Raw genomic sequence first — 57,132 nt, forward strand, 5'->3', positions numbered from 1 at the left:
TCATCAACGCCACACCCTCCAGCCTCTTAATCAGCGATTCCGGGGTGACCCATTCGGCCTGCTCCTCGGTGTGGGAGTTGTCGACGTCCATGACCAGGCAGTTCGAGGTCACGAAACTGCCAGCCGACCGCCTGCCACCCACGTACTCGGCAACCACATGATCCAACCTGGCGACCGCCTCCAGGTCGGCTGCCGTGGTCACGGTGTGCGGGTTCGGGTAGTGTGCGTTGTTTTGCTGGCCTGCCACCTGCGCGGTGAACATCGTCATCGCCTTCATAGGGTGACCTCCTGAAAGTCGGCGTCGAGATAGGTGATCGGCAGTTCGAGGTGGTGGGCCCATTCGATCTCGGCGCGCATCCCGGTCGAGACACGGGCCGTGTAGACCCAGATCGCCTCGCACTTGCTCAGAAGAATTCGGTTGAAAAACATCGCCAACTCGCGCTCGCTCGCGTCGGTGTCGTCCATGAATTGCGGAAACAACAGGTGCGGCGCGAGCGGGATCTTGTGCCGTGACACCGCGTGAGCACACAACGCGCGAGCCAGCTCCACGTTGTTCTCGATGTCACCGGAGTACGGGGAGCAGATGTAGACCAAGGGCCGGTAGCCGTACTCGGCGCGTTGGAGATTCTTCAGCGCCTTGTATGAGGTGGGGTCTGAGTAGCCCTCCGTGTTGTGGGGCGAGAAACCCAGGTCGGCGGTGAGAGCAGTCGTCGTCATGCCGCACCGCCGTCCTGCTCGATGGCCGGCAGCAGGCCGAACTGGTTCTTCAGCAGGTCGTAGACGAACAAGCGGCCCTTTTGGGTCCAGTACATGTGAGTGCGGGTCTTGCCTTCGTCGTACTCGTGGGTCTTGGACTGCGTGTAGCCCTGCTCGGCGAACCGGGCGTAGAGGAACCAGCGGCCGGACTGCCTGAACTGCACCCCGGCGTCGTGCAGCAGCAAGTTCAGCTTCTTGGCTGACAGGCCGTAGTCCTTGGCGATCTCGGTGATGGTCAGTAGCGAGTCCGACTGGAGCACGACGTCGTAGTAGGAGACCTTCGGGGCGGCCTCGAGCAGGGCTTGCTCGGCGGCCAGCCGCTTGGCCCGCTCGGAGCGAAGCTGGATGATGGCGTGCTCGAGGAACTCGTCGTTGTCCAAGAGCTCGTCGATGGCGTAGACGCCGTGGCGGCGGATGGTGGGCAGGACCTCGTCGACAACCCAGGCTTCGAAGTCTTGGGCTGCGGGGAGCTTGGAGGAGAAGATGAGCCGGTAGAGGTCACCTTCGGTGATGAACCTGGCTTCTTGAGTGCGACCGAGCGCATCCGTGATGGGGTGGTGAAACGCCACCCCACGTCCATGCTGCTTGATGGCGTTAACTGGATCTTTGTACCCCAAGGCGGTGGCCACATCGCGGCCACAGAAATACACCTTGTCCTCATGCTCGACAGTTCGGATCGTTCCAAAGGCATCGTTGGTGAATACCTGAAGATCTCTCGTAGCCATGTCTGGCTCCTTCTAAGAGCCAGGATTGACGTGAATTCCAGCAAGCCACGGGTGCGGCCGCGTCGGGCTCTCACGCATACGCCCCTGAGCGCGCAAGAATCCGGACACCCGGGTCTTGCTGAAATACTCAGGCCACTCGCTCACATGAGAAGCTGGAGCGGTGATGCAGTCCGATTCTTTCTCCCAACGCTCGACTATCCGCAGTATTGCGAATGTCCTGGCAAGTACCGATTTGCCGGGCCTAAGCGGAAGCCAAATCGACGAGCTTCTCCTCGACATTGGTGCGCCACCGCGTGTTGCCGGGAGTAAGCGAGAAGGACTGTTTGGCGCGCTTACGGAAGGAATGTCCGCAGCGCAAGCAGGTCAACTCACTCGTGAGTTCATAACGACTGCGATGAGCCCGGCACGGCATACCACCGATCGTCAGCGTTGGAATGATTTGCGCCGCTTGCTCAACAAGGTGCTGGCGACCGAAGGATGGCATATCGACGATGCTGGCGAGTTGACCCAACTCGCTGAGGCGGCACGCACATTCGATGATATCGAGCGTCTTACCAGCTCTCTCGTGGAGGAACTTCAGCGGCGCGGTACCCACGAACGCCTAATGGAGTATTGCAGCCAAGAACTGATCGCGGAGTCTCTGTTCCACGCGATATCCGAGGCAGCCAAGTCGATCCCTGACCGCATCCGTATCCTTACTAGCTTGACCGACGATGGTCAGGAGTTGTTCGACGCAGCTTTGGGAACAAACAATTCTGCCCCTAAGCTCGTGATTAATAGCTTTTCCACGGAGTCGGAAAAATCAGAGCACAAGGGTTTTAAGAACCTGCTTATAGGGATCCACGGGCACTATCGCAATCCCCGCGCTCACAAAACCCGACTAGGTAGTGAGGAAGGTAAACATGACTTCCTCGATGCCTTCAGCTTGTTCTCCTATGTCCATCGTCGCCTCGATTCCGCCCAGCGATATCAGTCCTTCATGTAGAAATCACACACGTACCCGTCTGCCGCTAGCGGCAACCCCGCTGCCCAGTCAGGCGTAATGGCCATCAGTTTGCAGATCTCGTCCACGGTGGCCGTGGCGGTCTCCACCACGATCTCGTCGTGGACGTGCATGACGATCCTGTGCCCAGCGCGATCGACCTGGTGCATGCCGAAAGTGAGCAGGTCTCGGGCGACGGCTTGGACGATGTTCTCGGTGAGTTTCCCACCGTAGGTTTCCAACTGGCCCCACTTTCGACCCGTCGTGATGCCCTCGTGCGTGATGGCAGTGCCACCGAACCTGTTCTCACCCAGCTTGGGTTTCACATAGGCCAGGCGACGTCCGGAGGGCAGTCGGACGAACATGATCCCGGACTCCACGGTGAAGGTCAGCGCACCAACACCGGTCGGCTGGCGGGTAGAGATGGCCTCGATGGCGGCGGCGTTGATGTCCGCCCACAGCTGCACCACGCTGGGGTTGGCTGCCCGCCACGCATCGACCAGCGGCTGGAGCTCGGATTCAGCCAGCCCCATCCGCAGCGCCCCCATAGCTTTCAAAGCTCCGACGCCGCCTTGATAACCACAGGCGAGCACTGCGATCTTGCCCTTCTGACGCAACCCACTGTTCACGCCATGCTTGTCAACGGGGACACCGAACATGCGGCTCGCGGTCTCGCAGTACAAATCTTTCCCGTCACGGAAGGCCTGAAGCGTGGTGGCCTCGCCTGCGAGCCACGCGATGACTCGCGCCTCGATCGCGGAGAAGTCAGCCACCACAAACCGGTGCCCATCGGCGGGAATGAAAGCGGTACGGATCAGCTGGCTGAGGGTGTCGGGCACAGAGTCGTAGAGCAATTCGACCGCTTCAAAGTCCCCGGTCCGCACGAGGCTTCTGGCCTCGGCCAGGTCTGGTAGGTAGTTGCGGGGCAGGTTCTGGACTTGGACGAGGCGGCCCGCGAAACGCCCGGTGCGCCCTGCCCCGTAGAACTGGAGGAAACCCCGCCCGCGCCCATCACGACCTGCCACATGCTGCATCGCCTCGTACTTCTTCACCGACGACTTCGCGAGCTCACCGCGCAGCTGGAGGACTTCACGCACCTCACCAGTGGCGGTGTCGAGCGCGGCGGAGACTTCGTCTTTCGTCAGTGACTGCAGAGGCGTGCCATGGGCGGCGAGCCACTCTTTCAGCTGGATCGGCGAGTTCGGGTTCTCCAGCCCGGTGAGTTCTTGAGCGCGGGCCAGCGTGGTGGCGCGGTGCTGCCGGTCGCACGCCACCGCGTGATCCACGAGAACCTGGTCGAGCCGGATGCCGGTGTCGTTGACTGTCTGGTCCAGGGCGTAGGTGTTCCATTCGGACGCTGGGAGCGGGAAGTCGGCCAGCCGGTCATGGATCGCAAGCTCCACCTCGACGTCGCGCCGGTTGTAGGAGATGAACTGCTCCCACCCGTCCGGGTCAGATGCAGGCGGGTTACGCATCCCACCCTGGTTGCACACGCTCGGTGTGGCCGGGGTACAGAACTGGCGGATGAGCTTCTTACCCGCTCTGTCTTTACGCACCGGCAGATCAAGGACAGTGGCGACCTGCTCCAGACTGATCGGCAGGCCGAGGTACGCGCTCCAGACCATGGTGCAGCGCCACTGGGCAGGATCCAGGAGCCTGCGGCCCGCCATGAGCTCTGGATGCTGTCTGGCCAGCCAGGCTGAGAGGCAGATGCGCTCGAACGCGGCGTTGAACGCCCACTTCACTACGTGCGGGTCGACGAGTGCGGCCAGCACCTTATCGGGCAGCTGGTCTCCGTTGGCGAGATCGACGACCTCGACCGGGCCGCCGTCGATCGAGTAGCCGAACAGGAGGAGCTCGAAGTCGTCGTGGTCGGCGTAGGGGTACACCCCGGATTTCGCCAGGTTCACTGGCGAGAAGGTCTCGATGTCAATGAAGAGTTCACGCATGCGCGACAGCTCCTAGAAAACAATGGGTGCTGGGAGGACGCCACACCCCAGAAGTGGGCGTGGTGTCCTCCCAGCATGGGTGAGGGGTTAGTGGTCGTGGTTAGCGCGGTACTTTTCGAGCTCGGCCTCGGTGTCAGTCATGAGCTTGTCGATGCGTTTGCGATCCTGGCGGATAGCCCGCCGTTCGGCAATCACATAGGCGATCTTTATGACGATGAGACCGAGGACAGCGCCAATGAGCAGTGCCACGAGAGTGGTGGTGTTTGCTGATAGCGCTGCTGAATAACACTCGTTCATGATGCTTCTCCGTTTCCCTAGTTGAGGAAGTCGTCCGAGGCTTCTGCGAAGCCTCCGAAGTCGGCCTCGGCGCTGATGCGGTTGCCGCCGAGTGGTTCGCCGTCGCGGAGCTTTTGGATGTTGCCCAGCCCGCAGGCGATGCCCTTGTTGCCGTTCGTGTTGAACGCGTAGAAGCTGATGCTCACTCGTGCGTAGCAGCCCGAGTAGACCTCGCTGGCGTCCAGGATGGGCTGCAGGTCAGTACCCACGACCTGTGGCGGGGTGGTCGAGTTGGCGTTGACGAACATCGCGTTCGCATACGCCGCATCGTCACGATCAATATCGCCGTCACGCAGCGGCAGCTTGAGCGCAGCCTTGTTCGGGCGCTTGCCACCGAACTTTCCAATTCCGGCATCAATCGCCGCGTCGATGGCGCGTTCGATCTTGGCCAGCGTCTCGGTGTCGGACTTCGGGATGATCAGGGACACGGAGTACTTGGGTTTGCCGCCCTGGATGGACTTCGCCTCGAAAATGTTGGCGTAGGACAGGCGAACTTCGCCGGTGACCACACGGGTCGGATTCTGCATAGACATTCTTGTCTTACCTTTCTGTGTTTACTTGGTTGAAATTGATGTGAATTCATCTGTTGCCGACTGGATCTCCAGTGCGGGCCTCTTATCGGATTCGGGCACCAGCGTGGGCTTACCAGCGGGTTTGACCACCAGGTCCCCGAGGAGATCGGAAAAGCGCTTCTTGCCCAGTTGCTTCTCCAGCGCGGTGATGGTCTTGAGCTTGCGATCCCACACATCGACACCGGCTGCCTCAGCTGTCTTTGCGACAGCGGACTCGTCTACGTATTTGCGGATCGAGCGGCCTTCGACGAGCTTGAACCCGGGCCAGGTCTTGCCTTGGTTTACCGCCAGCGACAGCGCGTGCGCTTCCACATCGGCAGCCCACGCCTTCAGGTCCGGCAGCTGAGCCAACACCTGTGCGATCTCGGCATCGGTGAGCTCGGCAGGGGGTGCGAACTCATGCTTGGCAAGCGCAAGGTTCGCCTCAGCGCGCGTCCGGCAAGTGGGTGCAAGCTTGCAGAACCGGCACCACTCACCAGGCGCGAACTCGCCATCCCCACTGGCTGCCAGCGCCGCACGGGGTTTCACGACCTGTTCTGCCCAGGTCTCCAGCTCAGTGACGGGGATCGTCCAGGTTGAGACGTTCGAGCGCCGGGGCTGGTAGATCGTCACCGCCACGGTCTCGATGTCATACAGGTCCCCGAAGGCGTGTAGCGCGCCGAGGGCATAGAGCATCAACTGCGGGTTGTGCTCGGCTTCGACCATGACCCCCTGGCCGTACTTCAAATCGATGATCTGAAGCGTGGGCTCAGCGATGATGACGCAGTCGCCGGTGCCGAACCCGCCCGGCACCACGTGGGAGAAATCCAGGCGCTGCTCGATGAGCACCTGCGGATCAGCACACGCCTGCCGCACATCACGCAGCCGCTCCTGAACGAAGGCCACGTAATCGTCAGTCAGGGTCTCCATCTCCGCGTCATGCCAGCTCGAGACCGGCTTTGTAGTCGGTGCGTCATGGAGTGCTCGGCGCAGCTTCCACTCCGCGAGTTCATGAGCTGCGGTTCCTTGCTCGGCAGCGGACGAGGAGGACTCCGGCAGCCCGGCCTCCAATGTTGCTGACGGTGGGCAGGCCAACCAGCGGTGCGCTCCCGAGGCGCTGAGCAGTGCGTGCTGGTCAGGCATCAGCGATCGCCTCCACCCGCTCCAGCAACCACCCGTACTTGGCCGGGTCAATCTCGGAGAGTTTGTTCGCGCCAGCTGCCTGGATCAGCTCACGCACCTGCGCGGTATGACCTGCCTGCGACAAGCGCGCCAACACAGTGCGGACCTGCTCCAACGACACCGGCACAACTTCCGGAGCCGGTGCCGGGGCTGGCGGCTGGTGGGCCGCGTCGTACTCTTCGACTACAGCTTCCAGCGCAGGCTGGGCGAGCTGGGCTGCGGCGATCGGGCGAGCTCCCGACATACACGGGTGATCCTCGAACGATTCCCACGCGGTATCTTCGATCGCAGAGGCCAGCATCGTGACCCCCTCCGCGATCCGGTTCAGCGCCGGGACGTAGCGGTTCGCTTCGGTGACGTTCATGCGGCATCACCACCGCTCCGGGTAACACCGACGGCGCGAGCCAGCGCCAGGAGGTCGTCGTCTGGGCGGATGATTTCTACTGAGCGGACCTGGTTGCCCGGCACGAGAACGGTGAGCTGCTGTGGGTTGCCGAGCAGCTTGCGGGCGATCCTGCTTCGGATGCTGACCTTGCGGGCAGAGACCGCAGCGTCAGGTTCGGGCTGGTCAGTCAACGTGACCTTGAGACGATGATTGGACATCGTTTCCTCCTTTATGAATCAGATGAGCGTCGGTTTGTGCTGGTCTTCATGTGGGCCGGGCACTCATACGCCCCCGACGGGAGCCAGATCCGGACACTCCTGCTCGATGAATTCGCGAAGCTTCTTCAAAGCCCGCTTGACCGAGCGCCCGATGCTGTTCGCTCGCTTGGTCACGTCGGCTTCGTCGGCACCGGGCAGCTCCTCACGCGCGATCTCGACGAAGGAGAGCCGTTCAAACACGTGCAGTCGGATGTGTTCGGCTTGCTTGGCACTGACCTGAGACAGCAACCAATCGACAACCAGCTCACTGTCGATCTGGTCTTCGTGAACCGAGACGTTCAGATACTGGGGCCCGCCATGGACCTCGACTTCCCAGTCGCTATACGAGAGGTCGCCACGGTTTCGAGCGTTTTTAGTGGCACGAAAACTGCGGTAGGCAGCGCGCAGATATGCGACTTTCCACTCCGGCACGTACGTCGGGTCGTACAGCAAGGCGAGCATGTCCTCGGCGCTCAGCCCGAGGTCGTCATCTCCGGTCGGCGGGTCGACGAGCTCGATCCACGCATATTCCTGGACTCCGTCTGTGACCTTCGAGGGCACGTAAATGTGGGTGAACTCTTTGCCGCCGACCTTCTTGGTGCGGACGGCATAGGGCTGGTATCCGGTGTCGGGTTTCTGTGTGGTTGAAAAAGTAGGAGTTGCCACGGCTGGCTCCTTCCGCTGGATGCGGAAAGACCCACGGGAGACGCCGCTAGTCGTCTGGTGTCGGTGAAGCGGTCTGCATTGGCATGGCTATGGGCGGACATCCGGATGGATGCCCGCCCCAGCGGCTCCTGCAGATCGTTCCGACTTGGGACGAATAGAAACCTGAGCTCAGTTGTTGGCTACGGATCGGCGTGATCACGGTCGATCCGGTGGATGCGCCTCACGTTGCGTGAGGTGTCTCCATGGACTCGACCAGATCGTGCACATCCCGGTCGTGTCCTGAGCGCGAGGCCACGCCACCTGCCCCGCATAACCCACGCAAGATACGCAATCGCCAACTTCTCGTTGCAAATGCACAGCCGTGATAGACTCATACCCATCTCTCGTGAGCTATGTCCACGGTAGAAAATGGCACCTCGGCCATTTAGACGCTTTGGGACAGCCTGGGACAGTTGGGACAATCCGGTGGAGGTGATGGCGAAGTTGCTCTTCAACGATGTGATGAAGGCCGTCTACCCGCACCTGCGCGGCACCCGGAACACAGCAGACTTCATGCGCAACATGATCGAACGGCTATGCGCCGTCCCTGAGGAGCACTGGTTCACGCCCCGAGGTAGGACACCGGATCAGGACTACAAGGATGAATCCCTGCGGAAGTTCTATAGTCGCGGGATCACGAAAAAGCTGGCGCGCGCCATGCTCGCTAATCCCACCCGCGACAACTTCGTCGATTCCCTCAACTACGTCGATGACATCGAGACGCAGTCAGTCGAGGAGGTCAAGGCGGCGCTGGCTCGCAGTATCCAGCCGTTTACCGGCGAAGATGTCGACGATTTCAATGTTGGCGACGTGTTGTTCGACTTGATCCAGCAAGCGTTGGAGTTCGTTGTCAATCCGGAATTGGAGAATGACCGTAAGCTCCAGCGAGCCACGGCGGTGTCGGATGCCGTCAAGGGCAAGCTCGGTTCTCGCCTGTTGGAGGAGTGCAAGTACACCTGCTCGCGCACCGGCTGCGGCAAGCACCTCCAGCCCGTCACCGACGACGGCGCGACAGCTCCGCTCTATGCGATTGGACGAATTGAAGGCGAAGCGCGTACTTACGAGAATCTGGTCGCGCTGTGTCCGAACTGCTTCCACGCCTACACGCTCAACCACAAGAAATCCGACGCAAAAGACCTGAGGCGTAATAAGAAGGCACAAGTCGACGCAGCCCAGGCACGCAAGACACTGACCACGGTCGATATTGAACGTGGCATCAGCAAGGTCGTCGAGAAGCTCGGCAACGCCAACCCCAAAGAATTCGAGCCGCTGAACTTCGACCCAGTCGCAGTCAAGGACAAGATCGACCAGTCAGTCGACGTGTTCGTGTTCGACGAAGTATTCATGCACGTCACGCGATACTTCAGGTTTATCGAGAAAGAGCTGCAGGAGCAGGCTCAGCTCAAGACGTTTGATGATGGGTTGTTGCGAGCTGAGATCAGAGCCTCGTACACGAAGCTCGCTGACAAGGGGTACGCGAAACAGCGGATCCATGAAGCCCTGACCATTCGGCTCAGTCAGATCACAAAACAGGATGCCCGCTACTGCGCTTACGTGACCTCCTACTTCGTCCAGTCCTGTGAGGTGTTCGATGCTGCTTCCTAACAAGTTGTTTGCCTACCAGGACACGGTGCTGCCGCTGCTTCCGACGATCCTAAGGCTCCTGGACACCCCGAAGACCCCGAATGAACTTGCCGTCGCCCTTGCCTCCGTCACGACGGATCCAATCCGGCTGATTGATGCGCTGGACTGTCTCTACTCCCTCGGCAAGGTCACGCTCAGTGAGGAAGGAGCACTGGAGCGATGCTGAAGCAGATCAGTTGTGACTTGTTCAAAGAAGGCGGCACACCACGCCCGCCGATCCAGTTCCATCAAGGACTGAACACGATCCTCGGCGCAGTCCGAGGCGAGGCCGGGTCAATCGGCAAGTCCACGATGATGCTCATCATCGACTTCGTCTTTGGTGGCAACACCTACGTCGACAGCGATGCCGTCCGGGAACTGCCTGAGCACGCCATCAACTTCACCTTCGAATTTGACGGTGCCTCTTACAACTTCGTGCGACGCCCCCATGAACCCAAAGTTGTGGTCAACATTGATGCCGACGGCAGCGTGCTGAAAACCCTTGAGCTCAAGGAGTTCACAGACTGGTTGGCCGTCAAGTACGGCATGCAGTTGCCGGGCGCGTCGTTCCGACAGATGCTCAGCAGGTTCTTCCGGATCTACGGCAAAAACAACCACAACGAACTCAAACCACTCCAGACCCGTGGTGGTGAGGAATCCCAGAAGGATGCCATCGCGATCCTGATCTCCTTGTTCCAGTACTACAGCTCGATCGAGGACTTCAAGCAGCAACTACAGAGCGCTGAGGGCATGATTGCAGCGTTCAAAGCTGCCAGACGCTACGAGTTCATCCCATCGGCAGTTGACGGGTTGACTAAGTACAAGCAGAACGTCGTCGAGATCGCCTCCTTGGAGCAGGAACGTGCGCAACTGGCCGAATCAGATGAAGCGACAGTCGATCCGAGCGAGGTCGAACACGCTAACGCACGCAACGAACTCAACCGCCAACTCGGCGACGTTCGACGCCTCATCAAGGAAAGGCACGACGAGCTACACCTGCTCGATTTGAACCTACGCCACGGCGCGTACCCCACCGAGGCCGACCTCAAGAGCCTGCAAGAATTCTTCCCCGAAGCGAACCTGGCCAAGCTTGTCGAGGTCGAGAAGTTCCACACCAAGATCCAGACGATCCTCGCGGAAGAACTCGCCCAAGCCCGCGAGCGCGTCCAACGCGAGGTAACCGAGCTTCAAGAACACCACGACCGCATCCTTTCCCAGATGGATGCGATCCCCACATCCAAAGCGTTCACGCCAGAATTCCTCGACGCCTACACGACCTTGGATCGGCGGATCACCAAGCTTAAAGAGCAGAACGAAGCGTTCGACCAAAACCACAAGCTCCAGACCGCGAAACGAGAAGCCAACACGCGCTACCAAAACCAACTCGAAAGCGTGCTGGCACAAATCGAAATCGCCATAAACACGCAGATGGACGCCATCAACGACGAGGTCACCGGCGGGGAGTACAACGCGCCCCGACTGACGATCAAGGCCTTCAACTCCTACGACTTCGAAACGCCGAAGGACAAAGGCACAGGCACAAACCATCGCAGCATGATCATCTACGACCTCGCCGTGCTGCAGAACACTGTGCTCCCAGCACTGGCACACGACTCGATCGTGTTCGACTCCATGCCCCGCCCAGACCTCAGCAACCTGATCCGCGTCTACGCCGATCAAGTGGAGAAGCAAATCTTCATCGCTGTGGACAAGACCAGCGAATGCACCCCCGAAGCCCAATCCATCCTGCAAGAAACCACCGTCCTGAAACTGGACAACAACGAGAAGGCGCTCTTTGGAGAGAAGTGGAGCCGGAAGGAACGTCCATGAAGATCCAATACAACAAGCTCTGGAAACTCCTCATCGACAAGAACATGAACAAAGTCCAGCTCCGAGACAAGGCGCGCATCAGCAGCAACTCACTAGCCAAACTCGGCAAGAACGAACCAGTACACATGGACGTCCTCATGAAGATAGCGACCGCCCTCGACTGCAGAGTTGAAGACCTTTTCGAGACCCAAACTGACTCAGAGAGATGATGCCAATGCTGCCAGAAACTAGGACCAGTTGGACCACGCTTCGACGTAAGGGCTTGATGGAAATGATCGGTCTCCGAATACTGCTCCCGAGTCTAACCGCAAGTCCGCGTGCAAGGAGGCAAGATGTATCTTTCCGCTAAGACGATCAGCGCGGCACTCGATCAGCTCCAAGGGACAGCTTCCCACCTGCTCAAAATCTGGCTTGTATTAAAGCACATGGGTTTGAGCCGAGACACGTCCATATTGATCGATACGCAGAATTCAACTCCCACCCTGCAGAGGCTGTTCTCCTGCGGCAGTCCTGAGGGAAAACTTTTTGTTCCCTTTGCGCACACCGTCCGTTACGCCTTCATGAAAGGCGACGCTTCGCGTTCAATTATTCAAACCACTATTCAGCGATGGAAAACATCGGATTCAGTAGTTTCTGGATCTCCCACTGCATACCTTGATTTCTCCGATGAGGGAAACAAGATTCGAGTATCCCTCGGAAGGATCTACCCCCAAGGTCTGGGACACGGTGGAGACGGGTTCGCCCTAGAAGAGGACGCACGAGTCGCTATCCCTATTGAAGCAATGGCGGTTTGGCTCTTCCGTCAAGATGAGTTGGACCAGTATTTTGGCGATAGTGACCCTAACAAGCTCTCGCAGCAACTCGTCGAAGCCCTCATACGCGAGCTGAACCTTGAGCCCGGCGAGATCGAGGCAGTTTTTGTAAACAAGCCAATCGATATCGAGACCAGCGACGCTCCGCTTAGCGATGCGGAGTTGTTGGCAATCTGCAATTCGGCATTTGAGGCCAAGTTGGAAGTCGAAATCCGCAAAGAAGATCGGCTTGAGTACACAAATAGGATTCAGTCAGTGACAACAATCGATTCAGCACCAGCATGGACCAGGATTTCCCCAAGTGAACAGCTAGCCTCGCTAGTCAAAGCGGGAGAGCGCGCAATTCTTCTGTTTGGACCGCCCCGAACCGGGAAAACCCGTGCCATCGATAAACTTATTCCGCGTAATTCTGAGGATCGTGAGACTATTCAGCTCCATGAGGGGTGGGGTTATGAGAACCTGATCCTAGGACTCGCGCCCGGTGAGAAACCGGGAGAATTCGAATGGACTGAAGGTCCACTCCTTCGCGCGCTTCGAAACGGCAAGAGGCATATCGTTCTAGAAGAGATCAACCGCACTCGAATTAGCCAGGCCTTGGGCGAGTTATTCTCTCTTATCGAGCCAGCGTACCGGGGCGAGACCAACGGCATCACGCTTCCGAATGGTGCGCAGATCTTTATCGATCCAGAAGTGGTTTTCTACTTCACTATGAATAACGTCGACACGAACACGGAGGATGTTGACGACGCACTCATGGGACGTATGGCAAGTGTCTACTTTGGTCCACGCGTTGAAGACCTTGACGCGATACTTAGGCACAGAGCTATTCCTTCAGATACAGCCGCAGCCATTAAGACTGTCTTCACTGCTATTCAAGACAAGTATCCGCTGGGTCATGGCTACTTCGCCGGGCTTCAGCCGAGTGATGACTTCCGGATGTACTACATGTGGAGAATCCGACCGGTCTTGATGAATCATTTCTCTGCCTATGAGCCTGAAGTGGTAGCGCAAATCGACAACCGCGTAGATGAACTCTTCACAGGAACAGCGTGATGCAGACTTGGCATGCCGTCGAGAACGAGATTTCGGCGTTACCCGGCCTAACCCCAGCTGATGTCCCCACTGGCTTGCCAGACAACATTCGCGTTCTCCTTCAAGGTGGAGTTCTGCAGATTCTGGCGTCAAATGTTGCCGGGAATATCCCGCTTCTTAATGGAAATAAGCTTGTCATTTCTCCGAAGCATGCATCGCTCAATCCAGTTTCGATGCTGCTGTATCTTCACGATTCTCAGTCGGCTCGACTGGTGAACGATGCTCCGTTCGGATACTCAAGCGGGTCGCACGATTTCGGCTTGAGTTCGTTGGCAGAGATGTTGTCCCGGGAGCTCTTATCCTTTGCAGCAAAACCAAAGTTATTTCGCCGCAAGCCTACGCTTGAGGCCACGTCATCTGCCGTTGGACAGATAAACTGGCCTGTGACAAACCTCCGAGCGCGGCGAGGAGATGCCGCTCCAATCGTAACGAGACGACACAGGCCGACATTTGATATCCCCGAGAACAGAATTATCAAGTCGGCTGCCAAACGAGTATTGGGACTCTTGTCTAGTGACGCTCCTGGGGCGCGTGTAACTCACGATTGGGCAAACTGGCAGGCATCTACCTTTGCTGGTTATGACGATATCCGCAAGGTCAGCCAGATGATGCGAACGAAGAATGTTGGCGGTTCGCATTCCTACTACAGCAATGCGCTCGGTCTCAGCCTCGTCATCCTCCAAGCATCCGGAATTGACCACGGTGAAAGATGGGAGTCTGACGGATACTTGTTCAATATGCCTGGACTTTACGAAGACTTTGTGCGAACAAGTCTTATGAGAGCTGCAGAGCCCACTGCTCTAAGCGTTCAAAAGGGTTTTGCCTCCAGTAGCTTTCTGCTTACGAATGGCGAAATCGAGCTAATTCCAGACCTGACTATCTATCGCGGCGGATCTATAGAAGCTGTCCTCGACGTAAAGTATAAGGTACCCGATGCGAAGGATCTGTATCAGATCTATACATACATGCAGTTTGCGCGTCTCAACGAGGCTTATATCATCTCACCTTCCGTTCGAACTGGAGACGTGGTCGAGACGTTCGACGGTCACCGAATCAAAGGTCTTGGTTTGGATAGCAGTTCTGCGATAGACGTCGACGCACTTGCTTCGAGGGTTATCGAAGCTCTGCGGTAAAGAGGGGTTGCTGCACGGTGGTTGAAGCCAACACTCGCTCAGCAGTGGCAAGATATTCTGCGCTTACATCAAAACCGATATAGCTCCTCTCGAGCTTCTTCGCTGCAACGGCGGTAGTTCCAGCACCCATGAATGGATCAAGAACCACATCACCAGGGTCCGTTGAGATCGCGATGCAGCGCCCAGGAAGCTGAACCGGGAACTGAGCCCCATGCCCATCTCGGCCAGAAGAGGTTGGCAAGTACCAGAAGTCACTAAGCTTGTCCGACTCAAGCAGCTGTCGCCCACCAAGGTCTGAAGGTAGCTCCAAGTATGCGGACTTGTTGAACTTGGGGGTTCGTTCCCGAGTGAGATGCAGAATGTACTCAACATTTCTGCTGACTCGCGACTGCTGGGGTTCAGGAGTTGTGGCCTGCTTGCACCACGAGATCGTGCTCTTTACGTAGTAGCCGATTTGGGCAGCACGCTGAGCAATCCGTTGCGGGATCAAACACTGCTCACCATCTTTCAGATACGAGTGTCCGGCGGAATACCGCAAGTACTCGTGATCTTTCCACGATCGTCCATCCTTGCCTTGCATCGCATGCAGTGTCTCAACTGCACTACCACGGATTTGAGTGCGAGTGTTGTACGAATCCATGATGTTCCACCACACGGAGCCATCTGCAGCAATTTTCGGAAGCAATGCATGCAAGACCTCGACCGAATGGCGAATAAACCCTTCAGGTGTCTGCTCGAGACCAAAAGAGCAGTACTCGCCATCCGCCCAAAGGCGCTCACCAGGCTCGTCATAGACCCGCATAGCCCAGTACGGCGTTGAGGTGACAACAGTATTCACCGAACCATCTTTCAGTCTTCCAATCAGCTGGAGAGCGTCTCCGACAACGAAGGAGTCCTTTTGAATGACCTCTTGACTCTCGGCAACGAGCACGGCTCCGGTGACGGCTCGACGGAGATATTCAAGAACTTTGCTGCGAGGAACGAACGTCTCGGAGAATGCATCTTGATCTAGAAGTTGCCGAACGTCGGCCTCGGACAAGATTGACTTCCTGCCAAGGACACGCCTAATGAAGCTGTGAGCCATGCCCACAACGGGGGCAACAAGCTCAATGGGGAACACTAAGTCGGTAGTACTGCTGTCGGGGGAGGCGACCGCCGTTTGAGGCTTGATGGTATATGCCTGCTTCATCTCAATCATTACGACCGTCGCCGGTTCCTTCCTCATGACAGTCTTCAAAAGCCAGAATGTCGTTGGGTGAACAATCCAACGCTTTACAAATCCGCCCAAGTGTCGCGGTGGTAACCGTCTGATTTCGACCCAGCTTCGTGATGGTTGATGAGCTCAGACCGGCAAGGTCTCTAAGCTCGCCCTTCCGAATTCCTCTGTCGATAAGCAACTTCCAGAGGTTTCTATAGTCCTCGCGAGGCGCGTTCGATGTGTCAACCACGCAGCCAGAATACCATATCGCATGACTATTCGTGCGATACAGTCAGCTTTGATCAAGGTGCACATTTGGGTATCGCATGACGCCCTACCGATACTTTTTACACCCTCGGGTGCTGCGGTGACTCGCAAACCCGGATCAGCTTTGCCCGGAGATCCTCAGCGGTCACTTTGCGTCCTTTCAAAACGCGAGAAACCCCTCGAGCTGCGTCTCTGCGCAGGCTCAACGTCTAGCTCAAGGGACTTGACCCCGGTCGGGAGTTAGGTTAGGCTAACCTAAGTGAAAGGAGGTTTGCTGTGACAGACCGATCCGGTACAGTTCGACGCTCAGCTCGCGGGGGATTAACCGACTCAATTCTAGGTACCCGAAATCTCATGATGGTGGCCTCCCTGTCGGTGGTCGGCCTCATCATCCTCATCCCACTGAGCTACATCGCGCCGGCGGGTGCGGCTTCGCAGAGCGCAGTCTGGCTCGGGGTGTCCCTTCTCGGACTTTGGGTCATTCCCTACCTCCTTCCTCTGGCCGTTGTGCGAAGGCCGGGCGCTTCGCTGCTGGCCGCGCTGATCATCGGAGTTGTGAGCGTATTTACTACTCCCACTGGGCCTGCCGCGATTGTCGGTAACGTCATTGGCGGGCTCCTGGTTGAGTTTCCCATGGCGTTGATGCTGTACCGGAAGTGGACGTGGTGGGCGTATCTGATCTCCGCCGCATTCTTCGGGGCATTTAACAGCCTGTTGTACCTCACGCTGCTCAAGCACGCGGTGGGAATCTCGGTATCGGGACTGATCGTGCTGGTGGGAGTCACGTCGTCCGTCATTGGCGGTTTGGCCGTCGTCGGACTAACCCGTTTGCTCAACAATGCAGGCGTAGGCGTAGACCATCGTGAGTGAAAGGCTGGCCTCCACTTTGAGCAGCGAGCAACGGTCTGTGAGCGAGTCCGCGCGGGCGCTCCTGGCGGTTGAGGATCTTTCCGTTCACTACTTGGGTCAGGACCGGTGGGTGCTGCAACGTCCAAGCCTGGTCCACCTGAGCGGTCAGGTAACGGCCGTCATTGGGCCCTCTGGATGCGGTAAAACTACCTTCGTCCGAGCCGTGTGCGGCCTTGTGCCCCACTGTCTGCCGTCCGAATACTCCGGCAGCGTTCAAATTGCCGGCGCCGAAATCGCCGACGCCACGGTCCAGTTGATCGCTACCAATGTCGCCTACGTGGGACAAAATCCGGATGCCGCAGTCATTACCCGTACGGTGTATGACGATGTCGCGTTTGCGCTGCAGAACCTCTGCCTGCCTGTTCCTGAGATTGATCGACGGGTACGCGAGGCATTGGCTGCGGTTGGTCTGGAGACCAAGCTGTGGGAGAGCCCATGGAGATTATCGGGCGGCCAACGCCAGCGCCTAGCGATCGCGGTAGCACTGGCTATGCAGCCCCGCTTACTTGTCCTCGATGAGCCAACATCGACTATTGACACGCAAGGCACGGACGAGTTTTACAGCGTCATCCAACAGCTGGTTAGCGATGGCGTGGGCATCGTGGTGATCGACCATGACCTCGACCCGGTCCTACCCCTGTGCGATCACGTCATAGCGCTCAACGCGCAGGGCGCGGTGATCGCGCAGGGAACTCCACATGAGGTTTTTCTCAGCCATACCGCGGAACTTGAGGCGTGCGGAGTGTGGCTGCCCCGTGCGTTACGCGACGAATCCCCGCACCACGCCTTGACCTGCGAGCAGGCGGGCATTCGAGTTCCCCGCATCACGGATATCTGTGGTGATTCGGTGCAATATCAGCGGCGCACCGAAGCAGGATGGGAAACCATCGATGCGATTGACACGCTCGACGGTGGAGGCAGCGCCACGGTAGAGCTGGCAGATTTCTGTGTTCCCGGACGTTCCCCAGCTATCTCTATGCGGCTACGGGGTGGCGAGTTTATCGCGCTTATAGGGCCGAATGGCGCAGGCAAAACATCCCTGCTCGCGGCGCTGGCGGGTCTCATACCATCAAAGGCACAACGCGCTACGGTCTGCGGAGAGGTTGTGCGGCGAGGGCGGCACCAGGTCGGCTACGTGTTTCAAAACCCGGAACATCAGATGGTTTGTTCCACCGTGGCTGGCGAAATCTCCACGGGGGATGTTTCCGCGTCTAAAGCCGAGGCTATTGTGGAGCAATTCCATCTCTCCCAGTATCGAGACCAACACCCGTTGACTCTCTCAGGCGGCCAGATTCGTAGACTATCGGTGGCTACGATGGTCGCCGAGAGCCGCGATGTGATTGTCCTTGACGAGCCCACGTACGGCCAGGACTGGGCGAATACCTGCGAACTCATGGCCTTCATCGACGAACTGCGCGCTGAGGGCAGAACCGTCATCATGGCCACCCACGACCTAGAACTTGCCCTATCACGCTGCAGCCACATCATCGCGCTACCTGCTGCCGTTAGCGAAACTCGTGAAAACGCCGCATCCGCAGCACCAGCGAACCCGCCTTCGCCGTCCGTGCCCCGTGGACTCTTCTCATCGTTCAATCCTGTGACGTTGCTATTGGCGCTAATCCCGGCGATGGTCATGGTGTTCGTATGCAAGGACCCGGCCGTCAATGTTGGAGTGCTCATCGCAGCGAGCCTGGCCATGGTAGCCGCGAGAGCGAGTCGCGCTCGAACGGTCATGTCACTGCTAGCACCCTGGGTCATCGCAGCTGTGCTACTGCCGGTGTTCCGCTACAACTACACCATTGAAGAGGTCAGCCCACTCTACAATCACGGTGGCGAGCTTGCCGCAGCGAGCGGTATCGGGGCACTGTTGTCCCTCATGCTGCTTTCAGGCATCAGCACTCATCCGGAAGCGCTGCTTCGCACGTTGACGACGACGTTCAAGCTTCCCTATCGGGTCACTGCGGCGGGAACTGCGGCTGTCGCCTTCGTCACTCGTTTCCGGCAAGATTTCCAGCTGTTGCGCACAGCGCGGGCATTGCGGGGTATTGGGGCATCATGGGGGCCGTTAGCGCCCGCAATTCGATGGGTGGGTTCCCTCGTGCCGCTGGCGATCCTCGCCGTCCAGCACGGCGAACGGGTTGCCCTGTCGATGGATTCACGTGGCTTTGGCGCCTATCCGCGGCGCACGGAACTCCAACACACACCGTGGCAGGTGCGAGATTGGTGCCTGGTGGGCCTCCTTTGGGCCGTTACTGCGTTGCTGTGGTGGTGGCGCCAATGAACGTTTCGAAAGACTCGACTCGACAGGAGCCCGATGTGAGTATTTCCGTCGCCGCACTAATCCGCCCGGCCAAGGGCGCGATGGTCCTTTCCGCAGTCCTCACAGCCTTAGGCGCTATCGTCACGCTGGTGCCGTTCGTCGCCTTACACAACATGGCCGCGATCTGGCTTGACGGGCAGGTGCGCACCGGCTGGACCGGAAAGCCGTGGGTTTGGGCCGTGATAGCGGTGCTTTCGCTGTTCGTGGGCCAATTGCTCTACCTGTTTGGATTGGGTGTCACCCACGAGGCAGAAGCCAAGCTCCGACATCGGTTGCGCGGCAATGTGGTCCAAGCGCTGGGCAGTTTGCCCTTGGGTAGGGTCTCGCAGGTGCCGCACGGGGCCATCCGCAAGATGGTGTGTGACGATACCGCAGCCATCCATACTCTCGTTGCGCATGTTCCCGGTGATGTCACCAACGCCGTGGTCTCGATGGTCGTAGGCCTCGGGTATCTCGTGTGGGTCGATTGGCGACTGGCGCTCGCGCTCTTTGGAACGTGGGCCGTAGCGATCATGATCATCGTCAGCACGACCATGCGCGGCTATAGCGATATCACCAAGCGATTCGGACATGCCCAGACCGCACTGGCCGCAGCCACCGTCGAAATGCTTGAGGGCATTAAGGAGATCAAGAATTTCCAGGCCACCGATGCGACCCGAACGCGCTTTAACGCCGCCCGCCAGCAATTTTCTGCCATCTCCTTCGACTGGGTTCGTCGCTCCGGCAGAGCGATTAGTCTGCTCGGTTCGCTACTGCGTCCAGCCACGGTCTTCGTCACGGTCGCGTTACTGGCGGCGCTATTCGTCGCGCAGGATTGGAGCACGCTGTCGGCGACGCTGCCATTCTTCCTGATCGCTCCCGGCATCCCGGAGGGGTTCACGGTGCTAGTCGGTCTGATGCAGCATATCTATGAGTCGCAGCTGGCGGCTCGCACCACGGCAGAGCTGCTTTCCGAGAAACCCATGCCCGAAGGCAGCCGCACCCAAGAAGAGGGCCCAAACCCCGGCCAAGTTGAGGTCTGTGAGGTTTCCTTCTCCTACGAGCCTGACGTGCCCGTTGTGCACGGTGTCTCCTTTACGGCTGAGCCCGGAACGGTCACGGCTCTGGTGGGCCCGTCGGGCGGAGGGAAGTCCACACTGGCCCGGCTGATTGCGCGCTTTTACGACGTCAATGATGGCGTGGTACGCATCAGCGGTGTGGATGTGCGCGAGGCGAGTTTTTCGTGGCTACTTTCCCGCGTCGCGATCGTCCTACAGGACGTAACGTTGTCGAACGATTCGGTCCATACCAATATCGCGCTGTCGAAACCGTCGGCAACGCGCGCCGAGGTCGAGGCAGCAGCCCGTGCGGCATGCATCCACGATCGCATTATGCGTCTGCCCGAGGGGTATGACACCGTGCTTGGCGAGGTTGGTGGCTTCCTCTCGGGCGGTGAGCGGCAACGCATCACCCTGGCGCGAGCATACTTGCAGGATGCGCCGATCTTGATTCTCGACGAGGCCACCGCGCAAGCAGACCCCCAGTCGGAGCGTGCGATCCACGAAGCGCTCAGCACCTTGGCATCCGGGCGCACGGTGATCATCATCGCGCATCGACTCGCCACCATCCGAGACGCCGACCAGATCCTCGTGATTGAGGACGGCCACATCACTCAGCGTGGTAGGCACGAGGACTTGGTCAACCAAGCGGGGACCTATAGCGAGATGTGGCGGGCCCAAGAACTCCATTACATGGCCTAAGGAGAGACACGCTCATGTGGAAACTAATGATCAGGGTCGTCAACAGGGCCGAGTTGCGTACGTTGGTGGGCTGGTTCGCCTTCTCCGCTGTCCTACAAGGCATCACACTGGCGTTGATGATCCCCTTCCTTCGGGCATTATTCTCCCGCTCTGAAACCCTTGGCACCTGGCTCGTCGTCGTTGCCATCCTCGGCGCGATCACGGTGACGGTCGACACCTTCGCGATGTACCGCTCCTATCGGATCAGCGTCTATGAAGTATGCGATACCTTAATTGATCGCGTAGCAGATCATGTCTTGCAGCTGCCGCTTGGGTGGTTTAATGCCAAACGCGAAGCGGACGTGGCTAATGCGACATCCAAGGAGATCAACACCCTGTCGCATCTGGCATCAATGGTGATCCCGAACCTGTGCAACGCCTTCATCGTGCCGTTGGTGATGCTCGTTGCCACCGCATTCATTGAGTGGCCGTTAGCTGTGGTCATGGCAGTGTCGATCTTGCCGTTTATTCTCACGTGGCGGAAAATGTCGGCGGCAACAACCAGAGCCAATGACATGGAAGACCGTACCTCGGCCGCCGCAGCCGGCCGGTTGATTGAGTTCGCCAGGCTACAACCGGTGCTTCGAGCCACGGGTGCCGCGACGTCGTGGGACCCCGTACAAGAGACTCTGCAAGCCGACTCTGAGGCGACGTTGGCCGGGCTTCGGATCAAGGGCCGACCTGCCCAAGGATTCAACCTCATCGCTAACGTGACTTTCGCGGTGGTGCTCGCCTTGGGGCTGTCGTTCGTGACCGGAGCGCGTCTGGACCCGATTGCGTATCTGGTGATCGCGGCGGTCAGTGCGCGCATGCTGCTGCCGCTCACAAAAGCCGCGCTCTACGCATCTGAGGTCGATAACGCCGCAGTGGCGTTGCGCCAGATGGGAATAATCCTTGATGCCGCGCCACTTGCCGAACCTGATTCCGAGCAGGCACGGGAACCGCGTGGGACGTCGATTGAATTCCGAGGAGTGTCGTTTTCCTACGAGTCAGGCCGGCCTGTCCTAGACGATGTCTCGCTCACCGCCCCGCAGGGAGCAGTCACCGCACTAGTGGGGCCGTCAGGGGCCGGGAAGTCGACGATCTTGCGTCTCACCGCAAGGTTTTGGGATGTCGACGCCGGTAGCGTGACCATCGGCGGGGTGGACGTGCGCGAGATTCCAACCACGCGGATCATGGAGCTGACCTCGATGGTGTTCCAGGACACCTACCTGTTTGACACCACGATCCGGGAGAATCTGCGGATTGCCCGTCCCAATGCGACGGACGCCGAGTTGGAAGAGGCAGCTCGCAAGGCGAGACTTGATCGGGTGATTGAGGCGCTGCCTCACGGTTGGGATACCGAAGTGGGGCCTGCCGGGCAGAGCCTGTCTGGAGGTGAGCGCCAACGAGTGGCAATCGCTCGGGCATTCATCAAGGATGCTCCGATACTGCTGCTCGACGAGATTACCTCGGCGCTGGACGGCGAGAATGAATCGGCGATTAGCGACGTCATCAGTCAACTATCTGAGGGCCGCACTGTGATCGTGGTAGCGCACAGACTATCCACCATAGATAGCGCCGATCAGGTGGTCTTCCTCGAACCCTTAGCGGACGGTGCTATCGTCGCCGAAACCGGCACGCCTAAGGAATTGTCTAGTCGGCCCGGACGGTTCCACGATTTCGTGGCTGCCGCCGATGCGTCGTCTCGTTGGCAGCTGAGACACACCTCAGATTAGCGGACGCGGTCCCGGTGCCAGGCGCCAAGCCCTAAACCCACAGCTCGAATCGGAGTACCTCGACACGTTTGGCACACGTGGTGCTGTCGCGAACATGGCGCTAGTGGGATCATGTGCGAACAGCATCTCGCTGATGAGCGAGGGCGCTACTAATCACCAAGGGAGTTGAGTCCCTCATAGTGGTGTAGCGGGGTGGTCGTGCTGGACAGCAGGGCGGTCACAGCGTGATCCTCGAGTTTCGTCCCCTACAACTCACTCGCGAAAGGCCACACGATGACCGCTACCCATATTGTCGACCCTGCCGGGCTGCTTGGCGAACTGCTTGCTGAGGCGTCACCTGTTGCAGACTGTGATCAACGAGTTGCTGTCTGCGGATGCTGATGCGGTTGCAGGTGCCGAGTACGGCCGCCCAGATCCTGACCGACGGGCCCAGCGCAACGGCTACCGCCACCGGCCTCTCGATACCCGTGTTGAGACCTTGGACATCGCGGTCCCGAAACTACGCCAGGGCACCTATTTCCCTGAGTGGCTGCTGGAGCGTCGCAAGCGCGCCGAGTCCGCATTGATCACTGTTGTTGCCGACTGCTATCTCGCTGGAGTCAGTACTCGCCGGATGGACAAGTTGGTCAAGACGTTGGGAATCGACCGGCTGTCGAAGTCCCAGGTCTCTCGCATGGCCGCCGAGTTGGACGAGCACGTCGCCGAGTTTCGACACCGCCCACTAGGCGATGCTGGGCCGTTCACGTTCGTGACCGCCGACGCGTTGACGATGAAAGTTCGCGAGGGAGGTCGTGTGGTCAACGCGGTCGTCATGCTCGCGACCGGGGTCAACGCCGACGGGCATCGCGAAGTCTTAGGGATGCGGGTCGCCACGAGCGAGACCGGCCCGGCCTGGAACGAGTTGTTCGCCGATCCGGTCGCCCGAGGACTGTCCGGGGTCTGGCTGGTCACCTCCGACGCCCACCAAGGCATCGTGGAAGCGATCGCGGCGAACCTGCCCGGTGCCGTCTGGCAGCGTTGCCGCACTCACTACGCCGCGAACCTGATGAGCATCACTCCCAAGAGCTTGTGGCCGGCGGTCAAGGCCATGCTCCACTCCGTCTATGACCAGCCTGACGCCGATGCTGTTCACGCCCAGTTCGACCGGCTACTGGACTACACCGCCGAGAAACTCCCCGACGTCGCAGACCACCTCGATGCCGCCCGCGCTGACATTCTCGCGTTCACCAGCTTCCCGACCGAGGTCTGGCAGCAGATCTGGTCGAACAACCCCACCGAACGGCTGAACCGCGAGATCCGGCGCCGCACCGATGCGGTTGGGATCTTCCCAAACCGGGAAGCGATTGTCCGGCTCGTCGGCGCCGTCCTGGCCGAGCAAACCGATGAATGGGCAGAAGGCCGCCGCTACCTCGGCCTGGAAGTCCTCGCCAAGAGCCGCCTCAACCTGATCACCACACCCACAACCACGACCGATGCCGACATGCCCGCACTCGCAGGCTAAAACCCCAAACGAGAGGAAAACACCGTTACACCACTACAAGGGACTTGACCCCCAACTTGCTAAAAGCTTTGTAGTTGACTAGGAGTGCAGATGGTCGTCGGCCCACCTGCAAGAACGAATAGCAAGCGGTATCGTCTACAGGTAGTGGTGCTACCCGCATCATTTGTCGAGACCCCGCGTCTATTCTTGCGCGCAAGATCCCGACTGGTTCACCCCCTCTACGGACGCCAGCCGGGTAGCGACGTGCCAGATACTCAGCGGTACAGCAGGCTAATCTCCAAACGTCCGCGGCAGCCGGAAATCCCAGTTCATCGCCGGTATCGAAGCTGTTCGATGGCCCTGCTCCGCACTGGGGTCTTGTATCCAACGTAACCGGTTGTGCGATCCTGCTTGTGGTTGCGGAAACTTCCTAATTGTCGCCTACCGCGAGCTGCGAGCCCTGGAGCTGGATATTATCAAGCGTCGCCGCGAACTGGACCTGGCCGATGCGACCACCACCGGATTCCAATCTTCGTTCACCGCTGTGGGCTTGGAAAGTAGCAAAAAGGGTGCCGAGCAAACCAGCATCCGTATGTCTAACTTTGCCGGAATCGAGATTGAAGAATGGCCGGCCACCATTGCCTCCATCGCCATGCTATTGGTGGACCACCAAGCCAACCAGCGCATGGCCGAAGCACTGGGCGAAGAATCCATCGTGCGCCTGCCCATTGACAACAACAACCGGCCCCACATTTTAAACAAAAACGCGCTGACCACCGACTGGAACAGCGTCATTCCGGCCGAAAAATGCAGCTACATCGTCGGCAACCCGCCGTTTGTAGGAGCACGTAACCAGTCTAAACAGCAAAAATCTGAGGTGCTGGCGGTATTTAACGGAGCAAAAAATGCGGGCAACATCGACTATGTCGCTGCCTGGTTTATAAAAGCCAGCAAGTACTTGGAGGATCATAAAATTCGTTGCGCCTTCGTGGCTACAAACAGCATTTGCCAAGGCGAACAGGTAGCTAATATCTGGAAACCCCTGCATGACTTGGGGATTCGGATTGACTTCGCGCACGACACATTCCGTTGGAGCAGCGAGGCCAAGGAGATCGCCCACGTGTTTTGTGTCATCGTGGGGTTTTCCAAGCAGGGCGGACCAAAGCGCTTATTCCATCACGCAACGCCAGATTCACCCGCTATCGAGCAAACTCCCAAACAGCTCAATGCTTACCTAGCTGATGCCCCGGACGTTTTCGTGTATTCACGCAATAGGCCGTTGAGTGATGTTCCCCCGATTGGTATCGGTAATAAGCCAATTGATGATGGCAATTATTTGTTTACGCCTGACGAAATGGCGGAATTCCTCAAGCAAGAACCCCAGGCAAAGCCGTATTTTCATCCGTGGATGGGCTCTCAAGAGTTCATTAAAGGAAATCGACGTTTCGTGCTCTACCTTGGGTCAGTGCCACCCGCAAAGCTCAAACACATGCCCCTTTCCCTAGCCCGGGCAAAGGCTGTACGAGAATACCGTCTCGATTCCGAGAGTGAGCCAACACGGAAAATCGCCGATATACCCACACATTTTCATGTGGAAAACATGCCGAAAGGTCACTCGATACTAATCCCCGAGGTATCCTCCGAACGCCGCAAATACATTCCCATGGGCTTTATCGGTCCAGATACTCTTTGCTCCAATCTTGTGCGTCTGATTCCTGATGCTTCCCTATATATGTTCGGCATCCTGCAATCAGCCACGCATAACGCTTGGATGCGTGTGGTGGGAGGGCGATTAAAGAGCGATTACCGCTATTCCGGTGGTGTGGTCTACAACACTTTCGTTTGGCCCGAGCCTACCGAGGCACAGAGACAGACCATTGAAACCTGCGCCCAAGCGGTCTTGGACGCGCGGCAACTCTACCAGTTCCCCGGAACCGGCTCCGAGGAACCTTGTGCGCAGGAAACTCCGGCAGCATCCCTGGCGGATCTCTACGATCCGGATCACGCCACGCACTATCCAGAACTCATCGCGGCACATGAGCGCTTGGACCGAGCCGTAGAATCAGCATATGGGCTGGAACTGACCGGCCTTGACGACACCGAGCGGGAACAGAAAATCATCGCGCACCTTTTCCGCCTATACCAACAGGCCACGGCCAAGGAGAGCGGGGAGTCTATTGAAAGTAAAAATAAAGCTAGTAAATCGCGACAAGAAACCACATAACGACGCAAAACGGAAAGCCCAAGTAAGAATACCAGAGCCACGATCGACGACGAGATGGACATGAAGAGGTTTGAAATACATTACGGCGATTGACGCCGATTACGACTGGGCGCAGACGAAGGAAGCGGATAAGGAAATGCTGGTTGAGACAATGCTGTATGAGGAGTTTAGCGGCGACGGAGATGAGGAAGATTCCGATTAGGGAGTGGAGAAAAACATATGGATACGTGGGAACCACGGGTTGACGTGGAAATGGTTCAGGTATTGCGTGGACAGGGTGAGTACGAGCATCTGGATTACAAAAGAGAAATTGATTTCTCCAACAAAAAAGCCACGTTGGAATTTGTGAAAGACGTTGTGGCAATGGCCAATTCTCATCCAGGTGGTCACATAGTTGTCGGTGTTGAGAGTAATGGAAATTGGCCCAAGGAGCCCATTTTCATTGACCCCGCCCAGTTCGACAGTGCAAAACTGCTTGACAAGGTCTCTGGTTACTTTGAAGCTCCCATAGAAATTCGCAGTCAAGTCCATCGGCTTAAGGGCAGGGATGTAGCCATTATTGCAGTGCAGGCGAAGGAGCCGTACTTACCGATTCCCATTAGCAAGCAAGGAAGTTACCAAAGCGAAAATGGGAAGACGGAAACCGTGTTACATGAAGGCGAGATTTATACAAGGGAGGGGTCAAAGAACGTTAGGGTACGCTATGCGCACTGGGCTGCTCTGTTAGACCGGCACGACGAAATGGTACGGGAGAACACAAGAAAAGATATTGATGCCATTATTTCCATGCTTGCAAGTAGCAAAGGTCTGAACACGAAGTCAGGCGTTTCGATCCCTCTGGATGTGAATCTTCCCTTGTCTGCCTTGGCAGACGCGTTGTCAGCGAATTTCAGAGAACGAGATTTAGGCGCAATCAATTTGTTCCTTGCGCAATTGAAGAATTCGGCAGCTTCAGAGGAAAAGATTGTACCCATCACGCTTATTGCCGTTCAGGCGTTGGTGTACCAACAGGATGAGCTATTCAGCAGCGTTATTGATTCGCTTCACGAGCTGTACGTATCTAGTCAAGACGCGCAGAATAAGTTGGACGTAATTGTGTCCATCTACATCATTGGCGCCTCGGTCGTGCGGTTCAAGAGGTGGGAACTGCTGAGAGGCTTGGTTCTTGGGCGCGCTGAGGACAAGCGTAATTACCATTCTTGGATTCGTGAAGGGCAAGTAAAGGCTTCAAGGAGTAACCTGTTCCCCGCCAAGGCAACCGGCTTGATGATAAACCTGGCACATGGTCTTTGCGCCAATGTGCCTGAGCTAAGACCCGACGTAAAGGGAGAACTACCGACGGACGAAATCCCCTTAGACGATGTTTTGCTCAACTCTTTATGCTGGTTTGACTTCGCCCAAGTCATTATCCAAAACGTGGAACAAACACAGAGCTTTGATGCCGGATACCCAGCGTGTGGGGCTTTTAACGAAGAACGCGTTGACCCGTTCATGTTTTCCTTCATTTCGAACGAAAAGATGCGCCACGAAATTACTGGCATAGAAGATGAAAAGCAAATTCAGGATGCAGTTGAAAGTGCATACCGGCTTGCAAAGAGAGCCGCCGACACCGTGGGAAACTGGTGGCCAACTCCTCACTACCGGATTGAAGAATACCTTGGGATTGATTTGGGCTGGTGATAGTACCTTAATCTTGATCGATGTTTTTTTAGGAGTAAGAATTTGACAGTTAAAGTGCCGGGAGACGTTGCCGCTTGGATGCTGGATACGGAGGATAAGCAAGCGGAATGGGACGGTCTTGAGAAGCGCGGCAAAGAAATCGTGCTTGCACGAGCCGTGGAACTGCACTTGGAAGACGGGGCAAACGAGCCGGTAGAGATTTTCGGAATGGTGACGATGGGCGCGTAGCAGCTGTGCGACGACATCGGCCCACTATTTCGTCTTTGACAAACGTTCAGCTATACGCAGCTCGCGCTTATCCCAATCTCCCGCCCAGCCTTTACGGCGTGCCTCACGAATCACGTTCAAAGCCTCGTCGTAACGTCTTTCTTTCTCCAGTACTATCGCCATGCGTTTATACCCGTGATGTTCGGGCAACACGACACTCTCACGCTTAAACGCGGCTCGCGCCTTACCTTCCATTTCAATCTGTAACTGGGCGCATTGCAGCCATCGCCCCGTATACGCTGTATCATCGCGCAACGTATAGAAAAAGTCGCACATTCTGCCTAACGCGAAATGCTGCGCTAAAACTAGTCGTGATTTTTTTACTGGCTCCGTCACGTCCCGCATTTCCCACGCCAAATCCGCTATGTTTACAGCCAACGCCTTTTCGTCCGCCTCTGTTTTGTGTAGCCAGCTTGCCAGCGTCATCAGGAAACCTGCAGGTGTGTCGTGCGATTGCTTCCCTAACTGCCCCTCAACCAACACATGCCCGCCAAACGTGCCGACGTACGTAGGGTTGTAGTTTGTGAGTAGCAGGGTTCGCTCCCTATCCGTGAGCGTCATCCACCATCGCGTAAGCCCGTATTGAGCAATCTCCCCTCCGACTATGTTCATTATCTGCTCCAATCTTTCCCTGCAATTGTGTAACTTTTCCCTATTTTTTACCGGTGTTCCGACCTGCAAAGCGTGCACCGCGTTTGCGGCAGTAATTCCGCTCGGTGATTGGGGGCAGGGGTTGAGCGGAATCGTCAAACAATTCGAAGCGCAAGGACCGGACGGTTCCCGGCACACGGCCAGGACCACAGCAGCCTGCTTGTCTTTCAAAATTCAGATTGTCCAAGAATTGGTTCGCTCAGGTACTGCTCGATGAACTCCGTTGGGGTCATGATTTCGGGACGCTCTAGGCCAAGGTCCGCGAAGTCTTTATCGCCGGTAATCAGGATGTCGATGTCGTCGTGCGTCGCGCAATACAGAACTGGGTAGTCGTTGGGGTCACGAATCGCAAACAAGTTCTTCGGGATGTGCAGCGGCGTGTAGGTGAGCTCGTAGCTGAGCCTCTCCAGGAAGTGGTCCAAACTTTCCGTCTTGTCCGGAAACTTACGTAGGGCGACCTCCGTGAGTTCCTCGATTACATAAGACGGTATGACCATCTGGTGTGCCTCGGTTATGAATCGCACCATGTCGCGAAACCTCGAGGTTGGAAAGAAAACCATCGAGATGAGGACATTGGTGTCCAGCATTATCCTCATTTGGTTACGCCAGCCTTGGCGCTTTCAGCGGCACGTTCGCGCCGAACTTCTTTGACCATGTCCACAACATCTTGCTCGGTCTTGATGCCGAGCCGGTCGGCCACACCAGCGAAGTCGGCCTGAGCCTCGATAAGGGCTTGTACCGAGGCATTGACCATGACTACGCCCTGGCCCTCGTCAAGGAACAGTACTTTGTCGCCGTCTTTAACCCCGAGTTTACGGCGGACCGAAACCGGGATAGTGATTTGACCCTTTGAAGTAATCTTTGCCAGCTCCATGATTCGCACCTTTCTTCGGGATATCGGTTATCACGGGATTCCTTACTTTCCTTACTTATTATTCTAGGATGATTCCGTGATTCGGTAAAGGGCTCGGCCCTGAAGGATTCGGGGTTTCTTTGGCGGGGAAGCGGCCAGGACTGCGCCCAAGATGTTAGAAATTGGGGATTAAATTGGGGTAGTTGGTTATATAGACCAGCAACCCCGATTTAATCGCCAATTAGCAACGCCGCCCGGAGCAAGCAGAGTCACCCGGACGTATCCCGGGTTTCACCGAACCCCATGGAAGAACACGACCTTGGAAATGTCGCTCATTTGCTCAGCGCGAAATACCCTGCAACCAGACCGGTTACCCGGACAACTACGCCTTAACCGCGGTATCGGACACGCCCACGTTATACGAATCAATCCGCCAATATGGCGCGCGGTGCTCTGATTGAACCACCGCCCAATGGCAGTTTTCCAAACCGCGCAGCCCGTACCACTGAGCCGGGTCGTGTCCCAGCAAAGTCACGATTCCCTGCGTGGTGGCAGACCCGTGGGAAACGAACAAAATAGTTTCGCCATCAGCAATTTTGTCAGCCCAGTCGCGGTAAGCCTGAGACACTCGCAGTCCAACCTCGCGGCGCGGCTCCACTTTGGTGGTTTCCGGGTCGGGGTCGCCAAAATCGCGCCACGAGGTGAAATCATCAGGCCAGCCCGCCTTGATTTCCGTGGCGTTGAGCCCTTCCCAAGTCCCAAAAGCGCGTTCCATCAGGCGTTCGTCGACTTCGACGGGCAAGCCGAGCCGGTCGGCCAGCGCGTGGGCGGTGTCGAGGGCGCGACCCAAAGGTGAGGAAACCACCCTTGTGAAAGGAAAACGAACCAACCCGGCTGCGGCGTCTCTGGCCTGCGCAATCCCCGTTTCGTTGAGGGGAATGTCGACCTGCCCCTGGACCCGCTGCTGTTTGTTGTAGTCAGTTTGTCCATGCCGCCACATCACCAAGGTTTTCATAGTCCTGTGCTCCTTTCCGGTCGGCCCGCCGCAATCTGTCCCTGTCCTGTCGGCTCTATGAATCGTCTTCGCCGATGAGATCCAGCGGAGAGACGGGTTCGGGAGCCTGCGCAGCGGGGCTGGTCGGAGCGGGGCTGTCGGTCTGAGCGGCCGGTTCCTCTGGATCGGGCACCTCAACCAGGGGCGCATCGGCCCACAAGCGTTCCAACGCGTAAAACTGCCGGTCGTCCTCTTGCTGGACATGCACCACCAGCAACCCGTAATCGAGCAAAACCCAATGAGCCTGGGCCAACCCCTCGCGACGCAGCAGCTTTAGGCCAGCTTTCGTCATCGCCTCGTCAACAGCATCAACGATGGCGCGCACCTGACGGTCGCTATTACCCGTAGCCAGCACAAACATATCGGTCAGCACCAAGCGTTCGGAGACGTCCAGGGCGATGACCTCCGTGGCTTTCTTTGATTTTGCTGCTTGACCTGCTGCTATGGCGAGTTCGATGGACTTGGCGTCAGCACTCATACAGAAAAAATCCCCATTTCGGTTGTGGAATCGGGCAAAAGGGCCTCACGTGACGTGGCGGCTGGAGGGTCAGCAGCTGCGCTCAGCGTGACTCCTGTCTCTAGCGTTGTTCCAGAGGCGGTCGTGACCGCGGCGTTCTTGTCCAGAGCGAAGATGAGCATGCCCACGACCACGACGGTCACCAGCACGACCAACGCCCAGCGAGCCGCCTGACCCAGCATCAGCAAAGTTTCGCCCCAACGCCCGGACTTGCGAATCAAACGTTCGGTGAAGGACTCCTCGAACTCGAACTCTTCCCAGTCGATGTTTTCCAGTTCTTCATCGGTGATGTCCTCGCCGAGTTCCTTACGCAACACCTCGACATCGGCCTCATGGAACTTCTGTTCGGCTTCCTTGAGTTCTTGGAGCTGTCGAGCCTCGGCCTGTTCCAGGGTTTCGCGGCGTGTCGAGCGGGATTCTTGCGGATTCCACAAGGGCGGCATTCCGGGCCGGCCGTATGGCATCCCTGGCATTCCGGGCCGGCCGTAAGGCATTCCCGGCATCCCATAGCCAGGCATTCCTGGCATTCCCGGCATCCCTGGCATTCCGGGCCGGCCGTAAGGCATTCCCGGCATCCCGTAACCAGGCATACCCGGCATACCGGGCATTCCCGGCATTCCTGGCATTCCAGGGCGGCCGTAAGGATTGGGACGTCCCCACATTCCGTAGGGAGCGCCGGGCTGCCCCGGCATTTGACCCGGCATCCCAGGTTGACCCGGCATTTGCCCGGGCATTCCCGGTTGACCCGGCATTCCCGGTGGACCCGGCATTCCCGGTTGGCCGGGCATTCCCGGGCGACCTGACATTGCGGGCTGGCCGGGTATCTGTCCCGGTTGGCCTGCCATTCGGGGATCACCGGACTGGCCTCCCGGAGCCTGAATCAGCATCTGTCCAGGTTGTCCGGGCTGGTTAGGTTGTCCGGGCTGGTTGACTTGACCAGGCATCGGTACCGGCTGTCCCGGCATCTGTACCGGTTGCCCCGGTTGTCCAAGTTGATTAGTGTTCCCAGGCCAACCGGGCTGGTCAGCCACCTGACCGGGCTGTCCCGGGTATCCGGGCTGGTTAGGTTGGCCGGGTTGCCCTGGCATCTGACCGGGCTGCTGTACTGGTTGTCCAGGTTGGTTAGGTTGTCCCGGTTGCCCAGCTGACAAGGGCGGGCGAGCCGCGGAGCCCGGTGCCATTCCCGGAGCCGTGGGGTTCGCTGGGCGCGGACCAGGCATTCCGGGTTGTATCGGCGCTGTTCCCTGTGCTGTTACCGGCGGGGTAGGCTGCTGCGGCTGAGCGGCTGCCATCTGGTCGGGTCGCGGTATGGGAGGGTTCGGCCGAGAAGTCGGCGGCATCGCTGGTCTGGCTGGAGCGGAACCCGCCTGGGCAGAACCAACCGGAGCGGACGGTTGTGGCCGAGACGCGCTCCCCGGAACGGGAGGGTTCGCCCCCGGCCTGCTGACCTGAGCAGAACCCGCCGGAGCGGACGGTTGTGGCCGAGACGCGCTCCCCGGAATCGGAGGGTTCCCGGACGGCCTGCTGACCTGAGCAGAACCAGCCGGAACGGACGGTAGTGGCCGAGACGCACTACCCGGAACAGGAGGGTTCGCCCCCGGCCTGCTGACCTGAGCAGAACCTGTCGAGTTCGGCGCTACTGTGGGAATCATCCCCGTAGTGGAAGGGGGCACCGGAGTTCCCGGCGTCGGCAACTGACGAACCGCCGTTTCCGCAGGAAGATTCCCGACCGGAACTGCGGGCTTTTCGGGTACCACCGGAGTGGTGCCGCGCACGAGGGGGCGCTGGACACCGGCGACTTGTGGCCCGGCAGCGCTCACGGCCTCAGCCTTGCCAGCAACCGGAATCATGCCGGTCAGAGCGCCGTCCTCATCAACAGCACGCACCGCTTGGGCAGTATTGGGAACTTGCAGAGCGGGACCGGTTGAACCGGCACCGGGCAACACTTGTCCCGGCCGGGGGGCGCTAGCTCCCAAGCCCGGAAGATTGACCGCCTGTACCGGTACGGGTCGCGGCCTCGGCTTGCCCTCGCTCACAGTCCCCCTCTCGACAAATTCATCACTGAACCTTCTGGCTGAGCCGCGTCATTCACCGCGGCCGCCGTCAAAGCCGCCTTGGGAACGGCATATGACGTCTCTCGCGGATCCGACTGCAATCGCGTGTCGTCAGTATAGAGTCCGTATTTAGCAATATATTGAACAACGCCTTCGGGTACCAAATACCATACCGGCTGGTGTGATTTTACCCGATTCCGACAGTCAGTTGAACTGATTGCCATGGCCGGAACCTCGACCAGAGAGACGTGCTGTGCCGGGAGGTTAGCGGGATTAAAGGAATGTCCTGGCCGAGTTACCCCCACGAAGTGCGCCAGTTCAAACAGCTGGTCGATGTCTTTCCAGCGCATAATGTCAGAAATCGCGTCAGCCCCGGTGATAAAGAATAGTTGCACGTCGCCTAAAGCGGCTTTCAGGTCGGTCAGAGTGTCAATCGTATAGGTCGTTTTGGCTCGGTCGATATCGACGCGGGACACCGAAAACCGCGGATTGGAAGCGGTCGCGATAACCGCCATCAGGTAGCGGTGTTCAGCCTCGGTGACCGGGCGTCCCAGCTTAAACGGCTGCATGAAAGTGGGCACAAAAATAACTTCGTCAAGGCCGAAGACCGCCTGAACTTCCGAAGCCGCTACCAGGTGACCGTGGTGAATCGGGTCAAAAGTGCCGCCCATCACACCAATACGGCGCCGACGCTGGTAGGGCTTTGCCGAATTGTCGGAATCCAACGCCCAAACGCATCTGTGCGAGCGAGACTCCATGACAGCCTTTCCTATCCCTTTGCCGCCCATTATGAGCACACAAAACATCCTTTTGTGAAATTATACCCATCCGGACCTGAGTGGTTCCTATAAATGGTGAGAGAATCTGCAATATCCTTTGAGTTTGTCCCCGCGCGCGGCACCTCCAGGCGCTCGCGAGCTCGGCTCACGAACGGACCTGACCGTGACCGCGGATGACCGATTTTGTGGTCGTCAGCGCTTCCATCCCCATCGGACCTCGTGCATGCAGTTTTTGAGTGCTGATGCCGATTTCCGCCCCCAACCCGAACACGGCCCCATCGGTGAATCGCGTGGAGACGTTGACGGCAATAGCCGCCGCATCAACGGCATTCACGAAATGGTCAATCACATCCTGATCCTGAGCGATAACAGCCTCGGTATGACCGGTGGAATACCGTGTGATGTGGTCAATCGCCGCGTCTACTCCATCCACGAGACGCACCGCCAAGTCATAGTCCAGGTACTCCGTTTCCCAATCCTTTTCTGTGGCGGGCACAAGGTCGATCTGCTCAGTTTCCGGGTGTTGGCTCGCTACCGTGCGGGTCGCCTGGTCGGTGTGCAGGCGGACCTGGTTCGCCGCCAGCGCCGGCAGGACCAGCGGCAGGAACGCGGGCGCGATGTCGCGGTCTACCAGCAGGGTTTCCGCCGCGTTGCACACCCCGACCCGCTGTGTTTTTGCATTGATAACGATGCGCAGGGCGTCATCGAGTTTGGCCGATTGATCCACATAAATGTGGCAGTTCCCCACCCCCGTCTCGATGACCGGAACCGTCGCGGTGTTCACCACCATTTCTATGAGTCCCGCTCCGCCGCGAGGAATCGCCAAATCCACCAATCCCCGCTGCGTCAAAATCGCCTCGACCGCCTCGCGACCCAGTCCGTCCAGGGTCTGCACGGCGTCTCGCGGCAAACCTTGCTGTTCCAGGGCTTGTTGAATAATGTCTACGAGGGTCCGATTGGAATGGACGGCGGCTGAGCCGCCCCGCAAAATGACGGCATTATTCGTTTTCAAGCTCAGCGCGGCGGCATCTACGGTGACGTTCGGTCGCGCTTCATAAATCATCGCCACCACGCCCAGAGGCACCCGGATTTGTTCAATCCTGAGACCGTTTTCCATGGTACGTCCCCACAGGGTTTGGCCTATCGGGCTGGGCAACGCCGCAATATCACGCACCGCGTCAGCCAGCGCCTGCACCCGCTCCGGGGTGAGCTGCAGCCTGTCTTGCAGGCCCGCGGGCATTTCATTGGCTTTGGCTTGCTCCATATCACGCTCATTGGCCGCCAAGATTCGCTCGGTGTTGGTTTCGAGCAAACCGGCAATGGTCTCTAACAGCTGATTTGGGCTCCCCGCCCCGCGCATCACCCGGCTGGCTGCCTGTGATTGCCGTGCTATCTGGCGCACATGATCGTAAACACTCATGGGAAAAGGCTACCAACAATCAGTAGCGTGTCTCGGCCAAATAATCGCGGTGTACGACCGGGCCGAGGTCCGTATTTTCAGCTTCAACTTGCGCGGAATCATAGGCGGCGACGCCTTTCGCGAGGATTTCGCCCCTGGCATCGACCAGCTCCACCACGTCCCCGGCCTGGAACGTCCCTTTTACCTCGGTAATACCGGCTGCGAGCAGCGACTTCTTTCCCTCAGTAATCGCCCGGGCCGCGCCATCGTCCAAAACCAGGCGTCCCTGCACGGTCGCCGCGTAAGCCAACCACAGCTGCTTAATTCCGCGTCGCGGACCGGTGACTCGGAACACCGTCCCGACCGGTTCCCCGCGCAGCGCCGGACCCAAATTATCGGTTGAAGTCAACACTACTTCGGTCCCGTTTGCGCACGCCACCCGCGCTGCCAGCAGTTTCGTGTGCATTCCCCCGGTGCCCCAGCGGGAACCAGCATTTCCCGCCTGCACGCCCGCTAAATCCTGTTCCCCTCGAACTTCGGGGATGAACCGCGCGGTCGGGTCGGAGGGATGGGCGGTGTACAAGCCGTCAACATCGGTACAGAGAATCAGCCTCTCGGCACGCACCATGTGCGACACTATCGCCGCGAGCCGGTCATTGTCCCCGAAACGCACCTCGTCGGTCGCGACGGCATCATTTTCGTTGATAATCGGGATGACCCCCAAAGCCCGCAGCTTTTCCAGCGCGCGCGAAGCGTTGTTGTATTGCTGGTGGCCCACCACTTCCGCGGCCGACAAGAGAATCTGTGCCCCAATCACCCCTTGCCAGGCCATCGCCTGATTCCAGCGATACATCAACAGCCCCTGCCCGACCGCCGCCACCGCCTGGGCCGTAGCCAGGTCTTTAGGGCGTTCCTGACGACCCAAAGGCTGCGAACCTGCCGAAATAGCCCCGGAGGACACCAACGCGATGTCCTCACCGCCCTTCTGAGCCCGCGCCAACAGCCGCGAAACCTCGTCGATACGGTTCAAATCCAGGTATCCGTCGGCCCTGGTCAGCGAGCTGGAACCGATTTTCACTACTGTCGTCATGCGTTCAGCCTACCCGCACCAGGGCGTTGGGGCGTATTCCCGGTTCTACTCGGTTTCCCCGGGATCGCTCCACAAGCCGGATTCGCGTTCCGCGTCCAGTTCTTCACGAGCGCGTTTCTTGGCGTCCATCCAGGCGTGATAGTCGATACGGCGCTGCTGATTGGTGCGGCGGGTATTTTCGTAAAGCCTCGAGTCTGTGCCGCGCGCGCCCAGCAGTTCCGCCCCGGCTTGCAAGGTCGGTTCCCAGTCAAAAACGACGCCCGTCTCGGGGTCGCCAATCACGACGGTATCCCCCGCGTGTGCTCCAGCTTTCAGCAGGTCGTCCTCCACTCCCAGGTTTGCCAGGCGGTCGGCCAGGTAACCGACCGCTTCATCATTGGTGAAGTCGGTTTGTTTCACCCAGCGCTCGACTTGCTCGCCGCGGATAGAGAATCCCGGCGTGCCTTCGATAGTGGTTGCCTCGATGGTGTAGGTCTTGGTGGAGCGCGCTGGTTTCGGCTGCGGACGCAACACGGGACGCTCATTGTCATCCTCGGGCAGGTGGGAACGGTACTCCTGGACCATTTCGGCCAACCCAAACGCCAGTTCTTTCAAGCCTTCGTGAGTGGTCGCGGAAACTTCAAAAACCGGCCAGCCAAGTTTCGCAATCTCCGTTTCCATCAGGGCGGCCATGTCTCGCCCGTCTGGGACATCGATTTTGTTGAGGATAATGGCGCGTTGGCGTTCCATCAGAGGCGGCAGGAAGTCCCTCCCGGGACGGTAGCGATCCAGGGACTTCGCGTAGTGGGCGAGTTCGCGTTCCAAAGTCTTAATATCGGCCAGCGGTTCACGTTCCGGATCCCACGCTGCCAAGTCCACCACGTGGGCAATCACGCAGCAGCGTTCGATATGACGCAAGAAATCCAGCCCCAAACCTTTGCCCGCGGCCGCGCCGGGAATCAATCCGGGTACGTCCGCCACGGTGTAGCGCGCCACCGGATTATCCACCACCGCCAGGTTCGGCACCAGGGTCGTGAAAGGATAGTCCGCAATCTTAGGGCGCGCCGCACTCATGGCCGCTACCAGCGAGGATTTGCCCGCCGAAGGGTATCCCACCAGCGCCACGTCGGCCATCGACTTGAGTTCCAGAATGACGGTGCGTTCTTCACCAGGTTCCCCCAACAGGGCAAAGCCCGGCGCCTTGCGTTTTGCGGAGGCCAGGCCGTAGTTGCCCATGCCTCCCACCCCGCCGCGGGCGATGACCAGTTGGGCCTCCGGGGAGTCTAGATCGGCCAGGAACTCGCCGTCCTCGCTGGTGACGACCGTGCCTTGAGGAACATCCAGGAACAGATCATCACCGCGGCGTCCATCGCGGTAGTCCCCCATCCCCGCTTGACCGCTTTCCGCTTTCACGTGCGGGCGGTGATGGAACGGCAACAGGGTCGTCTCTTGCGGATTGACGCGCAGAATGACCGACCCGCCGTGTCCGCCAGCCCCACCGTCAGGCCCCGCCAACGGCTTGTATTTTTCGCGGCGGATGGACGCGCAGCCGTTACCGCCAGCCCCGGCTTGGGCAAAAATTTTTACGTAATCCACAAAGCTGACCATCTGGGCTGCTGACCTCCTCTGGCTCTCTCACAGAGCCATCGTTACGTTAAACAGCAAGAGGGCTCGAACGAGCCCCCTCACGAAAGTAGTCACTGCCAACATTTAGGCGTTGGCGACTTCCTTAATGCTCACGATGCGACGATCGCGATGACGGCCGAATTCAACTTCGCCGGTCTTCAGGGCGAACAGAGTGTCATCCTTACCGATGCCCACGTTGAAGCCGGGGTGGTAGTGGGTGCCGCGCTGGCGTACCAAAATTTCACCAGCGTTGACCAGCTGACCGCCGAAACGCTTTACTCCCAGGCGCTGCGCGTTCGAATCGCGACCGTTGTGGGAAGAACCGAGACCTTTCTTATGTGCCATTGTTACACCCCTTACTTAATGGAAGTTATCTTAATGCGGGTCAGCGGTTGACGGTGACCTTGACGCTTCCGATAACCAGTCTTGTTCTTAAACTTGACAATAGAAATCTTGGGACCCTTGGCCGCGCCCAGCACCTCCGCGCTGACCTTTACCTTAGCTACGTCAGCAGCCTGGGACGTTACCTTGGCGCCGTCAACCAACAGAATCGCAGGCAGCTCAATCGTTTCCCCCACTGCCTTGTCTACTTTTTCCACCAGCAGCTCTTCGCCGACAGAGACTTTCTCCTGTCGACCGCCGGCCTTAACGATTGCATATACCACGTCGAAACTCACTTTTCTGAATGTTTTTCGTCCAACTGTGCCCTCACGAACCGCAAGAAGCACCGAAGTTCTAAATTACCGGATTTCACCCTTTTTTGCAAAATCAAGTTTCATCCACTGGTCTTGGCGGATACGCCACCCCAACGTGACCAGGCGCGCCAGGAAAAACACCCCGCAGTAGCACCCCCACAGCCAGGCCAGTCCCAGGATTCCTCCGGGCGCGAAACGCCACACCAGCACCAGAGCCGGGATATAAACAACCAGGTTAATCAGTCCCGCGAGAGCCAGATACCACGTGTCGTTGGCACCAATCAAAACCCCGTCGAACACGAAAACTACCCCGGCCAGCGGTTGAAAGAACGCCGACACCAGCAGTGCCAGAGCGGCCGCAGCCAACACTTCGGGGTCGCTGGAAAAGATGCGCGGCCACAGCGGAGCCAAGACCGCAATGCTCAGCCCCAGCACGACTCCCAGTCCCAGCCCCCACAGCGACACTCTGCGAATCAGGTTGCGCACCGCCTGACGGTCGGCTCGCCCCAACTCGAAACCAATGAGTGCCTGCACCGCGATAGCCAGAGAATCGTGCAGGTTTGCCCCGAGGGTCCAGGTGTTCGCCGCAATCTGGCGCCCGGCGATGGCAACTTCCCCTTGGGAGGCCGCCACCCACAGGGTGCCGAGAATGACAATCTGCATGGTGAGGGTGCGAATCATCAGGGGCACACCCCCGGCCAGAGCCGCGAAAATCGCCCGGAACTCGGGATGGAGCGCGACTTTGGCGCGCCGGGCTCCAGCCATAATTTTCAGCGCGAAAGCCACCCCCATGCCGATACCCGCGATGGAAGTGCCGATGCCCGCCCCGGTTACCCCCAGATTGAAACCGTAAATGAACACGGCGTTGAAAGCTACGTTCGCGATAGCGCCGGTGACCGAAATCACCAGTGGTGTCTTGGCGTCCAGCACGCCGCGCATGGCTCCGGTTCCCGCCAAGACCAGCATCATCCCCAGCATGGAGGGCGCCGCCGCCCGCAGATACGCTGCCCCCTGAACATTGACCGCCGCGGAGGCCCCGAACAACGAAACAATCGGCAGCGCCCCGACCCACAGGACTACTGCCAACACCACTCCCACCAGCAGCCCCAGCCAGGCACCATCCACCCCGGTCTTGACCGCACCGTGCCGGTCCCCCGCGCCCAGCTGGCGGGAGGCCACCGCGGTCGTGGTGTAGACCAGGAAAATACAAATCCCCACCAAGAACACGTTGACCGACGAACCGAGGGTCAAGCCGGCCAGCTCAGTGGTTCCCACGTGCCCAATCATGGCCGAATCCGCCATCACCATGAGCGGTTCAGCCAGCAGCGACCCCAGGGAGGGCACGGCGAGCGACAAAATCCGGCGATTCAGGGGCTGGTCCTCCGGCTCAACAGTCGCATTCTCCGGGTCAGAGGGTTGCGCATGCGGTTCGACAGGTTGGTTTTCCGCTTCAGAAGGTCGGTTCTCAGCTGGCATGGGGTCCTCCGTTTTCATGCTCACAGTACCGGTTTCAAAATATCTGCCACAATCAGCAGCACCGTCATGGCGATGAAAGCGATGACCACCGTGGCCGTCACCGGCAGCATTGCCGCCAAATCAACCGGACCACCGTCCTCGAGACCCCGTGCGCGGCGCAACCGCTTGCGGATTCCTTCATAAATCGCGCCCGCGGCTTGCCCGCCATCGAGGGGCATCAGTGGAATGAGGTTAAACATGAACAGGGTCATGTTCAACGACCCGAACAGCAGCAGGAAAGACCGCAGTTTTTCCAAAACCCCGTAGCCGACAGTGTCACTGGCGGCGATAGAGCCCGCGACCTGGCCCATTCCGACGATTCCCATCACCGAGTTCGGGTCGCGAGGTCGATCCGGTTGGAACAGCCCGATGGTGGTTTGCCACAGTTTCACCGGCAGAGCCAACAGGATTTTCGCGGTGCCTTTCCCGGTTTCCCACTGGTAGTTAGCGACTTCCCCCCAGCTGGCGTGGTGGCGTTCGGTAACGGCAATAACGCCGATAACCGAGCGTTTTTCCCCTTCCATAGTTTGGGGTGTCACCTGGATAGTTTTGGTTTCGCCGTCGCGTTGCACAGTGAGAGCAGCAGGCTTCCCCGGCTGGCTCACCGCCACTTGGCTGATGACTTCGTCCCAGGTCTTCATGGTTTTGCCGTTCCAGGCGGTGATAACATCGCCGGGCGCCACTCCCGCCGCGGCCGCGGGAGAATTCGGGGACACCGTGGCGACTTCGCGGGTCGGCAGCTCGTAGCCAATCGCGCTCAACCCCACCAGCACGCACAGGAAACTCAACGCCAGATTCACCAAAGTACCGCTGACCATCACTATCAGGCGCTGCCAAATGGGTTTGGCGTAAAACGCGCGGTGTTCCTGGCCGGGCGGGATTTCATCGTTGGAGGCAATCCGAGCCTCCTCAGCAGCGGTCAGCTCGCCTTTCCGGTTTTTCGTGCGCCGCCCCGGATGTCCCGGCGCATACATCCCGACCATCTTCACGTAGCCGCCCAGCAGCACCCACTTCATTCCAACTTCGGTTTCCCCAACTTGGCGCGAAAAAATCTTTGGTCCAAACCCGATGAAATACTGGGTACAGAGGATGTCGAAACGTTTTGCGGGAATCAGGTGGCCCAGTTCGTGCAGGGCAATCGACACCATCAACCCCAACACGAGGGCGATGATTCCAGTGAAATAATCCATGACAGGGCGGTTCCAGTACGGTGTTTAGCGGTTCTCGATGAGCTCGGCGGCTCGCTGTTTGGCCCATTCGAGGATGCGTTCCAGCGCGGACAGGTCCGGGTCGGACACGCCGTGGTGTTCGCTCACGACCTGCTGCACCACGTCATAGATACCCAGGAAAGGCAGACGTCCGTCCAAGAAGGCGTTGACGGCGATTTCGTCCGCGCTGGCCAGGACCGCGGGGTGGGTGTCGGAGGCGGAAATGGCGTGACGAGCCAGGCTCACCGCCGGGAAGATCGCCTCGTTGAGCGGCTCAAACTGCCAGGTCGTCGCCCTGCTCCAGTCACAAGCGGGGGCTACCTCGCGTAGCCGGGCGGGGGCGGACAGTCCCAGGGCAATCGGAATGCGCATATCGGGCGGGGAGGCTTGCAGCAGGGTCGCGCCGTCCCGGAACTGCACCATCGAATGCACAATCGATCCGGGGTGCACCACGACGTCGATGTCTTTCGGTTCAATGTCGAACAGCAGCGAAGCCTCGATGACTTCCAACCCTTTATTAAACATGGTGGCTGAATTGACGGTCACCAGCGGTCCCATGTCCCAAGTCGGGTGGTTCAAGGCTTGCTCTACCGTCACGTTTTCCAGTTCCGCGCGGGTTTTCGAGCGGAACGGACCGCCGCTAGCGGTCAGAATCAGGCGTTCGACTTCGCTGTAGCCGGTGACTGTCGGCGAACACAAGCCGCGTTCGTGTTTGCCCGAGCGCAGCGCCTGCCAGATAGCGCTGTGTTCGGAATCAACCGGCACGATTTGACCCGGCCGTCGCAAAGTTTCGCGCACCAGGGAACCGCCAATGACCAGGGATTCCTTGTTAGCCAGGGCCAGGCGCGCCCCGGAGTCCAACGCCCGCAGAGTCGCGTGCAGGCCGGAAATCCCCGCGATGGCGTTCAAAACGATGCCTTGGGGGACGAATCCGGCGGCCGCTTCGACCCCGGCCGGGCCGGTCAGCAGGTTATGGCTGGCTCGCGGCTGACCCAGCTGTATCTCTGCCTCGCGGATGGCCTCGTCGAGGTCCGCCACGGAACCATTCGCCACGGCCACCATCGGCACTTCAAATTCGACGGCTTGACGTGCCAACACATCCAGGTGCCGCCCGGAGGCAGCCAAGCCCTGCACCCGGAAGTGTCCGGGATGGGAGCGAACAATGTCCAGAGCTTGGGTTCCAATCGAGCCGGTAGAACCCAAAATTACAATATCTTGCACCCGTTCATTCTAACGGCAAGTTTAGGTTTCGCTCATTCACAGCGACCAGCAACCCCGCAAGGAGACGGATAAAACCCCGCCAACCCCCTTGTGAAAAGCAAAATCACTCAACAGCCAGCAGCACTTCGACCGCGCGAGCCAGGTAAGCATCAACCGGGCCTTCCAAGTATGCCCGGGCTCCTTTCGCTTCCGCAAACACCGCGTCGCGGATTTCTTTGCTGGTCAGAGGCTTGTTTTCGTCAAAATATGCCACCAGGCGATCCAGCAGCGCGTCCACGTCCTCAATCCGGTAACCGCGCTGACGCCCTTGGGGATGGGCAAATCGTTTCCCTGCCGGACGCAACAGCCGCGGATAGAGAGTCGTGGCCTGTTCCGCCACCAGCGACATCCAGGCCTTTTGTCCGTTCACCGCGATGTGGTCGGCCCGCGCCCGCGCCACGAAAGCCGATTCCAACCGATCCATCGCCGCATCGACTTCGACAAAGTTATATCCCCCGCGCACCACGTTGAACCCCTGGGCTCGCACCTGCGCCGCCCCGAAATTCGCTGGTCCGCCATTGCCTTCGTATGCCGAACGTGCCTTCGCCAAGAACTTGTCGACCTGGTTGCGGTCGTAGCCCTTCCCCAGGAGTTTAGCGGTGCGAAACGTCGTGTCGCTCACGTCCGGCCCTTTCCTTGTCTCTCTATGCTCTCAACAGTTTTCCGCGCGCTTTCCGAGTTTCCTCTAAGCCGCGGGAGGCTGCTTCGCTTTCGCAGCGAGTTGCCCGCAGGCTCCGTCAATATCGGAGCCGCGTGTATCCCGCAGCGTAGTGCTAATTCCAGCTTGCCGCAAAATCTCCATGAATTCGTCCATGACACGCGGCAGGGAGGCATCCCAGATACTCCCTGGCGTGGGATTGAGCGGAATCGGGTTCACATGCGCCCAGGTTTTGCCTCGTTCATTGAGTTTATCCGCTAGCAGCTGGGCTCGCCACGGGTGGTCGTTCATGTCCCTAATCAGGGCGTATTCAATAGAAACGCGCCGCCCGGTCGCTTGGAAATACGCATAAGCGGTGTCCAACAGTTCATCGACCTGGTAGCGCCGGTTCATGGGTATCAGTTCGTTGCGCAGTTCGTCGTCCGGAGCGTGCAGGGACACCGCCAAAGTGACCGGCAGCTCTTCTTGGGTCAGCTTGCGAATTCCCGGCACCAGCCCGACGGTGGAAACGACCAGGTTGCGGGCCGAAATCCCGAAGCCTTGCGGGGCTTCGGCGGTGAGGGTCCGAATCGTGTGCAGCAGGGATTTGTAGTTGGCCAACGGCTCTCCCATCCCCATAAACACCAGGTTAGATAGCCGTGCCGGGCTGCCGAGTTCCCCGTCTTGGGCGGCCCTAGCGGCGAGCCGGACCTGTTCCAAAATTTCCGCCGCCGAGAGGTTTCGGGTCAACCCCAGTTGGCCGGTCGCGCAAAACGGACAGCCCATACCGCAGCCGACCTGGGAGGATACGCACAAGGTAACGCGCTTGGGGTAGCGCATCAGGACGGATTCCACTTGGGCGCCGTCGAACAGTCGCCACAGGGTTTTGCGGGTCCATCCCCGATCAGCGACCTGGGTCACGACCGGGGTGATGAGTTCTGGCAGCAGGTCACGAGCCCGTTCCTGGTCGGCCTGGCCCAGGTCTGTCATCTGGGAGGGATCGGCTTCAAACCGCCCAAAATAGTGGCGCGCCACCTGGTCGGCACGAAACGGCCGCATCCCCGCCGCGGCCACCGCCTCACGGCGCTGCTGCGGGTCTAAGTCGGCGAAATGCCGCGGCGGTTTACCCCGAGCCTGAGCCCGAAAGTTGAGTTCTGCCGCAGCCCCCGCGTGCGTGGCCCCCACCGGCAGTTGTTCGTGGGGCAGAACCTGTCTTTCCATAGGTTTAAGTTTAACGGTTTTCCCGGGACTTCCCGAGCGGGGTCTAGGACAGCACCGGGACTTGTTGGGAAAAGATGGCGAACTTCAACACGATATAGGCCACCGGCGCCGTCATCAGGATGGAATCCATCCGATCCAGCAGCCCGCCGTGTCCCGGCAAGAGGTGGCCCATATCTTTAATGCCGAGTTCCCGTTTCAGCAACGATTCGCTCAAATCGCCCAGAGTTCCCACTCCAGCCATCAAAACCCCCAAGATGATTCCGTAAAACCACGGAATCCCGATCCAGAACGTGCCCGCCACGGACACGATGACAGCGAACAGGACCGAACCGGCAAACCCTTCCCAGGTCTTGCGCGGGGAAATAGACGGTGCCATGTGGTGGCGTCCCAGGAAACGCCCGCAGAAATAGCCCCCGGTGTCGGAACCCAGCGTGACGGACAAAACGAAAACTGCGGTGGCAGGGGCTCCGCACTCCACCGCCAACAAAGCCAGGAAAGACCCCAAGAACGGAATATAAGCCACGGTCAGGGTACTGACCGTAACGTTCTTGAGCGCATCTTCACCACGGTAGGGACCCGCCAACTGCCACAGCAGGGCGGCCGCCACCGTCAGGTAAGTCGCGGTCAGCATGGCCTCCAACCCGACCTGCCAGGCACAGATGAAAATCCCAATCCCCCCGATGACGACGATTGGCATCCCCAAATGCCGGTCTGTAAACCGGATGGCATGGCGAAACTCGATGAGGCAAGCCACAATCGTTGCCGCGCACAAGGCTGCGAACAGCGGTTTCACCAGGAATAGGGTCAATCCGTAAGCCGCCAGCAGTCCCGCTCCGACACCGGTGGCTGCCGCCAGGTTGCGTCCGGCCTTCCGAGGTTGGTTTGGCGAGGATTCTGTTGGTTCGGACTCGCCTTTCGCCCCGGCAACGCCCCGACCTGGTTTCCGGCCCTGTTTTGCGGCGCGGTTTTCCCGGCGGCTGGGACGGGTCACCGGATGTACCCCAGTTTCCGGGGTCACCGGAGCGACCGCTGCCTCGGAAGGTTGCGGTGGTTGGAAATTCTCGGTATCGACCATGCTCTAAAACCCAGATAATGACGGGTAATAACGGGTTGGCGGTGCCTAGATAGTCATCAACTCTGATTCTTTGGCAGCCAGCAGCTGGTCAATCTCATCGGTGAACTTTTTCGTGATGGAATCGAGTTCCTTTTCACCGCGTTTGATTTCGTCCTCGCCGAGTTCCTTGTTCTTTAGCATGGATTCGAATTCGTCCTTGGCCTTGCGGCGCAGCGAACGCACGGACTGGCGGCCCTCCTCGGCTTTGGTCTTTGCCATCTTAACGTATTCTTTGCGGCGTTCCTCCGTCAGGGCGGGCAGCACGATACGAATCGTTTTGCCGTCATCAGTAGGGTTCACGCCCAAGTCGGCTTCCGCAATGGCACGAATAATGTCTTGCGAGGCAGACTTGTCAAAAGGCTGGACGATGACGGTGCGCGCCTCGGGAATGTTAAAGGAAGCGAGCTGCTTCAACGGGGTGGGGGCGCCATAGTAGTCGACCATAATGCCGTCAAACATGGCGGTATTGGCCCGACCGGTCCGAATAGCGGCGAATTCGTCTTGGGTGGCGCTCAAGGCCTTTGCCATCATGCTCTTGGCGGATTTGAGGGTGTCTTCAATCACGGGTTTCTCCTTTGTTCCTTAGCTTTCTCCACAGGTTCCCCGGTGGGGTTTCGTTATTTCACTTACTCTTCGTTGTACAGCACAGTACCGATGTTTTCGCCCAGCAACGCCCTAGTGACGTTACCCGGCTGCGTCATACCGAACACTCGCATCTTCAGTTTGTTTTCGGAGCACAGGGAGAAAGCGGCCGCGTCCACGACTTTCAGCCCATCGCGCAGCGCTTTCTCGTAGCTGACCTGATCGAGTTTTTCAGCCTGGGGGTTCCGGCGCGGATCGTCGGTGTACACCCCATCCACCCCGTTCTTGCCCACCAGCAGTTCCTGGCAGTGCGTCTCCAGGGCGCGTTGCGCGCTGACGGTGTCGGTCGAGAAATACGGCATCCCCGCGCCAGCCCCGAACACGACCACACGTCCTTTTTCGAGGTGACGAATGGCTCGCAAGGGCACATAAGGCTCGGCGACCTGGGTCATTGTGATGGCGGACTGCACCCGGGTGCGCACTCCGGCCTGTTCCAAGAAATCCTGCAGGGCCAAGGCATTCATGACGGTGCCCAGCATCCCCATGTAGTCTGCCCGAGCGCGGTCCAAGCCGCGCTGGCTCAGCTCCGCACCGCGAAAGAAGTTCCCGCCGCCAACCACGATGGCAACCTGCACGCCCTGCGTCACCGCCGCGGCGACCTGCTGAGCGATATTGGAAACGACATCGGGGTCGAGCCCCACTTGACCGCCGCCAAAGACTTCACCGGATAGTTTCATCAAAACCCGGCGTTTACCGGGGGCTACTGAGCCGTCATCGCTCATCTATCTTCTCCCTTGAAAGACCTACATCCTTAGACATTATACGCAAATGCCCCAAAGCCTTCATTGACCCTGGGGCATTTGCCTAGTTCAAATGGTTGCTAAACCCTTTTGGGGTTTATTCTCCAGCCTGCAAACGCGCAAAAGCGGTGACCTTGCCTTTGGAGGCTTCCACAATCTTGCCGACCGTGGTCTTGGGGTCCTTTGCAAAAGGCTGTTCGAGCAGCACGCAGTCCTTGTAGAAGCCCTTCATCCGGCCTTCCACAATCTTGGCGACGACAGCGTCCGGCTTACCTTCGGCCTTGGTCGTTTCGGTCAGCGTGGCGCGTTCCTTTTCGACTTCCGCAGCGGGAACGTCCTCGCGGCTGAGGTACTCGGGGCTGTAGGCCGCGATGTGCATCGCGACATCGTGAGCCACGTCGGCACCCGCCTTGTCGGTAGCCACCAGCACGCCAACGGTCGGAGGCAGATCCTGGGAAGAACGGTGCAGGTAGACATCGACGGCTTCGCCCTCGACCTGACGCACGTTGCCGACTTCCAGTTTCTCGCCGATAATCGCCGCAATCGCGTCCACGGTGTCCTTGACGGTGCCGTCAGCGGACTTGGCAGCCAAGAGTTCCTCTACGGTAGCCGCGCCGGATGCCGCGGCGGCGTCCAGAATCTTATCTGCCATATCGATGAATTTGTCAGTCTTCACCACGAAGTCGGTTTCCGCGTTGACCTCGACCATGGTGCCGCGCTGGCCACCCTTGGTGTCGGTCACTTTCGCGGCAATCAAGCCGGCCCCAGCGGAGCGGCCTTCCCGCTTCGAAAGGGACTTCAGACCCTTGACACGAATGATTTTCAAGGCTTCCTCGCGGTCGCCGTTCGCTTCTTCCAGGGCTTTCTTAACGTCAGCCAAGCCCGCGCCGGTTTCTTCGCGCAGGTCTTTCAGGTCTTGCATACTGTATTTAGCCAATTTTTCCTCCAGTTTCAGAGCAAGTTTCATGTACCGGGAATGTTATTCCCGAATATTCTTTGGGGAGAGCGTTGAATGGTTCTTTTCCCGCCCTCGTGCAGCCGATTACTCGGCCTTTTCGTCGGTTTCGTCGCTCGCGGCGGCGGGTTCAGCAGGCGTTTCCTCGGCCGGCTTTTCCTCCGCAGAAGCTTCCTCGGCGGGCTGTTCCGCGGCGGGAGCTTTCGCGTCGTCACCGGCCAGCAGTTCGCGTTCCCACTCAGCCATCGGTTCGGCGCTTTCCGGGTTCTCTCCCAGCTGCTTCTTGGAGCGAGCCACCAGACCCTCCGCGCAAGCGTCCGCAATCACTTTGGTCAGCAAATCGACCGCGCGAATCGCGTCGTCGTTGCCGGGAATGCCGTAATCCACCTCGTCAGGGTCACAGTTCGTGTCCAGAATGGCCACGACCGGAATCCCGAGCTTCTGGGCTTCCGCAATCGCCAGGTGTTCTTTCTTGGTGTCAACCACCCAGATGGCCGAAGGGGTCTTTGCCATGTCACGAATACCGCCCAAGGTCTTGGCCAGCTTGTCCTTTTCACGGCGCATCATCAACAGTTCCTTCTTCGTCAACCCCGAAGCGGAAGTGTCCTCAAAGTCGTACTGTTCCAGTTCCTTCAAACGCTGCAAACGCTTGTGCACCGTAGAGAAGTTGGTCAGCATTCCGCCCAGCCAACGTTCGTTCACGAACGGCATCCCCACGCGGGTAGCCTGTTCCTGAATGGACTCCTGAGCCTGTTTCTTGGTGCCAACGAACAGCATCGTGCCGCCGTGAGCCACGGTTTCCTTAACAAATTCGTATGCAATATCGATGTCAGCGATGGTTTGCTGCAAATCGAGAATGTAGATGCCGGAACGGTCGGTCAAAATAAACCGCTTCATCTTGGGGTTCCAGCGACGGGTCTGATGCCCGAAATGTACGCCGCTTTCCAAAAGCTGGCGCATGGTAACGACTGCCATGTGGCGTCCTTCTTTCAGTTATGGGACACAGCTGCCCCGGCGCGCGCAGCACTCCGGGGACGTCTACGTCCAATTTCGGTTAATGCCTGGTGTCCGCTCGCTTTCCCCACCCCGTAGGGACCTGGAGGATTGCGCTCATCACGGCAAAGCCGACGGAAAAACCGGCAGCGCCGCGATTGCGAACACGCGAAGTCAGCTGCATGGGCAGCTGCGAGGGTTAACTTTACCAAAACTTCCCATTAAAAAGCCAATTCGGCGCGACCTGGCGCGGTTTTATGGTTTATCCACAAGCGGGGTGAAATCGGGGTTTTCCACAGGTAAACATTTTTTCGCTGGTGTAGGCGCCTCCCTTCGCGAAACACTGCAGTCATGAGAAAAGTTTTCATCACCATCTGCTGTTGCCTGACCTTGAGTCTGAACTTAGGGTCCGCTTCACCTGCCGCCGGCATCGCCGCCGACCGAGGCCTACCCGCCGTTGCCAGTTCAGCGGCTCCAACGACCGTTTCACCAGGGAAAACATCGGGTCTGCGTGACTTCCTCTACTGGCCCACGGGTCACCCTACGGCTGTTCCCCGCAAATTCGACCCGCCCGCCCAAAAATGGCTGGCCGGACACCGCGGTATCGATCTGCGTGTCAGCCCCGGTCAAACCGTTTTTGCCGCGACTGACGCGACGGTACTCTATGCCGGTGACCTGGCGGGACGGCCCGTGGTTTCCCTCGAGGACGCCGCCGGGCGGCGCTACACCTACGAGCCGGTGGAACCGTCAGTCGCTGTCGGGGATGACGTGACTCGTGGCCAAGCCATCGGGACGGCGTTAGGTGGACACTGTCCCGGTGGGGACTGCCTGCATTTCGGGGTCAAGGACGGTCCGGACGGTTACGTAGATCCCCTGCGTTTGCTGGGGGGAAGGATTCGCCTGTTCCCGATAAACTAAGCGAGTCGCAGACGTGGGACGCGCGATTTTTTACTTCTCAGTCGGGACTGCGGAATACTGGGCAGGGGCTTTATAGATGCCAGTAATCAAGTTGTTGCCGTCAACGTACTCCACGCGGTACTGGGACACGGTGTTTGAGGGTGCGTCGTAGTCAATAACCTCGCCCTTCTCAGACAGGGCAATAATCGGGGGTTCCTCGTTGCGAGCCACGACCCAAAAAACCGACTGGTTCTGTTTGGACTTTCCGACGGAAACATTGAGGATTTCCGTGCGTGGCACCCCGGTTTCCACGTGGTTGTACCGCTTGGTGAAGTCTCTGGACCACTGGGCCATATCCTGGCACTTCGTGCAGGCTTCGGTGTAAACCTGATCAGCGAAATGGGTGTCTTTCGCCACAAAACTGTAGTACATCGCGTAGGTAAAATACTTCACCACCGTGGCCGCACCGTCCACGGAAAACTCGTGGAAAAACTTCGGCTCATCGAACGGCGCCACTTTCATATGCTGATCGGCGGGAATGGTCTGCAAGTCTGAGGGGGAAGGTTTGCCTTTAGTTGACGCGGTATAGCGCGGCGCCGGCGCTCCGGAAATTGGGTCTTGGGTTGTGTCAGGAGCAGCAGGATCGACCAAGGGGATATCCGCGGTCATCATTTCCCGGGCAGTCCTCTCGGAGCCAGAAGCACCAACCGTAGTACCGCATCCAGTCAAAACGGCAGCAGAAAAAAGCATCACCAGCGATGCTTGCACAATCCGCAGTTTCCCGACCATGACGCTCCTCCTGAGGCACCACACTCTATAGTACAGAAATCATTGTATGTTTTTTTGAAGGAAATTCATAGATATAATCCAGCTATTTCCCAGCTTTGTAAGTACATTCCCAAGAAACTATCCACCCAGTTCAAGAGCTCGATTTTTCGGTTTTTTAGAAAGTTAATGGGGATTTTTTTAAATTTGGGACTTTAGGCCCGGGGGTGCGCCTGCAAATACACCGCGCGGAGCTTGTCCATCGACAAGTGTGTATAGCGCTGGGTCGTGGCCAGGCTGGCGTGACCCAGGATTTCTTGGACACTGCGTAAATCCGCGCCGCCGTCCAAGAGGTGGGTGGCGGCGGTGTGACGCAGCCCGTGCGGTCCCAAGTCCGGTACTCCCGCCTGCGCGGTCAGGCGATGCAGCATACCGCGGACAATCCGCGTATCCCACACCCCGCCTTTTGCCCCCAAAAATACCCGGTTCAGCGCTGGTTTTTCGGAATTCACGAGGGCGGGGCGGCCCTTTTCCAGGTACTCTTCCATCGCCAGTCCCGCGGGAATACCGTAGGGCACGACCCGCTGTTTGTCACCTTTTCCCGTCACCCGGATGGTGTGCTGGCTTTTGTTGATGTTACTGAGTTCCAGCCCAGTCAGCTCGCTGACCCGAATCCCGGTGGCATAGAGCAGTTCCAACGCAGCCCAGTCGCGCAGTTTCACCGGATCGGGGACAGCGGAATCTTCCCGGTAAGCGGCAGCTCGAGCCGTTTCCAACAGATGCGCCGCATCCGCGGCGGACAGAACCGTAGGCAGGGCGTTATCCGGCCGCGTTGCCCGCAAGTTTTGACCCGCATCGCCCTGGACTATACCGCGGACCTGCGCCCACGATGCAAAAGTGCGGAAAGACGCGACTCGGCGAGCCAGCGTGGCGCGGCTCATCCCCGCACGGCTCATCGACCCCAGCCACGCCCGAATCCGGGCAGGATTAGCCAAATCCGCACGCAGCCGCGGCACCCCGGAGCCGTCATCGGAACCCGAATCAGCCAGGAAAGCCATCAATTCTCGCAAATCCGTGAGATAGGCCCGCACGGTTTGCGGGGAAAGCCCCCGGTTTACGCTCAGCCATTGCCCAAAATCGGCGGTGATTTCCGAGGCGAAGTCCGCGGCTGGGTTATTGTCACTCACCCCATGATTCTATCTGGCCAGAGCTGCCGCCCCCAGACGATACCGCCCGTTGCGGGTTTCAACCTTGCCATCCAACTCCATCAGACCCAGCTCACTTTGCACCGTGCGGGTCCCCAAACCGGCTCCACGAGCAACCTGCTCCAAGGATTTCCACGCCGTTTTAGACAGGGAATCAATGACTTTCACGCCGTCACTGCTCAATCCGGCAAAGAGCGAGGGCGCCGGGATTTGTCCGGCGGAGTTGCGTGGGGGCTCAGCCGCTGCCGCCCCGCCACCATGCACGTTTTGTTTCACTGCGTTCAGCGGAAACATGAGTTCCAGGATCTCCTCCGCACTCGTCACCAGGGCAGCTCCCTCACGAATCAGCCGGTGGCATCCTATCGAAGCGGCGGAAGTGACCGGCCCGGGCACTGCGGCGACTTGACGTCCCTGCTCAGCACCATGATTGGCGGTAGACATTGCTCCGGAACGCTCGCCGGCTTCAACCACCACCACGACTTGGGACAGAGCCGAAATGATGCGGTTGCGGGTCAAAAACAGATGTTTAGCGGGTCGCTGCGAAGGCGGAGCTTCGCTGACAATGGCCCCGGTTTGTTGAATTTGAGAAAATAGCCGCGCATTCATGGCCGGGTATAGCTCGCCCAGCCCGCCGGCTTGGACGCTGATGGTTTTCCCTCGTGAGGCGAGCGCCCCTTGGTGAGCGGCCGCGTCAATCCCATAGGCTCCCCCGCTGATGACCCAAATGCCGCGCTCTCCCAGTTCATAAGCGATTTCCTGCGCTATGTCGGTTCCGTAGTGTGTTGCGCAGCGAGCCCCCACCAGCGCCACTGCCCCCTCTGGTGCCAGTGCCTGCAAAGCCCGCGGATTGCCCCGCACCCACAGCGCCAACGGCGCCACCATTCCCAGGTCGTCCGCCATCATCGGCCAAGCCGCATCGCCAGGCACCACCAACGTCCCACCATCTCGGCTCAACAGCTGATACTCCATCTCTAAGTTGAGTTCCCGCAGCCGCATAGCCCACCCTTCAACTTGAGCCACAGACGCCGGCAGCCTCGCGGGTTGAAACACGGTGCGAATTATCATGTCATCGATTTCCGGCAGCTTCGCCGCCAAAAATTTCACCCGCTCCAAGGCCTCCATCACCCCGAAATGTCCGATGACCTGGCCCACGACGGGCTCCCCCGGCTGGGCAATAGCGGTCCAGATTGCCCGAGCCCGGCGTTCTTCCGGGCTCGGCCCGGCTGTGGCCGAATCCGCCGATGACTGCGTCTCATCTTTGGGCAGGTTCGACGATTCTTGCGGCACGTCATCTGGCGTGTCCGTTTGGGTGTCTGTTGGCAATTCCTCTGTTAGGCTCAACGTTTCCATGGGTTTCCTTTCATACGTGCAGACTGAATCCTTCGTTTTGACGCCGCAGTGTCATCGCGGTCCCCAGCTCCGGCAGTCCCGGAACAGTTTTTCCGCTCAAATCGGCAACGGTCCAAGCCAGACGCAAGACGCGTTGAGCTCCCCGCATGGACAGGCGACCCTTTTCCACCACGGTGTCGACCAGTCCAATCAGCTCACGAGTGAAACCGCCTTCAGGCTGACGCAAGAACGGTCCGGGAATTTCCCTATTCAAATCCCATCCCCGGTCTTTCCACCGCTCCCGTTGCACGTCACGAGCGCGTTGCACTCGCTCCGCGACCACCGCGGTGGTGTCAGCGGGTTTCGCTCCCGCTAGCGAGCCGCGGCCCGGTGATTCCACCTGAATTTGGATGTCCATCCGGTCCAGCAGCGGCCCGCTCAACCGTTCCAGATATCGTTTGCGGGAATAGGGCGTGCAGGTACAGGTGGCCCGCCGACTGCCGGCATTACCACAAGGGCAGGGATTGGCTGCCATAATGAGTTGGAACCGTGCCGGATATTGGGCCGCGCCAGCCGCTCGATGCAGGGTGATTTCCCCGTTTTCCAACGGTTCCCGAAGGGAATCCAAGACCCGCGCTCCGAACTCGGGAGCCTCGTCCAGGAACAATACTCCCCGGTGAGCCAGGGAAGCGGCACCCGGACGCGGCACTCCTGAGCCACCTCCCACCATAGCCGCCAGCGTTGCTGAATGATGCGGAGCTTGGAAGGGAGGTTGGCGGATTAGTCCGTCCTGTGGCGCTAACGTTCCGGCTAGGGAATGCAGGGCTGTGACCTCTACGGATTGTTCCACGTCCAGGGGTGGGAGGATTCCGGGTAGCCGCGAGGCCAGCATGGTTTTTCCCGAGCCGGGAGTGCCTATCATCAGCAGGTGGTGGCCTCCCGCGGCCGCCACTTCCATCGCTTGACAGGCGGCAGCCTGCCCGCGAATGTCGGAAAAATCCCCACCCGGACCAACGACAAGAGCTGGGGTATTGTCCCCGTCCTCTGCCCCCGCCGGGTCTTCCGGCGGGGGCAGAGGCATCATCAAGTCTCCCCCCAACAACTCGATGACTTGCCCTAGGTGATGCACCCCCACCACATCGACCCCAGGCACTAGAGAAGCCTCCGCAAGGTTCGCTTGTGGCACCAAAATCTTAGTTTTCCCGGTTTTCATGGCCCCAATGACACTGGGCAAAATACCCCGGATTCCAATGACCCTACCGTCCAGCCCCAGCTCTCCCAGCATGATGCACTGCCCGGCTCGACTGCGAGAAATGACCCCCATCGCGGCCAATATGCCGACCGCCATCGCCAGGTCGTAGCCGGAACCGGTCTTTGGCAGAGACGCCGGGGACAGGTTCAACACAATCCGCGTTCCCGGCCATTCATACAGGCAGCTGGTTACCGCAGCGCGAACCCGGTCTTTGGCTTCCCGCACCGCCGTGTCTGGCAGTCCGACCAGGCTGTAGGCTGTCATCCCATCGGAAATATGGACTTCGACCCGAACCGGGCGCGCCTCCATCCCCACCAAACAAATCGACCAAGCAAATCCTGAACTCATTTCAACCCCTGCAGATGTTTCACCATGGGTTCGCCGCGCCCGTCCCAATCCACGCTGCACAAATCCAGGCTGACCGCCCGGTGCGCGGGGACAATTTCGCGCTGCGCCAACCAAGATCCCATGACCCGACGCATCCGTGCCAACTTTTTCATGGTGATGGCCTCAATAGGCATCCCATGCCGGTGATTGGAACGAGTCTTAACCTCCACGAACCCCAGGACTCCCTCGGGGCTGAGGGCAACTATGTCGACTTCCCCGGCTCGACATCGCCAATTCCGGTCCACAATCACGTATCCCGCAGCTTTCAGAGACTCAGCTGCGACTTCCTCTCCAGCCATGCCCAGCTGTCGATTGTGCAGGTTTCGCGGCTTAGAGGCATCAGGCCCCGCTGCCCGACGCGCGGGGCTACCGGCTTTACAGCAGCGTCGGGCGTCCATTCCGGCACTGGCTTTATGACTGGTTTCAACGGTATTCGCGTAGCTCATGGACTCAGCTTCGCGCGCTCGGACCCACCGACCAAGCCCGAAAATCTTTACCTGTGGAAAACCGACTTATCCACAACCCCAAAAACGTCGAAAATCCGCCAATCGACCCGATTTAATGAATTTCGGCTGACGAAATCGGAGCTAAAACAGCAACCAATGTACGCTAGGGAATCTCAATTTCTGGTTTCGCCAGTTCCTCCACATTGACATCTTTAAACGTCAGGACCCGCACGTTTTGCACGAAACGCGAGGAACGGTACACGTCCCAAACCCAGGCATCCTCCAAGGTAATCTCAAAGAACACGTCCCCACCGGCATTATTGTGCGTGGTGACGTCAACCTTGTTCGCCAGATAAAAGCGCCGGTCGGTTTCCACGACATAGCTAAACAAGGAAATCACATCGCGATATTCTCGGTATAAATCCAGTTCCAGCCCGTTTTCATAGGACTCAATATCGTCGTTGTTGACCATCACGCAACCTTTCGTACCCCTCTACCCTACCGGAGCTTCCAAGTTTTGCGGTGCCAAACACTCGTGCCCAATTCAGCCAGCGCCGCTCGATGGGCGGCAGTTCCGTAGCCCACATTTTTCGCCCAGCCGTATCCGGGGTCGCACAAGCTGCGCATGAAGGCGTCCCGGTACACTTTCGCCAGTACGGACGCACCGGCGATTACGGCGGATTTCCCATCCCCCTTGACCAGGGTTTCCACGCTGACTTCCGGGGAACTCACTAGGTTTCCCGCCCCGGCAAACAGGTCGGGTTGCCCCGGCGGCGCGAGGTAGTCAAGGTTTCCGTCTAATAGAAGCCTTTGCGGCAGATGTCCACGGGCGTCCAACTCGTTCAGCGCGCGCCAACCCGCCAAACGCAGCGCGGGGATAATCCCCAATTCGTCGATTTCCGTATTCGAAGCTTGACCAATGGCAAAGTCCCTGACCCAGGCTCTGATGGGTTCTTGCAGTGCCAAGCGGCGGCGTTCCGTAAGCTGCTTGGAATCGTTCAATCCGGCAGGGAAACCCTGGGGAAAATCCGGGTTTTCCAGGCTACGCTGGTCAATCACCGTCACACCCACGCAAACCGGACCCGCCAGAGCGCCGCGCCCGACCTCGTCCATCCCCCCAATCAGAGGGAGGTGTCCCTCACGACTGTTGCCACCGCGCTTCGCCAAAGCGGACAAAGCCGCGGTTTCCCAAGATAAATCAACCACTCAGCGTGCCTCAACCCCCGTGGGGACGCGTCTCGAATGCTTCAGAGTTGAATTCGTCAGCCGGGGCGGCAGGCTTGGGTATATTGTAAAAAGCACAGCTGGGCGTAATGAACTTCATCCGTTCAATCGGCCAAATCACCACAAAAGCCCGCCCCACCACGTTCGATTCAGAGACAAAACCGTGGGAAGGCTTGTCCTGGTGCCAACGGGAATCGGCGGAATGCGGCCGATTATCCCCCATCACCCACAGCGACTTTTGGGGCACGACCACAGAAAACTCGATGTCAGACGAGACCCCGGTCTTGGGGATGTAGTCCTCATCGATGGACTTGCCGTTGATGGTCATCAGCCCGTCCTCGTCACAGCAAGTCACGTCATCTCCGGGCAATCCAATCACACGTTTGATCAGGTAACCTTGAGAATCTTCAGGCAGCAAGCCCACGAAAATCCCGAAACTCTTAATCTTGGTGGCAATCTGGAACGGAGTGTTGTCAGGAGGGCGTT

The 57,132-nt window shown here is 58.7% G+C and carries 58 protein-coding genes and 1 pseudogene (2 of these 59 running past the window's edge); 17 read left to right on the top strand and 42 right to left on the bottom strand.

Annotated features, from left to right (window positions below; all coding sequences use genetic code 11):
- The 3 genes in view from RQ935_RS05170 to RQ935_RS05180 are tightly spaced (each overlapping or abutting the next) and all read right to left on the bottom strand, a layout consistent with a single transcriptional unit that may run on beyond the window.
- Positions 1-277 carry the start of a phage/plasmid primase, P4 family gene (locus tag RQ935_RS05170; protein WP_311497476.1) on the bottom strand. The gene continues 1,991 nt to the left of window position 1, outside the view, so only the first 277 of its 2,268 coding nucleotides appear in the window; the start codon lies at positions 275-277; the stop codon falls past the left edge of the window.
- A complete protein-coding gene (locus tag RQ935_RS05175; RefSeq protein ID WP_311497477.1) occupies positions 274-717 on the bottom strand; it encodes a DUF4406 domain-containing protein in 444 nt (147 codons plus the stop codon). The genes RQ935_RS05170 and RQ935_RS05175 overlap by 4 nt, the downstream gene beginning before the upstream one ends.
- Positions 714-1,481 carry a phage antirepressor KilAC domain-containing protein gene (locus RQ935_RS05180; protein ID WP_311497478.1) on the bottom strand — a complete coding sequence of 256 codons (768 nt, stop codon included), beginning with the start codon at positions 1,479-1,481 and terminating at the stop codon, positions 714-716. The genes RQ935_RS05175 and RQ935_RS05180 overlap by 4 nt, the downstream gene beginning before the upstream one ends.
- Before the next feature lie 163 nt (positions 1,482-1,644).
- Between RQ935_RS05180 and RQ935_RS05185 the strand changes: the two genes are divergently transcribed.
- Positions 1,645-2,466, top strand: coding sequence for a TIGR02391 family protein (locus RQ935_RS05185; protein WP_007000791.1), 822 nt, complete (start codon positions 1,645-1,647; stop codon positions 2,464-2,466).
- On the opposite strand, the gene RQ935_RS05190 is transcribed toward RQ935_RS05185, so the two are convergent.
- From RQ935_RS05190 to RQ935_RS05220, 7 genes are all read right to left on the bottom strand, one after another.
- Positions 2,451-4,412: a DNA polymerase gene (locus RQ935_RS05190; protein ID WP_311497479.1), complete on the bottom strand. Its 1,962-nt coding sequence runs from the start codon at positions 4,410-4,412 to the stop codon at positions 2,451-2,453. The genes RQ935_RS05185 and RQ935_RS05190 overlap by 16 nt on opposite strands.
- Positions 4,413-4,499: 87 nt before the next feature.
- Positions 4,500-4,709, bottom strand: coding sequence for a LapA family protein (locus tag RQ935_RS05195; RefSeq protein ID WP_311497480.1), 210 nt, complete (start codon positions 4,707-4,709; stop codon positions 4,500-4,502).
- A gap of 17 nt (positions 4,710-4,726) precedes the next feature.
- A complete protein-coding gene (locus RQ935_RS05200; protein WP_274732696.1) occupies positions 4,727-5,281 on the bottom strand; it encodes a DUF2815 family protein in 555 nt (184 codons plus the stop codon).
- Between the two features lie 21 nt (positions 5,282-5,302).
- Positions 5,303-6,445, bottom strand: coding sequence for a DUF2800 domain-containing protein (locus RQ935_RS05205; RefSeq protein WP_399532094.1), 1,143 nt, complete (start codon positions 6,443-6,445; stop codon positions 5,303-5,305).
- Positions 6,435-6,782 carry a hypothetical protein gene (locus tag RQ935_RS05210; RefSeq protein WP_274980243.1) on the bottom strand — a complete coding sequence of 116 codons (348 nt, stop codon included), beginning with the start codon at positions 6,780-6,782 and terminating at the stop codon, positions 6,435-6,437. The genes RQ935_RS05205 and RQ935_RS05210 overlap by 11 nt, the downstream gene beginning before the upstream one ends.
- 59 nt (positions 6,783-6,841) lie before the next feature.
- A complete protein-coding gene (locus tag RQ935_RS05215; protein WP_274732691.1) occupies positions 6,842-7,084 on the bottom strand; it encodes a hypothetical protein in 243 nt (80 codons plus the stop codon).
- A gap of 63 nt (positions 7,085-7,147) precedes the next feature.
- Positions 7,148-7,789, bottom strand: a complete 642-nt coding sequence (locus RQ935_RS05220; protein ID WP_311497481.1) for a hypothetical protein — start codon at positions 7,787-7,789, stop codon at positions 7,148-7,150.
- 474 nt (positions 7,790-8,263) lie between these two features.
- Here RQ935_RS05220 and RQ935_RS05225 point away from each other — a divergent pair, with 474 nt between their 5' ends.
- From RQ935_RS05225 to RQ935_RS05250, 6 genes are all read left to right on the top strand, one after another.
- Complete coding sequence (locus tag RQ935_RS05225) at positions 8,264-9,433, top strand: ABC-three component system protein (protein WP_311497482.1); 1,170 nt, start codon at positions 8,264-8,266, stop codon at positions 9,431-9,433.
- On the top strand, positions 9,420-9,638 hold the full coding sequence (locus RQ935_RS05230; protein WP_041630928.1) for an ABC-three component system middle component 7: 219 nt from the start codon (positions 9,420-9,422) through the stop codon (positions 9,636-9,638). The genes RQ935_RS05225 and RQ935_RS05230 overlap by 14 nt, the downstream gene beginning before the upstream one ends.
- Positions 9,632-11,281 (top strand): DUF2326 domain-containing protein, encoded by a 1,650-nt coding sequence (locus RQ935_RS05235; protein ID WP_274732685.1) that lies wholly within the window; start codon positions 9,632-9,634, stop codon positions 11,279-11,281. The genes RQ935_RS05230 and RQ935_RS05235 overlap by 7 nt, the downstream gene beginning before the upstream one ends.
- On the top strand, positions 11,278-11,490 hold the full coding sequence (locus RQ935_RS05240) for a helix-turn-helix transcriptional regulator (RefSeq protein ID WP_014320331.1): 213 nt from the start codon (positions 11,278-11,280) through the stop codon (positions 11,488-11,490). The genes RQ935_RS05235 and RQ935_RS05240 overlap by 4 nt, the downstream gene beginning before the upstream one ends.
- 123 nt (positions 11,491-11,613) lie before the next feature.
- The gene (locus tag RQ935_RS05245) at positions 11,614-13,146 is read left to right on the top strand and encodes an AAA family ATPase (protein WP_071345763.1); all 1,533 of its coding nucleotides are present in this window, start codon (positions 11,614-11,616) and stop codon (positions 13,144-13,146) included.
- Entirely contained in the window at positions 13,146-14,318 is a 1,173-nt protein-coding gene (locus RQ935_RS05250; RefSeq protein WP_274732682.1) for a 5-methylcytosine restriction system specificity protein McrC, read from the top strand. Before RQ935_RS05245 ends, RQ935_RS05250 begins: the two co-directional genes overlap by 1 nt.
- Here the strand turns inward: RQ935_RS05250 and RQ935_RS05255 are convergent.
- Together RQ935_RS05255 and RQ935_RS05260 are read right to left on the bottom strand one after the other, a co-directional pair.
- Complete coding sequence (locus RQ935_RS05255; protein ID WP_311497483.1) at positions 14,299-15,543, bottom strand: site-specific DNA-methyltransferase; 1,245 nt, start codon at positions 15,541-15,543, stop codon at positions 14,299-14,301. The genes RQ935_RS05250 and RQ935_RS05255 overlap by 20 nt on opposite strands.
- Positions 15,509-15,766, bottom strand: a complete 258-nt coding sequence (locus tag RQ935_RS05260) for a helix-turn-helix transcriptional regulator (RefSeq protein ID WP_274732680.1) — start codon at positions 15,764-15,766, stop codon at positions 15,509-15,511. Before RQ935_RS05260 ends, RQ935_RS05255 begins: the two co-directional genes overlap by 35 nt.
- A 293-nt stretch (positions 15,767-16,059) precedes the next feature.
- Between RQ935_RS05260 and RQ935_RS05265 the strand changes: the two genes are divergently transcribed.
- The 9 genes and pseudogenes from RQ935_RS05265 to RQ935_RS05305 all read left to right on the top strand — a co-directional run bounded on the left by RQ935_RS05265 (position 16,060) and on the right by RQ935_RS05305 (position 28,120).
- Entirely contained in the window at positions 16,060-16,653 is a 594-nt protein-coding gene (locus RQ935_RS05265) for an ECF transporter S component (RefSeq protein WP_013170753.1), read from the top strand.
- Between the two features lie 37 nt (positions 16,654-16,690).
- A complete protein-coding gene (locus tag RQ935_RS05270) occupies positions 16,691-18,973 on the top strand; it encodes an ATP-binding cassette domain-containing protein (protein WP_083286188.1) in 2,283 nt (760 codons plus the stop codon).
- Complete coding sequence (locus RQ935_RS05275) at positions 18,970-20,751, top strand: ABC transporter ATP-binding protein (RefSeq protein ID WP_274732674.1); 1,782 nt, start codon at positions 18,970-18,972, stop codon at positions 20,749-20,751. Before RQ935_RS05270 ends, RQ935_RS05275 begins: the two co-directional genes overlap by 4 nt.
- A 14-nt stretch (positions 20,752-20,765) precedes the next feature.
- Positions 20,766-22,508 (top strand): ABC transporter ATP-binding protein, encoded by a 1,743-nt coding sequence (locus RQ935_RS05280; protein WP_013170750.1) that lies wholly within the window; start codon positions 20,766-20,768, stop codon positions 22,506-22,508.
- Positions 22,509-22,781: 273 nt separating this feature from the next.
- Positions 22,782-24,009 (top strand): annotated as a pseudogene (locus RQ935_RS05285) (IS256 family transposase).
- Positions 24,010-24,370: 361 nt separating this feature from the next.
- Positions 24,371-26,212, top strand: coding sequence for a DNA methyltransferase (locus tag RQ935_RS05290; RefSeq protein WP_311497535.1), 1,842 nt, complete (start codon positions 24,371-24,373; stop codon positions 26,210-26,212).
- Positions 26,213-26,282: 70 nt separating this feature from the next.
- Entirely contained in the window at positions 26,283-26,414 is a 132-nt protein-coding gene (locus tag RQ935_RS05295; protein WP_311497484.1) for a hypothetical protein, read from the top strand.
- 17 nt (positions 26,415-26,431) lie between these two features.
- Entirely contained in the window at positions 26,432-27,892 is a 1,461-nt protein-coding gene (locus RQ935_RS05300) for an ATP-binding protein (protein WP_311497485.1), read from the top strand.
- Positions 27,893-27,934: 42 nt separating this feature from the next.
- Positions 27,935-28,120 carry a hypothetical protein gene (locus tag RQ935_RS05305; protein WP_311497486.1) on the top strand — a complete coding sequence of 62 codons (186 nt, stop codon included), beginning with the start codon at positions 27,935-27,937 and terminating at the stop codon, positions 28,118-28,120.
- A 24-nt stretch (positions 28,121-28,144) separates the two neighbouring features.
- Here the strand turns inward: RQ935_RS05305 and RQ935_RS05310 are convergent, their stop codons facing one another.
- The 22 genes from RQ935_RS05310 to rpsB form a co-directional block, all read right to left on the bottom strand.
- The gene (locus RQ935_RS05310) at positions 28,145-28,771 is read right to left on the bottom strand and encodes a hypothetical protein (protein ID WP_311497487.1); all 627 of its coding nucleotides are present in this window, start codon (positions 28,769-28,771) and stop codon (positions 28,145-28,147) included.
- A 206-nt stretch (positions 28,772-28,977) separates the two neighbouring features.
- Positions 28,978-29,406 carry a putative toxin-antitoxin system toxin component, PIN family gene (locus tag RQ935_RS05315; protein ID WP_311497488.1) on the bottom strand — a complete coding sequence of 143 codons (429 nt, stop codon included), beginning with the start codon at positions 29,404-29,406 and terminating at the stop codon, positions 28,978-28,980.
- On the bottom strand, positions 29,403-29,684 hold the full coding sequence (locus RQ935_RS05320; RefSeq protein WP_311497489.1) for an AbrB/MazE/SpoVT family DNA-binding domain-containing protein: 282 nt from the start codon (positions 29,682-29,684) through the stop codon (positions 29,403-29,405). The genes RQ935_RS05315 and RQ935_RS05320 overlap by 4 nt, the downstream gene beginning before the upstream one ends.
- Positions 29,685-30,045: 361 nt before the next feature.
- Positions 30,046-30,678: a histidine phosphatase family protein gene (locus RQ935_RS05325; protein WP_311497490.1), complete on the bottom strand. Its 633-nt coding sequence runs from the start codon at positions 30,676-30,678 to the stop codon at positions 30,046-30,048.
- 55 nt (positions 30,679-30,733) lie between these two features.
- Positions 30,734-31,195: a ribosome silencing factor gene (rsfS, locus tag RQ935_RS05330; RefSeq protein WP_311497491.1), complete on the bottom strand. Its 462-nt coding sequence runs from the start codon at positions 31,193-31,195 to the stop codon at positions 30,734-30,736.
- Positions 31,192-33,270 (bottom strand): hypothetical protein, encoded by a 2,079-nt coding sequence (locus RQ935_RS05335; protein WP_311497492.1) that lies wholly within the window; start codon positions 33,268-33,270, stop codon positions 31,192-31,194. The genes rsfS and RQ935_RS05335 overlap by 4 nt, the downstream gene beginning before the upstream one ends.
- Complete coding sequence (nadD, locus tag RQ935_RS05340; protein WP_311497536.1) at positions 33,267-34,013, bottom strand: nicotinate-nucleotide adenylyltransferase; 747 nt, start codon at positions 34,011-34,013, stop codon at positions 33,267-33,269. The genes RQ935_RS05335 and nadD overlap by 4 nt, the downstream gene beginning before the upstream one ends.
- 199 nt (positions 34,014-34,212) lie before the next feature.
- Complete coding sequence (locus tag RQ935_RS05345) at positions 34,213-35,487, bottom strand: glutamate-5-semialdehyde dehydrogenase (protein ID WP_311497493.1); 1,275 nt, start codon at positions 35,485-35,487, stop codon at positions 34,213-34,215.
- Positions 35,488-35,506: 19 nt separating this feature from the next.
- Positions 35,507-36,556 carry a glutamate 5-kinase gene (proB, locus tag RQ935_RS05350; protein ID WP_311497494.1) on the bottom strand — a complete coding sequence of 350 codons (1,050 nt, stop codon included), beginning with the start codon at positions 36,554-36,556 and terminating at the stop codon, positions 35,507-35,509.
- Positions 36,557-36,601: 45 nt separating this feature from the next.
- Entirely contained in the window at positions 36,602-38,143 is a 1,542-nt protein-coding gene (gene obgE / locus RQ935_RS05355) for a GTPase ObgE (protein ID WP_311497495.1), read from the bottom strand.
- A 102-nt stretch (positions 38,144-38,245) separates the two neighbouring features.
- Entirely contained in the window at positions 38,246-38,506 is a 261-nt protein-coding gene (rpmA, locus tag RQ935_RS05360) for a 50S ribosomal protein L27 (protein WP_004007117.1), read from the bottom strand.
- Positions 38,507-38,517: 11 nt separating this feature from the next.
- On the bottom strand, positions 38,518-38,838 hold the full coding sequence (gene rplU / locus RQ935_RS05365) for a 50S ribosomal protein L21 (protein WP_299295110.1): 321 nt from the start codon (positions 38,836-38,838) through the stop codon (positions 38,518-38,520).
- A gap of 63 nt (positions 38,839-38,901) precedes the next feature.
- Positions 38,902-40,332 carry an MATE family efflux transporter gene (locus RQ935_RS05370; protein WP_399532068.1) on the bottom strand — a complete coding sequence of 477 codons (1,431 nt, stop codon included), beginning with the start codon at positions 40,330-40,332 and terminating at the stop codon, positions 38,902-38,904.
- Between the two features lie 20 nt (positions 40,333-40,352).
- Positions 40,353-41,561 (bottom strand): M50 family metallopeptidase, encoded by a 1,209-nt coding sequence (locus tag RQ935_RS05375; protein ID WP_311497496.1) that lies wholly within the window; start codon positions 41,559-41,561, stop codon positions 40,353-40,355.
- A 24-nt stretch (positions 41,562-41,585) separates the two neighbouring features.
- Positions 41,586-42,800 carry a 1-deoxy-D-xylulose-5-phosphate reductoisomerase gene (gene dxr / locus RQ935_RS05380; RefSeq protein WP_311497497.1) on the bottom strand — a complete coding sequence of 405 codons (1,215 nt, stop codon included), beginning with the start codon at positions 42,798-42,800 and terminating at the stop codon, positions 41,586-41,588.
- A 103-nt stretch (positions 42,801-42,903) separates the two neighbouring features.
- Complete coding sequence (locus RQ935_RS05385; RefSeq protein WP_282921293.1) at positions 42,904-43,461, bottom strand: DivIVA domain-containing protein; 558 nt, start codon at positions 43,459-43,461, stop codon at positions 42,904-42,906.
- A 63-nt stretch (positions 43,462-43,524) separates the two neighbouring features.
- Positions 43,525-44,697, bottom strand: a complete 1,173-nt coding sequence (gene rlmN, locus RQ935_RS05390) for a 23S rRNA (adenine(2503)-C(2))-methyltransferase RlmN (protein ID WP_311497498.1) — start codon at positions 44,695-44,697, stop codon at positions 43,525-43,527.
- A 43-nt stretch (positions 44,698-44,740) separates the two neighbouring features.
- Positions 44,741-45,772 carry a phosphatidate cytidylyltransferase gene (locus RQ935_RS05395; protein ID WP_311497499.1) on the bottom strand — a complete coding sequence of 344 codons (1,032 nt, stop codon included), beginning with the start codon at positions 45,770-45,772 and terminating at the stop codon, positions 44,741-44,743.
- 45 nt (positions 45,773-45,817) lie between these two features.
- Complete coding sequence (frr, locus tag RQ935_RS05400) at positions 45,818-46,375, bottom strand: ribosome recycling factor (RefSeq protein WP_296181788.1); 558 nt, start codon at positions 46,373-46,375, stop codon at positions 45,818-45,820.
- A 62-nt stretch (positions 46,376-46,437) separates the two neighbouring features.
- Positions 46,438-47,175, bottom strand: a complete 738-nt coding sequence (pyrH, locus tag RQ935_RS05405; RefSeq protein ID WP_299295125.1) for a UMP kinase — start codon at positions 47,173-47,175, stop codon at positions 46,438-46,440.
- Between the two features lie 115 nt (positions 47,176-47,290).
- Complete coding sequence (gene tsf, locus RQ935_RS05410) at positions 47,291-48,130, bottom strand: translation elongation factor Ts (protein WP_308536516.1); 840 nt, start codon at positions 48,128-48,130, stop codon at positions 47,291-47,293.
- A 105-nt stretch (positions 48,131-48,235) separates the two neighbouring features.
- On the bottom strand, positions 48,236-49,123 hold the full coding sequence (gene rpsB, locus RQ935_RS05415) for a 30S ribosomal protein S2 (RefSeq protein WP_311497500.1): 888 nt from the start codon (positions 49,121-49,123) through the stop codon (positions 48,236-48,238).
- A 369-nt stretch (positions 49,124-49,492) separates the two neighbouring features.
- Here rpsB and RQ935_RS05420 point away from each other — a divergent pair, with 369 nt between their 5' ends.
- The gene (locus tag RQ935_RS05420) at positions 49,493-50,059 is read left to right on the top strand and encodes a M23 family metallopeptidase (RefSeq protein ID WP_311497501.1); all 567 of its coding nucleotides are present in this window, start codon (positions 49,493-49,495) and stop codon (positions 50,057-50,059) included.
- 30 nt (positions 50,060-50,089) lie between these two features.
- On the opposite strand, the gene RQ935_RS05425 is transcribed toward RQ935_RS05420, so the two are convergent.
- The 8 genes from RQ935_RS05425 to lepB all read right to left on the bottom strand — a co-directional run.
- On the bottom strand, positions 50,090-50,827 hold the full coding sequence (locus RQ935_RS05425; protein WP_311497502.1) for a DUF6318 family protein: 738 nt from the start codon (positions 50,825-50,827) through the stop codon (positions 50,090-50,092).
- A 191-nt stretch (positions 50,828-51,018) separates the two neighbouring features.
- Positions 51,019-51,990: a tyrosine recombinase XerC gene (locus tag RQ935_RS05430; RefSeq protein WP_311497503.1), complete on the bottom strand. Its 972-nt coding sequence runs from the start codon at positions 51,988-51,990 to the stop codon at positions 51,019-51,021.
- Positions 51,991-51,999: 9 nt separating this feature from the next.
- A complete protein-coding gene (gene dprA / locus RQ935_RS05435) occupies positions 52,000-53,358 on the bottom strand; it encodes a DNA-processing protein DprA (protein ID WP_311497504.1) in 1,359 nt (452 codons plus the stop codon).
- A 10-nt stretch (positions 53,359-53,368) separates the two neighbouring features.
- On the bottom strand, positions 53,369-54,937 hold the full coding sequence (locus tag RQ935_RS05440) for a YifB family Mg chelatase-like AAA ATPase (protein ID WP_311497505.1): 1,569 nt from the start codon (positions 54,935-54,937) through the stop codon (positions 53,369-53,371).
- The gene (locus tag RQ935_RS05445; RefSeq protein WP_311497506.1) at positions 54,934-55,422 is read right to left on the bottom strand and encodes a YraN family protein; all 489 of its coding nucleotides are present in this window, start codon (positions 55,420-55,422) and stop codon (positions 54,934-54,936) included. Before RQ935_RS05445 ends, RQ935_RS05440 begins: the two co-directional genes overlap by 4 nt.
- 163 nt (positions 55,423-55,585) lie before the next feature.
- Complete coding sequence (locus RQ935_RS05450; RefSeq protein WP_282921280.1) at positions 55,586-55,894, bottom strand: DUF2469 domain-containing protein; 309 nt, start codon at positions 55,892-55,894, stop codon at positions 55,586-55,588.
- Between the two features lie 26 nt (positions 55,895-55,920).
- Positions 55,921-56,628 (bottom strand): ribonuclease HII, encoded by a 708-nt coding sequence (locus RQ935_RS05455; protein ID WP_311497507.1) that lies wholly within the window; start codon positions 56,626-56,628, stop codon positions 55,921-55,923.
- Between the two features lie 10 nt (positions 56,629-56,638).
- Positions 56,639-57,132 carry the end of a signal peptidase I gene (lepB, locus tag RQ935_RS05460; protein ID WP_311497508.1) on the bottom strand. The gene runs 844 nt beyond the window's last position, so 494 of the gene's 1,338 nt are visible here — the last part of the coding sequence; the start codon falls outside the window, past its right edge; it ends in the stop codon at positions 56,639-56,641.

Origin of the sequence: uncultured Mobiluncus sp. (genome assembly GCF_963511525.1) — a bacterium.
GTDB lineage: Bacteria > Actinomycetota > Actinomycetes > Actinomycetales > Actinomycetaceae > Mobiluncus.

What these genes read in the sequence shown, in the direction of transcription:
- RQ935_RS05345 (WP_311497493.1), bottom strand. Translation starts at nt 35,487, where the DNA reads ATGAGTGTTTACGATCATGTGCGCCAGATAGCACGGCAATCACAGGCA.
- RQ935_RS05190 (WP_311497479.1), bottom strand. Translation starts at nt 4,412, where the DNA reads ATGCGTGAACTCTTCATTGACATCGAGACCTTCTCGCCAGTGAACCTG.
- RQ935_RS05255 (WP_311497483.1), bottom strand. Translation starts at nt 15,543, where the DNA reads ATGAGGAAGGAACCGGCGACGGTCGTAATGATTGAGATGAAGCAGGCA.
- RQ935_RS05180 (WP_311497478.1), bottom strand. Translation starts at nt 1,481, where the DNA reads ATGGCTACGAGAGATCTTCAGGTATTCACCAACGATGCCTTTGGAACG.
- rsfS (WP_311497491.1), bottom strand. Translation starts at nt 31,195, where the DNA reads ATGAGTGCTGACGCCAAGTCCATCGAACTCGCCATAGCAGCAGGTCAA.
- RQ935_RS05450 (WP_282921280.1), bottom strand. Translation starts at nt 55,894, where the DNA reads ATGGTCAACAACGACGATATTGAGTCCTATGAAAACGGGCTGGAACTG.
- RQ935_RS05275 (WP_274732674.1), top strand. Translation starts at nt 18,970, where the DNA reads ATGAACGTTTCGAAAGACTCGACTCGACAGGAGCCCGATGTGAGTATT.
- RQ935_RS05395 (WP_311497499.1), bottom strand. Translation starts at nt 45,772, where the DNA reads ATGGTCGATACCGAGAATTTCCAACCACCGCAACCTTCCGAGGCAGCG.
- RQ935_RS05185 (WP_007000791.1), top strand. Translation starts at nt 1,645, where the DNA reads ATGCAGTCCGATTCTTTCTCCCAACGCTCGACTATCCGCAGTATTGCG.
- RQ935_RS05210 (WP_274980243.1), bottom strand. Translation starts at nt 6,782, where the DNA reads ATGCTGGCCTCTGCGATCGAAGATACCGCGTGGGAATCGTTCGAGGAT.
- RQ935_RS05175 (WP_311497477.1), bottom strand. Translation starts at nt 717, where the DNA reads ATGACGACGACTGCTCTCACCGCCGACCTGGGTTTCTCGCCCCACAAC.
- RQ935_RS05235 (WP_274732685.1), top strand. Translation starts at nt 9,632, where the DNA reads ATGCTGAAGCAGATCAGTTGTGACTTGTTCAAAGAAGGCGGCACACCA.
- RQ935_RS05250 (WP_274732682.1), top strand. Translation starts at nt 13,146, where the DNA reads ATGCAGACTTGGCATGCCGTCGAGAACGAGATTTCGGCGTTACCCGGC.
- RQ935_RS05300 (WP_311497485.1), top strand. Translation starts at nt 26,432, where the DNA reads ATGGATACGTGGGAACCACGGGTTGACGTGGAAATGGTTCAGGTATTG.
- obgE (WP_311497495.1), bottom strand. Translation starts at nt 38,143, where the DNA reads ATGGTCAGCTTTGTGGATTACGTAAAAATTTTTGCCCAAGCCGGGGCT.
- RQ935_RS05200 (WP_274732696.1), bottom strand. Translation starts at nt 5,281, where the DNA reads ATGTCTATGCAGAATCCGACCCGTGTGGTCACCGGCGAAGTTCGCCTG.
- RQ935_RS05425 (WP_311497502.1), bottom strand. Translation starts at nt 50,827, where the DNA reads ATGGTCGGGAAACTGCGGATTGTGCAAGCATCGCTGGTGATGCTTTTT.
- RQ935_RS05240 (WP_014320331.1), top strand. Translation starts at nt 11,278, where the DNA reads ATGAAGATCCAATACAACAAGCTCTGGAAACTCCTCATCGACAAGAAC.
- rpsB (WP_311497500.1), bottom strand. Translation starts at nt 49,123, where the DNA reads ATGGCAGTCGTTACCATGCGCCAGCTTTTGGAAAGCGGCGTACATTTC.
- RQ935_RS05445 (WP_311497506.1), bottom strand. Translation starts at nt 55,422, where the DNA reads ATGAGCTACGCGAATACCGTTGAAACCAGTCATAAAGCCAGTGCCGGA.
- RQ935_RS05320 (WP_311497489.1), bottom strand. Translation starts at nt 29,684, where the DNA reads ATGGAGCTGGCAAAGATTACTTCAAAGGGTCAAATCACTATCCCGGTT.
- proB (WP_311497494.1), bottom strand. Translation starts at nt 36,556, where the DNA reads ATGACGACAGTAGTGAAAATCGGTTCCAGCTCGCTGACCAGGGCCGAC.
- rlmN (WP_311497498.1), bottom strand. Translation starts at nt 44,697, where the DNA reads ATGGAAAGACAGGTTCTGCCCCACGAACAACTGCCGGTGGGGGCCACG.
- dprA (WP_311497504.1), bottom strand. Translation starts at nt 53,358, where the DNA reads ATGGAAACGTTGAGCCTAACAGAGGAATTGCCAACAGACACCCAAACG.
- pyrH (WP_299295125.1), bottom strand. Translation starts at nt 47,175, where the DNA reads ATGAGCGATGACGGCTCAGTAGCCCCCGGTAAACGCCGGGTTTTGATG.
- RQ935_RS05420 (WP_311497501.1), top strand. Translation starts at nt 49,493, where the DNA reads ATGAGAAAAGTTTTCATCACCATCTGCTGTTGCCTGACCTTGAGTCTG.
- RQ935_RS05440 (WP_311497505.1), bottom strand. Translation starts at nt 54,937, where the DNA reads ATGAGTTCAGGATTTGCTTGGTCGATTTGTTTGGTGGGGATGGAGGCG.
- rpmA (WP_004007117.1), bottom strand. Translation starts at nt 38,506, where the DNA reads ATGGCACATAAGAAAGGTCTCGGTTCTTCCCACAACGGTCGCGATTCG.
- RQ935_RS05370 (WP_399532068.1), bottom strand. Translation starts at nt 40,332, where the DNA reads ATGCCAGCTGAGAACCGACCTTCTGAAGCGGAAAACCAACCTGTCGAA.
- RQ935_RS05245 (WP_071345763.1), top strand. Translation starts at nt 11,614, where the DNA reads ATGTATCTTTCCGCTAAGACGATCAGCGCGGCACTCGATCAGCTCCAA.
- RQ935_RS05230 (WP_041630928.1), top strand. Translation starts at nt 9,420, where the DNA reads ATGCTGCTTCCTAACAAGTTGTTTGCCTACCAGGACACGGTGCTGCCG.
- RQ935_RS05215 (WP_274732691.1), bottom strand. Translation starts at nt 7,084, where the DNA reads ATGTCCAATCATCGTCTCAAGGTCACGTTGACTGACCAGCCCGAACCT.
- RQ935_RS05325 (WP_311497490.1), bottom strand. Translation starts at nt 30,678, where the DNA reads ATGAAAACCTTGGTGATGTGGCGGCATGGACAAACTGACTACAACAAA.
- RQ935_RS05310 (WP_311497487.1), bottom strand. Translation starts at nt 28,771, where the DNA reads ATGAACATAGTCGGAGGGGAGATTGCTCAATACGGGCTTACGCGATGG.
- RQ935_RS05280 (WP_013170750.1), top strand. Translation starts at nt 20,766, where the DNA reads ATGTGGAAACTAATGATCAGGGTCGTCAACAGGGCCGAGTTGCGTACG.
- RQ935_RS05225 (WP_311497482.1), top strand. Translation starts at nt 8,264, where the DNA reads ATGGCGAAGTTGCTCTTCAACGATGTGATGAAGGCCGTCTACCCGCAC.
- RQ935_RS05375 (WP_311497496.1), bottom strand. Translation starts at nt 41,561, where the DNA reads ATGGATTATTTCACTGGAATCATCGCCCTCGTGTTGGGGTTGATGGTG.
- RQ935_RS05315 (WP_311497488.1), bottom strand. Translation starts at nt 29,406, where the DNA reads ATGAGGATAATGCTGGACACCAATGTCCTCATCTCGATGGTTTTCTTT.
- RQ935_RS05195 (WP_311497480.1), bottom strand. Translation starts at nt 4,709, where the DNA reads ATGAACGAGTGTTATTCAGCAGCGCTATCAGCAAACACCACCACTCTC.